The sequence below is a fragment of the Fulvimarina endophytica genome, assembly GCF_003403015.1.
Classification (GTDB): domain Bacteria; phylum Pseudomonadota; class Alphaproteobacteria; order Rhizobiales; family Rhizobiaceae; genus Fulvimarina; species Fulvimarina endophytica.
On the sequence record NZ_QURL01000005.1, the window covers coordinates 342,637 to 399,155 of the forward strand.

At 65.0% G+C, this 56,519-nt stretch carries 54 protein-coding genes and 1 tRNA gene (1 of these 55 running past the window's edge); 25 read left to right on the forward strand and 30 right to left on the reverse strand.

The window, feature by feature from the left end; all coding sequences use genetic code 11:
• Window positions 1-158 precede the first annotated feature (158 nt).
• From DYI37_RS13605 to DYI37_RS13630, 6 genes are all read right to left on the reverse strand, one after another.
• The gene (locus tag DYI37_RS13605; protein ID WP_116683797.1) at window positions 159-683 is read right to left on the reverse strand and encodes a hypothetical protein; all 525 of its coding nucleotides are present in this window, start codon (window positions 681-683) and stop codon (window positions 159-161) included.
• A 221-nt stretch (window positions 684-904) separates the two neighbouring features.
• The gene (pheS, locus tag DYI37_RS13610; RefSeq protein WP_116683798.1) at window positions 905-1,984 is read right to left on the reverse strand and encodes a phenylalanine--tRNA ligase subunit alpha; all 1,080 of its coding nucleotides are present in this window, start codon (window positions 1,982-1,984) and stop codon (window positions 905-907) included.
• A gap of 227 nt (window positions 1,985-2,211) precedes the next feature.
• Window positions 2,212-2,634, reverse strand: coding sequence for a 50S ribosomal protein L20 (gene rplT / locus DYI37_RS13615; protein WP_116683799.1), 423 nt, complete (start codon window positions 2,632-2,634; stop codon window positions 2,212-2,214).
• Window positions 2,635-2,676: 42 nt separating this feature from the next.
• Window positions 2,677-2,877, reverse strand: a complete 201-nt coding sequence (gene rpmI, locus DYI37_RS13620) for a 50S ribosomal protein L35 (RefSeq protein ID WP_116683800.1) — start codon at window positions 2,875-2,877, stop codon at window positions 2,677-2,679.
• A 200-nt stretch (window positions 2,878-3,077) separates the two neighbouring features.
• Entirely contained in the window at window positions 3,078-3,551 is a 474-nt protein-coding gene (locus DYI37_RS13625; protein ID WP_116683801.1) for a DUF192 domain-containing protein, read from the reverse strand.
• A 344-nt stretch (window positions 3,552-3,895) separates the two neighbouring features.
• Window positions 3,896-4,480, reverse strand: a complete 585-nt coding sequence (locus tag DYI37_RS13630; RefSeq protein ID WP_116683802.1) for a cold-shock protein — start codon at window positions 4,478-4,480, stop codon at window positions 3,896-3,898.
• A 284-nt stretch (window positions 4,481-4,764) separates the two neighbouring features.
• On the opposite strand from DYI37_RS13630, the gene DYI37_RS13635 reads away from it, so the two are divergent.
• The 11 genes from DYI37_RS13635 (at window position 4,765) to DYI37_RS13685 (ending at window position 17,884) form a co-directional block, all read left to right on the forward strand.
• Window positions 4,765-5,757, forward strand: a complete 993-nt coding sequence (locus tag DYI37_RS13635) for a hypothetical protein (RefSeq protein WP_147307932.1) — start codon at window positions 4,765-4,767, stop codon at window positions 5,755-5,757.
• A 160-nt stretch (window positions 5,758-5,917) separates the two neighbouring features.
• Window positions 5,918-6,358 carry a lactoylglutathione lyase gene (gloA, locus tag DYI37_RS13640; protein WP_245413935.1) on the forward strand — a complete coding sequence of 147 codons (441 nt, stop codon included), beginning with the start codon at window positions 5,918-5,920 and terminating at the stop codon, window positions 6,356-6,358.
• A 480-nt stretch (window positions 6,359-6,838) separates the two neighbouring features.
• The gene (locus DYI37_RS13645) at window positions 6,839-7,753 is read left to right on the forward strand and encodes a YcbK family protein (RefSeq protein ID WP_245413914.1); all 915 of its coding nucleotides are present in this window, start codon (window positions 6,839-6,841) and stop codon (window positions 7,751-7,753) included.
• A 206-nt stretch (window positions 7,754-7,959) separates the two neighbouring features.
• Window positions 7,960-8,035, forward strand: a tRNA-Glu gene (locus DYI37_RS13650).
• Between the two features lie 402 nt (window positions 8,036-8,437).
• Entirely contained in the window at window positions 8,438-11,230 is a 2,793-nt protein-coding gene (locus DYI37_RS13655) for a phosphoenolpyruvate carboxylase (protein ID WP_116683805.1), read from the forward strand.
• Between the two features lie 119 nt (window positions 11,231-11,349).
• The gene (locus DYI37_RS13660) at window positions 11,350-11,967 is read left to right on the forward strand and encodes a LuxR C-terminal-related transcriptional regulator (protein ID WP_116683806.1); all 618 of its coding nucleotides are present in this window, start codon (window positions 11,350-11,352) and stop codon (window positions 11,965-11,967) included.
• A 393-nt stretch (window positions 11,968-12,360) separates the two neighbouring features.
• The gene (locus tag DYI37_RS13665) at window positions 12,361-13,299 is read left to right on the forward strand and encodes an HpcH/HpaI aldolase/citrate lyase family protein (protein ID WP_116683807.1); all 939 of its coding nucleotides are present in this window, start codon (window positions 12,361-12,363) and stop codon (window positions 13,297-13,299) included.
• A gap of 3 nt (window positions 13,300-13,302) precedes the next feature.
• A complete protein-coding gene (locus DYI37_RS13670; protein ID WP_342634943.1) occupies window positions 13,303-14,508 on the forward strand; it encodes a malate--CoA ligase subunit beta in 1,206 nt (401 codons plus the stop codon).
• A gap of 17 nt (window positions 14,509-14,525) precedes the next feature.
• Entirely contained in the window at window positions 14,526-15,422 is an 897-nt protein-coding gene (gene sucD, locus DYI37_RS13675; RefSeq protein WP_116683809.1) for a succinate--CoA ligase subunit alpha, read from the forward strand.
• A gap of 194 nt (window positions 15,423-15,616) precedes the next feature.
• Entirely contained in the window at window positions 15,617-16,585 is a 969-nt protein-coding gene (locus DYI37_RS13680; protein WP_116683810.1) for a 2-hydroxyacid dehydrogenase, read from the forward strand.
• A 3-nt stretch (window positions 16,586-16,588) separates the two neighbouring features.
• Window positions 16,589-17,884, forward strand: coding sequence for a glycerate kinase type-2 family protein (locus DYI37_RS13685; RefSeq protein WP_116683811.1), 1,296 nt, complete (start codon window positions 16,589-16,591; stop codon window positions 17,882-17,884).
• Between the two features lie 136 nt (window positions 17,885-18,020).
• On the opposite strand, the gene DYI37_RS13690 is transcribed toward DYI37_RS13685, so the two are convergent.
• Both DYI37_RS13690 and DYI37_RS20030 read right to left on the reverse strand, forming a co-directional pair.
• Window positions 18,021-18,602 (reverse strand): dioxygenase family protein, encoded by a 582-nt coding sequence (locus tag DYI37_RS13690; RefSeq protein ID WP_116683987.1) that lies wholly within the window; start codon window positions 18,600-18,602, stop codon window positions 18,021-18,023.
• Window positions 18,603-18,895: 293 nt separating this feature from the next.
• Window positions 18,896-19,060 carry a hypothetical protein gene (locus DYI37_RS20030; protein WP_158555181.1) on the reverse strand — a complete coding sequence of 55 codons (165 nt, stop codon included), beginning with the start codon at window positions 19,058-19,060 and terminating at the stop codon, window positions 18,896-18,898.
• Between the two features lie 349 nt (window positions 19,061-19,409).
• Here DYI37_RS20030 and DYI37_RS13700 point away from each other — a divergent pair, with 349 nt between their 5' ends.
• From DYI37_RS13700 to scpA, 5 genes are all read left to right on the forward strand, one after another.
• The gene (locus DYI37_RS13700) at window positions 19,410-20,942 is read left to right on the forward strand and encodes an acyl-CoA carboxylase subunit beta (RefSeq protein WP_116683813.1); all 1,533 of its coding nucleotides are present in this window, start codon (window positions 19,410-19,412) and stop codon (window positions 20,940-20,942) included.
• Window positions 20,943-21,071: 129 nt separating this feature from the next.
• The gene (gene yghU, locus DYI37_RS13705; protein ID WP_116683814.1) at window positions 21,072-21,989 is read left to right on the forward strand and encodes a glutathione-dependent disulfide-bond oxidoreductase; all 918 of its coding nucleotides are present in this window, start codon (window positions 21,072-21,074) and stop codon (window positions 21,987-21,989) included.
• Complete coding sequence (locus tag DYI37_RS13710; RefSeq protein WP_199520158.1) at window positions 21,989-22,366, forward strand: hypothetical protein; 378 nt, start codon at window positions 21,989-21,991, stop codon at window positions 22,364-22,366. Before yghU ends, DYI37_RS13710 begins: the two co-directional genes overlap by 1 nt.
• Window positions 22,367-22,389: 23 nt before the next feature.
• Complete coding sequence (locus tag DYI37_RS13715) at window positions 22,390-24,393, forward strand: acetyl-CoA carboxylase biotin carboxylase subunit (RefSeq protein ID WP_116683816.1); 2,004 nt, start codon at window positions 22,390-22,392, stop codon at window positions 24,391-24,393.
• Between the two features lies 1 nt (window position 24,394).
• Complete coding sequence (gene scpA, locus DYI37_RS13720) at window positions 24,395-26,623, forward strand: methylmalonyl-CoA mutase (RefSeq protein ID WP_116683817.1); 2,229 nt, start codon at window positions 24,395-24,397, stop codon at window positions 26,621-26,623.
• A 37-nt stretch (window positions 26,624-26,660) separates the two neighbouring features.
• Here scpA and fliP read toward each other — a convergent pair whose 3' ends face one another.
• The 18 genes from fliP to DYI37_RS13810 all read right to left on the reverse strand — a co-directional run bounded on the left by fliP (window position 26,661) and on the right by DYI37_RS13810 (window position 42,161).
• Entirely contained in the window at window positions 26,661-27,455 is a 795-nt protein-coding gene (gene fliP, locus DYI37_RS13725) for a flagellar type III secretion system pore protein FliP (protein WP_116683818.1), read from the reverse strand.
• Window positions 27,452-28,051 (reverse strand): flagellar basal body-associated FliL family protein, encoded by a 600-nt coding sequence (locus DYI37_RS13730; protein WP_116683819.1) that lies wholly within the window; start codon window positions 28,049-28,051, stop codon window positions 27,452-27,454. Before DYI37_RS13730 ends, fliP begins: the two co-directional genes overlap by 4 nt.
• 248 nt (window positions 28,052-28,299) lie before the next feature.
• Entirely contained in the window at window positions 28,300-28,578 is a 279-nt protein-coding gene (gene fliQ / locus DYI37_RS13735; protein ID WP_116683820.1) for a flagellar biosynthesis protein FliQ, read from the reverse strand.
• A 108-nt stretch (window positions 28,579-28,686) separates the two neighbouring features.
• Window positions 28,687-29,097, reverse strand: coding sequence for a flagellar hook assembly protein FlgD (gene flgD / locus DYI37_RS13740; protein WP_116683821.1), 411 nt, complete (start codon window positions 29,095-29,097; stop codon window positions 28,687-28,689).
• Window positions 29,094-29,573 carry a flagellar biosynthesis repressor FlbT gene (gene flbT, locus DYI37_RS13745; RefSeq protein ID WP_425365050.1) on the reverse strand — a complete coding sequence of 160 codons (480 nt, stop codon included), beginning with the start codon at window positions 29,571-29,573 and terminating at the stop codon, window positions 29,094-29,096. Before flbT ends, flgD begins: the two co-directional genes overlap by 4 nt.
• Complete coding sequence (flaF, locus tag DYI37_RS13750) at window positions 29,570-29,917, reverse strand: flagellar biosynthesis regulator FlaF (RefSeq protein ID WP_116683823.1); 348 nt, start codon at window positions 29,915-29,917, stop codon at window positions 29,570-29,572. The genes flbT and flaF overlap by 4 nt, the downstream gene beginning before the upstream one ends.
• Window positions 29,918-30,025: 108 nt before the next feature.
• Window positions 30,026-31,099: a flagellar hook-associated family protein gene (locus DYI37_RS13755; RefSeq protein WP_116683824.1), complete on the reverse strand. Its 1,074-nt coding sequence runs from the start codon at window positions 31,097-31,099 to the stop codon at window positions 30,026-30,028.
• Window positions 31,100-31,122: 23 nt separating this feature from the next.
• Window positions 31,123-32,559: a flagellar hook-associated protein FlgK gene (gene flgK / locus DYI37_RS13760; RefSeq protein WP_116683825.1), complete on the reverse strand. Its 1,437-nt coding sequence runs from the start codon at window positions 32,557-32,559 to the stop codon at window positions 31,123-31,125.
• Between the two features lie 499 nt (window positions 32,560-33,058).
• Window positions 33,059-33,730, reverse strand: a complete 672-nt coding sequence (locus tag DYI37_RS13765; RefSeq protein ID WP_116683826.1) for a response regulator transcription factor — start codon at window positions 33,728-33,730, stop codon at window positions 33,059-33,061.
• Window positions 33,731-33,951: 221 nt separating this feature from the next.
• A complete protein-coding gene (gene ybgC, locus DYI37_RS13770; RefSeq protein WP_116683827.1) occupies window positions 33,952-34,404 on the reverse strand; it encodes a tol-pal system-associated acyl-CoA thioesterase in 453 nt (150 codons plus the stop codon).
• The gene (locus DYI37_RS13775) at window positions 34,401-34,973 is read right to left on the reverse strand and encodes a DUF1003 domain-containing protein (RefSeq protein WP_199520159.1); all 573 of its coding nucleotides are present in this window, start codon (window positions 34,971-34,973) and stop codon (window positions 34,401-34,403) included. The genes ybgC and DYI37_RS13775 overlap by 4 nt, the downstream gene beginning before the upstream one ends.
• Before the next feature lie 280 nt (window positions 34,974-35,253).
• Window positions 35,254-36,501 carry a putative DNA modification/repair radical SAM protein gene (locus DYI37_RS13780; RefSeq protein ID WP_116683829.1) on the reverse strand — a complete coding sequence of 416 codons (1,248 nt, stop codon included), beginning with the start codon at window positions 36,499-36,501 and terminating at the stop codon, window positions 35,254-35,256.
• A 186-nt stretch (window positions 36,502-36,687) separates the two neighbouring features.
• On the reverse strand, window positions 36,688-36,897 hold the full coding sequence (locus tag DYI37_RS13785) for a hypothetical protein (protein WP_116683830.1): 210 nt from the start codon (window positions 36,895-36,897) through the stop codon (window positions 36,688-36,690).
• A gap of 293 nt (window positions 36,898-37,190) precedes the next feature.
• The gene (locus DYI37_RS13790; protein WP_116683831.1) at window positions 37,191-37,997 is read right to left on the reverse strand and encodes a formylmethanofuran dehydrogenase subunit C; all 807 of its coding nucleotides are present in this window, start codon (window positions 37,995-37,997) and stop codon (window positions 37,191-37,193) included.
• On the reverse strand, window positions 37,994-38,914 hold the full coding sequence (gene fhcD, locus DYI37_RS13795; RefSeq protein WP_116683832.1) for a formylmethanofuran--tetrahydromethanopterin N-formyltransferase: 921 nt from the start codon (window positions 38,912-38,914) through the stop codon (window positions 37,994-37,996). Before fhcD ends, DYI37_RS13790 begins: the two co-directional genes overlap by 4 nt.
• Entirely contained in the window at window positions 38,905-40,542 is a 1,638-nt protein-coding gene (locus DYI37_RS13800; RefSeq protein WP_116683833.1) for a formylmethanofuran dehydrogenase subunit A, read from the reverse strand. The genes fhcD and DYI37_RS13800 overlap by 10 nt, the downstream gene beginning before the upstream one ends.
• Before the next feature lie 25 nt (window positions 40,543-40,567).
• Window positions 40,568-41,689: a molybdopterin-binding domain-containing protein gene (locus tag DYI37_RS13805; RefSeq protein WP_116683834.1), complete on the reverse strand. Its 1,122-nt coding sequence runs from the start codon at window positions 41,687-41,689 to the stop codon at window positions 40,568-40,570.
• 97 nt (window positions 41,690-41,786) lie between these two features.
• A complete protein-coding gene (locus DYI37_RS13810) occupies window positions 41,787-42,161 on the reverse strand; it encodes a 4a-hydroxytetrahydrobiopterin dehydratase (protein WP_116683835.1) in 375 nt (124 codons plus the stop codon).
• Between the two features lie 72 nt (window positions 42,162-42,233).
• Here DYI37_RS13810 and DYI37_RS13815 point away from each other — a divergent pair, with 72 nt between their 5' ends.
• The 9 genes from DYI37_RS13815 (at window position 42,234) to DYI37_RS13855 (ending at window position 52,455) form a co-directional block, all read left to right on the forward strand.
• Entirely contained in the window at window positions 42,234-43,235 is a 1,002-nt protein-coding gene (locus DYI37_RS13815) for a beta-ribofuranosylaminobenzene 5'-phosphate synthase family protein (RefSeq protein WP_116683836.1), read from the forward strand.
• 119 nt (window positions 43,236-43,354) lie between these two features.
• Window positions 43,355-44,254: an NAD(P)-dependent methylenetetrahydromethanopterin dehydrogenase gene (locus DYI37_RS13820; protein WP_116683837.1), complete on the forward strand. Its 900-nt coding sequence runs from the start codon at window positions 43,355-43,357 to the stop codon at window positions 44,252-44,254.
• A 6-nt stretch (window positions 44,255-44,260) separates the two neighbouring features.
• Window positions 44,261-45,466 (forward strand): ATP-grasp domain-containing protein, encoded by a 1,206-nt coding sequence (locus DYI37_RS13825; RefSeq protein ID WP_116683838.1) that lies wholly within the window; start codon window positions 44,261-44,263, stop codon window positions 45,464-45,466.
• Window positions 45,467-45,527: 61 nt separating this feature from the next.
• Window positions 45,528-46,502, forward strand: a complete 975-nt coding sequence (mch, locus tag DYI37_RS13830) for a methenyltetrahydromethanopterin cyclohydrolase (protein ID WP_116683839.1) — start codon at window positions 45,528-45,530, stop codon at window positions 46,500-46,502.
• 11 nt (window positions 46,503-46,513) lie between these two features.
• Window positions 46,514-47,449, forward strand: a complete 936-nt coding sequence (locus tag DYI37_RS13835) for a RimK family alpha-L-glutamate ligase (RefSeq protein WP_116683840.1) — start codon at window positions 46,514-46,516, stop codon at window positions 47,447-47,449.
• A complete protein-coding gene (locus tag DYI37_RS13840; protein ID WP_116683841.1) occupies window positions 47,446-48,405 on the forward strand; it encodes a triphosphoribosyl-dephospho-CoA synthase in 960 nt (319 codons plus the stop codon). The genes DYI37_RS13835 and DYI37_RS13840 overlap by 4 nt, the downstream gene beginning before the upstream one ends.
• A 237-nt stretch (window positions 48,406-48,642) precedes the next feature.
• Complete coding sequence (fae, locus tag DYI37_RS13845; protein WP_116683842.1) at window positions 48,643-49,152, forward strand: formaldehyde-activating enzyme; 510 nt, start codon at window positions 48,643-48,645, stop codon at window positions 49,150-49,152.
• Between the two features lie 714 nt (window positions 49,153-49,866).
• On the forward strand, window positions 49,867-50,895 hold the full coding sequence (locus DYI37_RS13850) for an HlyD family secretion protein (RefSeq protein ID WP_116683843.1): 1,029 nt from the start codon (window positions 49,867-49,869) through the stop codon (window positions 50,893-50,895).
• Between the two features lie 3 nt (window positions 50,896-50,898).
• Window positions 50,899-52,455 (forward strand): DHA2 family efflux MFS transporter permease subunit, encoded by a 1,557-nt coding sequence (locus DYI37_RS13855; RefSeq protein WP_116683844.1) that lies wholly within the window; start codon window positions 50,899-50,901, stop codon window positions 52,453-52,455.
• A 144-nt stretch (window positions 52,456-52,599) separates the two neighbouring features.
• On the opposite strand, the gene murA is transcribed toward DYI37_RS13855, so the two are convergent.
• The 4 genes from murA to accD all read right to left on the reverse strand — a co-directional run.
• Window positions 52,600-53,889 (reverse strand): UDP-N-acetylglucosamine 1-carboxyvinyltransferase, encoded by a 1,290-nt coding sequence (gene murA / locus DYI37_RS13860; protein WP_116683845.1) that lies wholly within the window; start codon window positions 53,887-53,889, stop codon window positions 52,600-52,602.
• A 123-nt stretch (window positions 53,890-54,012) separates the two neighbouring features.
• A complete protein-coding gene (locus tag DYI37_RS13865; protein ID WP_199520160.1) occupies window positions 54,013-54,168 on the reverse strand; it encodes a hypothetical protein in 156 nt (51 codons plus the stop codon).
• A 10-nt stretch (window positions 54,169-54,178) separates the two neighbouring features.
• Complete coding sequence (locus tag DYI37_RS13870) at window positions 54,179-55,513, reverse strand: bifunctional folylpolyglutamate synthase/dihydrofolate synthase (RefSeq protein WP_116683847.1); 1,335 nt, start codon at window positions 55,511-55,513, stop codon at window positions 54,179-54,181.
• Window positions 55,514-55,698: 185 nt separating this feature from the next.
• A protein-coding gene (gene accD, locus DYI37_RS13875; RefSeq protein WP_245413915.1) for an acetyl-CoA carboxylase, carboxyltransferase subunit beta crosses the window boundary here: on the reverse strand, window positions 55,699-56,519 show its 3' portion. Its footprint extends 112 nt past the window's final position; 821 of the gene's 933 nt are visible here — the last part of the coding sequence; its start codon lies beyond the right edge, outside the window; it ends in the stop codon at window positions 55,699-55,701.

The following is a 56,519-nucleotide window of genomic DNA, read 5'->3' on the forward strand; positions in this document are numbered from 1 at the left end:
GATCTGTGCGGCCGCGCGGTTCCATGGCGCGCCCGACTGGCTCGTCCAAGCCTTGCGGTATGACGAGGCCGAGCCGAAATCGGGTATAGCGTCTTCGAAACGGGCTTTAGAACGCCCTGCGCCGCCGAGGCAAGACGCAGCGTCGGGAACCGAAGCCTTCAGAGCGGCCCCTTGGTGTCCTGCTCGGCATTTCCTTCAGTGCGAACCGGGGCCGAAGCCGGCGTTCGTTTCGAAGACCCGTCTGCGGCCATGTCGCGCCCAGGCTCCCCGTTCGCCGAGCCCGCCATGTCGCTCGCAACCCGGCGAACCGCAGCGTTGGAATGGACGAAGCGGTAGGTCAGCAGCGCGACCGCCGAAAACAGAAGCGTCATGAAGATCAGGACCACGGTCGACTGCTGGTGCTCGAAGGCAAGCCCGAAGAATGTCCAGGTCACCAGAGTTCCGAGGGTAAGACAGGCGAGAGCCGCCGGCGTCGCCGGCCATTTCTGATAGATCACCGAGAACAGCGCGACCGTCAGAAGCGCGACGATCCAGCGTCCGGGGGACGCGAAGAGTTCGAGGAAGGTCACGTCGAAGAACAGGGCCGAGACACCGTCGAAGACGAGCTTGCCGATGATCGCTCCCGACAGGACGGCGATGACTTCGAGAGCCGTGAAGCGAAGGGTCTGGGTCTTGCTGGCCAAGATGTCACTCTTCGGTTGGTGTTCGCGGGCGGCGTTCGACGGGACCGGCGACGGCCTTGCGATGACAAGCTAGGGCGATGCCGGCGCTTGTCCGGCCCCGGCCATGGCCCCGAAAGGTCCGTCCGCGAACGCCTCGCCGCTCGCTTGGGGAGAGATGGACACCTCACCGCCGGTCGCGGGCGGCGTATCCTGACGCCGCCCCCACCCGGAAGCGCAGGCTCCTACTGGCTGAGACCGCCGAAAAGGGTCGGCATGTCGAGGGGGCGGAAGCCGTAATGCTCGATCCAGCGGATATCCGCGTCGAAAAAGGCGCGCAGATCCGGCATGCCATATTTCAGCATCGCGATGCGGTCGATGCCCATACCCCAGGCGAAGCCCTGATAGACGTCGGGATCGAGACCGCCGGCGCGCAGGACGTTCGGATGAACCATCCCGCAGCCAAGGATTTCCATCCAGTCATCCCCTTCCCCGAACCGCACCTCGCCCGGCCGTGAGCGATCGCACTGGATGTCGACCTCCATGGAGGGTTCGGTGAACGGAAAGAAGGAAGGGCGGAAGCGCATCTTCAGGCTGTCCACCTCGAAGAACGCCTTGCAGAACTCTTCGAGAACCCATTTCAGATTGCCGATATTCGCGCTCTTGTCGACCACCAGGCCCTCGACCTGATGGAACATCGGCGAGTGGGTCGCGTCCGAATCCTGGCGGTAGGTCTTGCCGGGAATGATGATGCGGATCGGCGGCTTCTGGGTTTCCATCGTGCGGATCTGAACCGGCGAGGTATGGGTGCGCAGCACCTTCCGCGCACCGCTCTCGTCCGGCTGCAGGAAGAAGGTGTCGTGCATTTCGCGAGCCGGATGACCCTCCGGGAAATTCAGCGCCGTGAAGTTGTAGTAGTCGGTCTCGATATCGGGGCCCTCTGCGATGGCAAAGCCCATATCGGCATAGATGGCGGTGATCTCGTCGATGACCTGGGAGATCGGATGGATGCGGCCGCGCGCCGCCGGCGAGGAACGAACGGGAAGGGTCACGTCGACGGTCTCGGTCGCAAGACGTGCGGCGATCGCGGCGTCGGCGAGGACCTCGCGCCGCTCGGTGATCGCCGACTGAACCCGGTCGCGCAGGCCGTTGAGGCGTGGCCCCTCGGTCTTGCGCTCCTCCGGGCTCATCTTGCCGAGCCCCTTCATCATCTCGGAGATGCGCCCCTTCTTGCCGAGTTCGGCAACACGGATCGCCTCGAGGCTCGCCTCGTCTCCGGCCGCTTCGATGGCCGCCAACACTTCGGTTTCGAGGGTCTCGCTCACGCGTTCTGCTCCAAGATCATCTGCGCCGGGCAGAGCCGGCCGTTTCGGCGCCTCGTTACCCCATGGAAGCCATGGAGGAAAGCGGTGCCTCGGCGGTTCGCAGGCCCGCATGGATCGAGTGCGGATCCGATCCGGCACTCGTCGGGAATGCCCCGCCAAACGAAAAAGGCCCGCAGCGTGCGCTCCGGGCCTTTCGAATTCTCAACGCCAGCGACGTGGCAGGTCCGTCAGGCGGCCTGCTTCTCGCCGACGGCACGCTCGTAGGCGTTCGGGAACTGGCCCTCGCCCTTCAGATATTCGAGCGCGGTCTTGGCCTGCTCGCACAGGGCCGTGAAGGCTTCGGGCTCGTGGATCGCGATGTCCGAGAGAACCTTGCGATCGACCTCGATCCCGGCCTTGTTCAGACCATCGATGAAGCGGCCATAGGTCAGGCCATGCTCGCGGACCGCGGCATTGATGCGCTGGATCCAGAGAGCGCGGAAGTTGCGCTTCTTGGCGCGGCGGTCGCGCGTCGCATACTGCTTGGACCGGTCGACCGCGGCCTTTGCGGCGCGGATGGTGTTCTTGCGGCGGCCGTAGAAGCCCTTGGCCTGCTTCAGAACCTTCTTGTGCTTGGCGTGGGCGGTGACGCCCCGTTTCACGCGTGCCATGATCTAGTCTCCTGAAATTCGTTTCGTGCCTGAAAACGCCGCTTAGCGGTCGTAGGGCATGAACTGCTTCGCGATCTTCTCGTCGGGCTTGGAAAGAATCTTCGTCCCGCGCGCGTCGCGAATGAAGTCGTTGGAGCGTTTGATCATGCCGTGGCGCTTGCCGGCATGACCGGCTTTCACGCGGCCACTGGCCGTCGTCGAGAAGCGCTTCTTCGCGCTTGCCTTGGTCTTCATCTTGGGCATTTTGCTCTCCTTGGAACGTGAAGGCTCGCGGCATGAGGCAGAACGGACGGAAGCCCTTACACTCCTTTCGGAGCCGGACATCCGCACATCTGCCGAAAAAGCACCGCGAAAGCATCGAGAGCCGCCACGGCATGCCCTGCCGGACGGCTCAGATCAACGGCGGACCTGATATCGCGTGAATGCGGCTTTGGCAAGATGCCTCAGCCGGCTTGCCCTGAGGGCGCGATCAGCTCGTGTTCGACACGGTCGCCCGGCTCGATGCCGAGACGCTTGGCGGCGCCTCCGTTCAGTTCGAGCACGTAACGTACCGGCCCGCCGGACGGGATGACGGCGCGCGACAGCGGCTCGGCATTGCGCTTGATCGAGAGAATCGTGCCGTCCTCCTCGATGAACAGCATGTCGAGGGGGATCAGCGTGTTCTCCATCCACATGGTCACTTCGCGCGAATCGCCGAAATCGAACAGCATTCCATGATCGGGAGCCATTTCCTCGCGGAACATCAGACCCGTGCGGCGCTCCTCGTCCGTGTCGGCGATCTCGGCATCGATCACATGGGTCGTGTCGCCGGTGACGATCCGGACGCTGTCGTCGGCGGCGATGCCGGAGGCCGCGAACAGGCCGAGACCGGCAAGAACGACGAACCCGGCCGCGAGGCCCTTGGCGAGCATACGCATGGAACTCAACTCCTCTGTTCCGATCGATCGGCGGATCGCTTCAATCCAGCCTTTGCGCTTTGCAGGACCATCAGGCGCAAAAACCCCGCGAGGCCGGTTCGAACACCGATTCGCTCTACCCCATGCCCGGGAATCGGATTCCACTGCCTGAGCCAAACGCCGAGCAGGGATCCCGGCGGTGGGGCGAGCCTTGCTGCCAGAGCAGGAATAGAGCCTGACGCACCGAGCGACAAATCACGAAGGAATGTCGTTCAATCAAGGCACGATCGCCACTATGTCCGTCACCCGCCTTTCGCCTGCCGGCTCTCGGATGGAAAGCGGAGGCCGCAAGCTGCAAGAGACGATCAGTGAGACGGGGGATTGGCCGTCAGCGGATAGATTTCCGCCGCCATTCTACCCTTGTCGCCCATGCCGTAACGAGCCTTGACCTGCTGGCCGAGGCGCAATTCGGTCATGCCGAAGCGGCGCAGGGTCTCCATGTGGATGAAGATGTCCTCACCGTCCTCCCCTTCTTCCGCCGCGGTCAGGAAACCGTAGCCCTTGGTCCGGTTGAACCATTTCACCGTGGCCACCACGAGGTCGCTCGACGCCGTGACCTGGGAATGGGTTCGGGCCGGCGGAAGCTGGGAGGGATGCGGACCGGTCGAACTGTCCATGGACAGGATGCGATAGGCGCTCGCGCCGCGCTTGCCTTCCTGCACTTCGCAGACGACGCGTGCCCCTTCCACCGCCGTGGAAAAGCCGTCCCGGCGCAGGCAGGTCACATGGAGAAGCACGTCCTGCGATCCGTCCTCGGGAACGATGAAGCCGAACCCCTTGGCGACATCGAACCATTTGATGTGCCCGGAAACGACGCCGAAACCGAGCTCTCGTGACGGATCGTCGTCCTCGTGACGAGGTGCAAAATCAGTGGCCGTCCGCTCCGCCATCCGGATGATCCGCCTCTACGCAACAGAATTTGTTCGAGTTTATCATTAAATCGACGGATTCATGCAAGGGGCCATGCTGCAATTGACGGCCTCCGGCGAAAGTTCTGAATGCCATTCCCCTAAGTCACTTCGACGGCGAATGATCGCGAACCGCGCGACGATCATGTTCGGCTCCGGCTCGCAGCCTCCACTCGGCAGCATTGAAAACCCAACCGTCGCGCGGCGGACGGTCCGAGGATGGTGACTTGTTCGCATGCCGCCTCACGACATCGTTGACGAGAAAGATGACCGCAATTCCGTTCGTCGCTGGAACTCGCGGGCTCCCGCTCAAGTTTGTGAGGCGGGCACATGCTATTCCTTTGGGAGGAATCGATATGAACAGATTGCAGGTCCTCGCGTCGGCTCTGACGCTTTCGGCCGCGACACTCACGGCCAATGGCGCGCTCGCCGACTGTGCAGAACAGCTTGCATCCCTGAAGACCGAGATGGGCACGTCGGGTGCCAGCAGCTCCGGCGCCTCGCAGTCCGGCATGTCGGCTTCGGGCACATCGTCCACCTCGTCCTCCACTGCCGGAAGCACCGATGCTTCGACGCCGGCTGGCGAAACGCCCGCAGGTATGGACCAGCAGGCCGTGACCAGCGGCACGGAGACGTTCACCGCCGCCGGTAGCAACGAGGGTCAGAGCGATCAGGAGAACTCCACGGGCGCACTTTCCGGAATCGCTCCCACCCCTGCCCTGACCGAGCGGGTCGAAGGCGCGTCCGAAGGATCCGATCAGTCCGCGGCCAACGGCAGCTCCTCGTCCAGTGCTTCCGGCGACATGTCGGCATCGTCCGGCTCGGCGGATGCCTCCTCCGGTTCGTCCATGCAGGACAGCGGAACGGAATCGGCGGCCAGCGGCGAGACACCTGCCGAGCAGGATCAGGCGGCGACCACCTCCGACAGTGCGACCTTCACCCAGTCCGGCAATGTCGAAGGGCAGAGCAACCGCGAGGATTCCACCGGTGCACTTTCGGGTGTCGCACCGACACCTGCCCTGACTGACGAGGTACAGGCCACCGCAGGTGCATCGGGACAGGACACGTCCGGTGCGTCGAACTCGAGCAGCGACATGGCCTCCTCCTCGACCTCGGCCAGCGGCGATGCCCAGTCGTCGATGAGCGGCGGGAACGACATGGCCGCCTCTCACATCGAGGCTGCACAGGCCGCGCTCGACGCAGGCAATGAGGAAGCCTGCATGGCCGCCGTCGAGCAGGCCAAAAATTCCATGATGTAAGACGGGAAAGCCCTGGGCTTTTTCAGATACCGACCAAGCTTAAGGGGTCCGAACGGACCCCTTTCGCATGTCTGGACCCTGACCGGATGCACTGGCCTCGTCCATGGATCACAAGGCCGGGCATGCGTCGTCCGACGCCAATTCAACGAAGGAGTATCCCTTGCGCTACCTGCACACCATGGTCCGCGTCACCGATCTCGACGCCTCGCTCGACTTCTACTGCAACAAGCTCGGTCTCGTTCAGACCAGCCGGATGGACCGTGAGGAAGGCCGCTACACGCTGGTCTTCCTCGCCGCGCCGGACGATCTGCCGGAGGCGAAGGACAAGAAGGCTCCGCTGATGGAGCTGACCTATAACTGGGACCCCGAATCCTATTCGGGCGGCCGCAATTTCGGCCATCTGGCCTTCGCCGTCGACGATATCTACGAGATCTGCCAGAAGCTGAAGGATTCGGGCGTCACCATCAACCGGCCGCCGCGCGACGGCCATATGGCGTTCGTGAAGTCCCCCGACGGCATTTCGTTCGAACTTCTTCAGAAGGGCGACGCGAAGGCCCCGCAGGAGCCGTGGGCTTCGATGGAGAACACCGGGTCCTGGTAACGCTCGACCCTCACTCGGGCGATACGCTCGCCCGAGTCCACAAACCTGCCTCAATCCGACTTCATGAACTTTTCGTTATGTTGTGTTAAAGTCGAGGCCGGGTGCCGGGTCCATACCCGCTCGGCACCGATACCGGCGCATAAAAGAACGGCGTGACGGGACGACACATGGTGCGGGTGCGGCCTCCCGCGCCGGGGACGAAGCCGATGCCAGGCGCGCGGCTTTTCATTCGTATCGCGCGGACGATACGCATCGATAGCGGTCGCCTTGCGGTCCATGGGGATGGATCGCCGGGCACCATGGATGCGAGCGGGGCACTGGGCGCCCGGATCGCCGAAGAGGGATGACACTTTGACGACCGAAGACTCGCGCCGTCCGTCCGAACGCGGACCTGCCTCAAGCCATGGGGCGGGCCTACGGGCTCCATCCCGGACTTCGCGCAGTTTACGCCTGTCGACGATCGCCATCGCGGCTCTCGCAATGTCGCCACTTCTCGGCGGCTGCATGTCCGGGATGAGCGACATCGCCTCCCTCGGATTGACGAACACCCCCAGCCCCGCGGACAGCGGCGCTCCGCTGGACACCAGCGAGGCGCCGGAAGTCGACATTTCGGAAGCGACCGAGGGTTCCGCTCCGGCAGCCGAAATCTCGGCCGAGACCGCGCAGCGCGTCGCCGACGCCACTCCTGAGACGCAGACCAGCCGCTCCGGCCCCCTCATTCCGCTATCGACGGATCGCCAGACGGTCGCCGCTTATGCCGGGGCAAGCGATGGCGAGGCGCGCGGCGCCGGCGGCCAGACACTCTTCCAGTCGCTCTTTGCCCGCCAGGAAGCGCGCACACCGATCGCCAATGCGGAGCGCGGCAAATCGGGCCGTGTCGTCGTTGCGAGCGAGGATGGCGCATCGGCTGGTGGAGACGCCCTCCCCGGCGTCGATCCGAGATCGCTCTTCGAGATCGGACAGCGCGCTTCGGCGGACGAAGACGCGATCGAGGATGCGAGCTACGAGGTCGCCGCCCTGACTGGCGGTTTTGCGCGCCTTGCGCCCAACGGGCTTCGCGTCCAGCGCGAGGACGTGCGCACCGACTGCTTCCCCGGCCAGTTGGTCGGCATGATCAGCGCGATCGAACGGCGATTCGGGCAGCGCGTCGTGGTGACCTCGGGCTATCGCAGCCCCGAACACAATCGGCGCGTCCGCGGTGCCTCCCGATCGCAGCATATGGCTTGCAAGGCCGCCGACATCGTCATTCCCAACACGAATCATCTGGAGGTCGCAGCCTTCGTGCGCTCGCTGCGCGGTCGTGGCGGCGTGGGCACCTACTGCCATACCAAGGCGATCCACATCGATGTGGGCCCCGAGCGCGACTGGAACTGGCGCTGTCGCCGGGGCGGCTGACCCCAAGGGCGTGATGCCGGAAAGCTGCATGACGTTTCGAACGATATCGTGCGGCAGAGCAACGGTTTAAGGCGGAAGGCCGGCACGGAGGTGTCGCATTTCGCTGCAGTGGCCCCAGGCGATCTGAAACGGCCGCGACGAACTCTCGATTTTTTTCAGATTATCGCTTGCAACGAACGCAAACTCCTTCTAGAAACCGCCGCGTTGCGCCCATCGTCTAGCGGTCTAGGACGCTGCCCTTTCACGGCGGAAACACGGGTTCGAGTCCCGTTGGGCGTACCATCATCTTCCCAAGCTGAAGATGATTCGGTTCGCGAAGCGACATTCTCTCCGATGATACCATCCGGCCAAGGCGCGATCTGATCGATCGGATACGTCCGGCATGCAGGATCCGGCTCGGATCGCTCGGGCCACGCTTCGGCCGTGTGCGGTCTTCCCGTTCCTTTCCGTCTCCCGCGATCCGACCTGGTCGACCACCCCCTCGCCGACCGCGTCCGATCGATCGGACAAGCTTTCCTACCCGCGAGACGCCCGGTTGATACCCCCGGCGCGCTTGTTTGGCGGCCCGATTCCGCAACAATGGGAAGGCCGCCTCCGTCGGATGACCTCGATCATCGCGCCGCGTGCGGCACCACCGTCCGGGAGGAAGGGCGGATATGCGGGATCTGGGAGGAGACCTGAGCGATGAGCATCGCCATGCGCGACAACCAAACCGAAAAGCCCTTCGCCGAAGGAGCGCAGACACGCGAGAGCGCGGTCGCCGAGGGCGGTTTCGAACAGGGCGGCGCGAGCGTCCGCGGCCTTCTTCTCCAGCAGCTCTCATCGGTCGTGCGCAGGCGCCATCCCGATCTTGCCCGCGTTCTCAACGGCACCCTCTCGGTGCGCGATCTCGACGAGGCTCTCTGGCTCGATGGATTGCAGGCGATCGCGGCCTGGTTCCAGCTCCTGACGATCGCGGAGGAATACACGGCGACGAGCCGACGCCGCGCCATCGAGCGGCGGGGAAGCGCCGATGCCGTGCTCGGCTCCTTCTCCAACGTCATCGGCCAGTTCATGGCCGATGGCGGCAGCGGCGACGAGGTCCGGCGCACGCTGGCGGGCCTGCGCGTCGGCCCGACGATGACGGCGCATCCGACCGAGACGAAGCGCGTCACGGTGCTGGAGATCCATCGCCGCATCTACCGGACGCTGACCGAGGCCGAGGAGCAGCGCTGGTCGCCGCGCGAGCGCGACGAACTGATCGAACGCCTGCGCGGCGAGATCGAACTTCTCTGGCTGACGGGCGAATTGCGGCTCGAAAAGCCGAGCGTCGACCAGGAGGTCGCCTGGGGCCTTCATTTCTTCCGCGAGATCCTGTTCGAGACCGGGCCGAAGCTCGGCGACGTGCTGACCGCCGCGATCCGGCGACATGCGAGCGAGAACTCCACGCCGGTCTCCCCGAATCTGCGCTTTGCCACCTGGATCGGCGGCGATCGCGACGGCAATCCGTTCGTCACCGCCGATCTGACGCGCGCGGCCCTTTCGGAGTACCGGAAGTCCGCCCTCGCCTCCTATCTGAAACCGCTCGAACGCCTGATCGTCGAACTCAGCGTCTCCACCAGTGTCTGCATGATCCCGGAGACCTTCCGCGATGCTCTGGAAGGTGCGCTCGGCCTGTCGGGACGGCGCGAGGCGATCGCGTCGCGCAATCTCAACGAACCGTTCCGGCAATTCGTCTGCGCCGTCGCCGCCCGCCTCAGGGCGACACTCGCCGGCGATGCGGGCGAACGGCGCGAGACGGATGCGATGCCCTATCGCAGCCCCTCCGAGATGCGCGGAGAGATCCAGGCGCTGCATCAGGCCCTGGTGGAGATCGGCGCGCCCGCCGTCGCCGAACGGCTCGTGCGCCCGCTGCTCTGGCAGCTCGAGATCTTCGGCTTCCATACCGCCTCGCTCGACATTCGCCAGAACGCGACGATCGTCAACAAGGTCGTCGCCGAACTCCTGAACCTCGGGCGCGACGAAGACGATCATGTCCAGAAGGGGGAGCCGGGCTGGTCCGAGCGGCTGCGCGAAGCCCTGAGGAGCGACAGGAAGCCGGATCTCGATGCGGCCGACCTGTCCGACGATGCCCGCGAGACCGTCGCGCTCTTCAGGGTGATGCGGGAAGCCAAAACGAGGGACAACCGGGCGATCGGCGCCTTCATCCTCTCCATGACCGAATCGGCCGACGACATGATCGCCTGCCACCTCCTCGCCCGCTGGGGCGGCATCACCGCCGGCGACGATCCGAGCGCGGCGACGACGCTCGCCATCGTGCCCCTGTTCGAGACGATCGACGATCTGCGTGCGGCGCCCGACATTCTCGACGAGATGATCGCGATCCCCGCCATCCGAAGGTCCCTGCGAGAATGCGGCGACCGACAGGAGATCATGCTCGGCTATTCGGATTCCAACAAGGACGGCGGCTTCCTCACCTCGAACTGGGAATTGTCGAAAGCCCAGCGCCTGCTGCACGATGTCGGCGTCAAACGGCGCGTCCGCGTCTCGTTCTTCCATGGCCGGGGCGGATCGGTGAGCCGTGGCGGCGCCCCGACCGGCCGCGCGATCGCGGCCCAGCCGGCCGAGACGGTGGACGGCGCCCTGAGACTGACCGAACAGGGAGAGGTCGTCTCGTCCAAGTTCGCCAACAAGGGAACGGCCCTCCACAATCTCGAGATCCTGTCGGCGAGTGTCCTCGCGCACACGCTGAAGAGCCCGCGCGAGCGGGAGCTGAAAGACGATGCTGAGTTCAAGGAGGCGATGGAGGCGCTGTCGGGCCTCTCCCAGACCGCCTATGCGGATCTCATCTCGACCGACGGGTTCATCGACTATTTCAACCAGTCGAGCCCGGTGGAGGAACTCGCCCTCCTCAATATCGGCTCGCGGCCGGCCCGGCGCTTCGGCGGCTCGCCGAAGGATCTTTCGGAACTGCGCGCCATCCCCTGGGTCTTCGCCTGGAGCCAGAACCGGCATCTGATGACCGGGTGGTACGGCATCGGCACCGCCTTCGACAGCTTCGTGAAGGTTCGCGGCGAGGACGGGATGAAGCTTCTCCAGTCCATGTTCCGCAATTCGCGCCTCTTCCGCCTGATCGTCGACGAGGTGGAGAAGCAGCACTACCAGTGCGATCCTGCGATCGGTGCCGAATATGCGAAGCTCGTGAAGAACGAGACGGTGCGCGATACGATCTTCGGGAAGATCGAGGCCGAATACGAATTGACGCGCCGCATGCTCGTCGAGGTCACCGGGACCAAGGACCTCGCCGAACGCTTTCCTGTCCACAAGCGCCAAATCGACCGCGTGGCCGCACAACTGGAAGGCGTCCACCGGCTGCAGGTCGAACTCCTGTCGCGCGTGCGCGGAACGGCCGATGTGCGTGAGGCCGATCCGAGAGCCCTCGACGCCCTGCTCCTGTCGATCCACTGCACGTCGGCGGGCCTCGGCTGGACCGGCTGAAGCCGAAGCCTGCGAGAGGTTCGAGGGGCGGCTTTACCCGTCCCGCAATTGTTATCTAGGATAGAGATTGTCTCCCTGCTTCGGTCTGGCACCTCCGAAGCGGCGGGACAGGGGGAAACATGGCTGCCGAAAAACCGATCCGGGTCCTTCTCGCCGAACGCAATCCGCTCGTGGTCTCAGCGCTCAAGCACATGATCGGCAAGGACGATCGATTCGCGTTCGCGGGCCTTGCCGAAAGCGGATCGGAAATCCTGCGGCGCTCCTCGGACCCGGATTTCGACATCGCCGTCGTCGGCTGGACCCTCGCGGACATGGATGCCGGCTCGCTTCTCTTGAAGCTGAAGGAGAAGGCCGGTGCGCCGCGCATCGTGATCTTTTCGGGCGAGGAGAACATCGCCACCCTCCGCCAGGCCGTGCGGCTGGGCGTCTACGGCTTCTGCTACCAGTACGACGACCCCGATGTTCTCTTCGACACGCTGATGGCGGTGGCGAACGGCCGGATCTGCATTCCCTATATCGACCTGACGGCCATCAACGACACGGCGATCTCCAAGCTGACCGTGAGGGAGCGCGAACTTTTGTCGATGCTGGCTCTCGGCTGGACGAACATGCAGATCGCCGCGCGCACGGGCATCTCCCAGAACACGGTCAAATACTACCTGAAGAACCTCTACGAGAAGCTGGACGTGCAGAACCGCGCCATGGCCGTCGCCGTCTGGCTGAACGAACAACGCTGACGCCGGCCGAAGCACGAAAGCATCGAAGCCGTCGAATGGCTCGAATTTCGGCTCTGCGACCTGCACCGCCCCAATAGACCGCGCCCTTGTCCAGCAGAGCGCGGCGAAGAACCTGTCGCCCACAAGATGACGAAGAAGAAGGGTCAGTCCCTTTCGGGTAGGGTTTCCTACCCGGGTCCGTTCGACTTCCTATCCGCAGGCTTCTTGCTTATGCGCCGCGTCCCTCCGATAGTTCCTGTCAAGTCGAAGCATCCGGGAGGATAGCGGTTTCACGACCCGGGAGCCGGTGGCAGTCAAGCAACCCGCGGCCGCCCGGCCGGCTCACAGGCGAGACGAAACTCGATCCGCACCGAGCCACGGGACCGCAAGACACGGCCAGGGAAGAGGAACAGGATGAGCCACGAACTCCACAATCTCCGCAAGTTTCGCCTGCAGCGCAGCGAACTCGCCGTGCCGGGCGCAAACGTCCAGATGATGGAGAAGGCGGCCGACAGCGAGGCCGACTACGTCTTCCTCGATATCGAGGACGCGGTCGCGCCGCCCGACAAGGAAAAGGCGCTCAGGAACATCATCCAGATCCTCAACGACATCGACTGGCGCGCAAAGAAGAAGACGGTCTCCGTCCGGATCAACGGCATCGACACAAAGTACATGTATCGCGACGTCGTCGACCTGATGGAACAGGCGGGCGACCGCTTCGACACAATCCTGATCCCGAAGGTCGGCAATCCCTCCGACATCTACATGGTCGAGGCTCTGATCAACCAGATCGAGATGGCGAAAGGCTTCGAGACGCGGGTCGGCATCGAGGCCCTGATCGAGACCGCGCTCGGCATGGCGAACGTGGAGAAGATCGCGGCCTATGGCGGACGCCTGGAGGCGCTCCACTTCGGCGTTGCGGACTACGCCGCCTTCAACAAGGCGCGCACCACCAATATCGGCGGTCCCAACCCGCATTATCCGGGCGACCAGTGGCACTATGCCCTCTCGCGCATGACCGTCGCCTGCCGCGCCTACGGCCTGCGGCCGATCGATGGTCCGTTCGGCGACTTCTCCGACCCCGAAGGCTTCAAGGACGCCGCGAACCGCGCCGCATCCCTCGGCATCGAAGGCAAATGGGCGATCCATCCCAGCCAGATCAAGCTCGCAAACGAGGTCTTCTCTCCGCTGGAGGCGGAGGTGGAGAAGGCGCGCAGGATCATCGAGGCTTTGAAGGAGGCCGAGGGCAAAGGCCAGGGCGCAGCCTCGCTGGACGGCAAGATGATCGATGCCGCATCCGAGCGCATGGCCCTCAATGTTCTGAAAATGCACGAGGCGATCACGGCCCGCTAGGCGATCGCGAAAAGGGAGAGAGCCATGGATATCCATGAATACCAGGCAAAGGAGCTGCTCGCACGCCACGGCGTGAGCCTGCCGCGCGGCGGCCTCGCCTACAGCCCCGAGCAGGCGGCCTATCGCACAAGCGAGATCGGCGGCGAACGCTGGGCGGTGAAGGCCCAGATCCACTCTGGAGCGCGCGGCAAGGCGGGCGGCGTGAAGCTGTGCGGCAGCGACAAGGAAGTGAAGGCGGCGGCCGAGGAGATGCTGGGCAAGCGCCTCGTGACGCACCAGACGGGCCCCGAGGGCAAGCTGGTCAACCGTCTCTACATCGAGGAGACGGTCGACATCGCCCAGGAACTCTATCTGGGCTTCGTCCTCGACCGCAAGGCCGAGCGCATCATGATCATCGCCTCCTCCTCCGGCGGCATGGAGGTGGAGGAGATCGCCGACAAGGAGCCGGAAAGCCTGATCAAGACCGTGGTCGATCCCGGACACGGACTGCAGGACTTCCAGGCGCGCGAGATCGCCTACAATCTCGGCCTCGAATACAAGGTGGTGGGCCGGATGGTGGACACCATTCTCGGCTGCTACCGCGCCTTCCGCGACCATGACGCCTCGATGCTGGAGATCAATCCGCTGGTCGTCACGGGCAGCGGCAATGTCATGGCGCTGGACGCCAAGATGAGCTTCGACGAGAACGCCCTCTTCCGCCGGCAGGAAATCTCCGAGCTTCGCGACAAGAGCCAGGAAGACCCGCGCGAGACCTTCGCCTCCGATCGGGGCCTCTCCTATGTCGGCCTGACCGGCGAGATCGGCTGCATCATCAACGGCGCGGGCCTCGCAATGGCGACCCTCGACATGATCAAGATCGCCGGCGGCGAGCCCGCGAACTTCCTCGATATCGGCGGCGGCGCAAGTCCCGAGCGCGTGGCCAAGAGTTTCCGCGCCGTCCTGCAGGACGACAATGTGAAGGTGATCTTCGTCAACATCTTCGCCGGCATCAATCGCTGCGACTGGGTGGCCGAAGGCGTCATCCGGGCCAAGCGGGAGGTCGGCGTGCCCGTTCCGATCGTGGTGCGCCTCGCCGGAACCAATGTGGAGAAGGGCCGGCAGATCCTGGCCGATTCCGGCGAGGACATCATCGTCGCCGAAACCCTGAAGGAAGGTGCCGAAAAGGCGGTCGCGGCCTGGAAAGAGGCGACCGCCTCTCGGGCGGCCTGAGGAAGCGGGAGGACAAGATGGCAGTATTGCTCAACAAGGACACAAAGGTCATCGTGCAGGGCTTCACCGGCAAGATCGGAAGCTTTCACGCCGAGGACATGATCCGCTACGGAACCAAGGTGGTCGGCGGCGTCACGCCCTCCAAGGGCGGACAGATGCATCTCGACCTGCCGGTCTTCAACACGGTTCGCGGCGCGGTGGAAGAAACGGGCGCCGAGGCGTCGATCGTCTTCGTCCCGCCTCCCTTCGCGGCCGATTCGATCATGGAAGCGGCCGATGCGGGCATCAAGTTCTGCGTCTGCATCACCGACGGCATCCCCGCCCAGGACATGATGCGCGTCAAGCGCTACATGCGCCGCTACCGCGCCGCCGACAAGATGCGCCTCTTCGGCCCCAACTGCGCCGGCATGATCTCCCCGGACGAGGGCTTCATGGGCATCATGCCCACGAACATCTACAAGAAGGGCCGCATCGGCGTCGTCGCGCGCTCGGGAACCCTGTCCTACGAGGCAGCCGCCCAGATGCTCGCCAAGGGGATCGGCATCTCCACCTCGATCGGCATCGGCGGCGATCCGATCAACGGCTCGTCCTTCAAGGATTGCCTGGAGCTTTTCGAGGCCGATCCCGAGACCGATGCGGTCGTCATGATTGGCGAGATCGGCGGCCCCCAGGAAGCGGAAGCCGCACGCTGGGCGCAGGAGCATATGTCGAAGCCCGTCTGCGCCTATATCGCGGGCGCCTCTGCCCCGAAGGGCAAGAAGATGGGCCATGCCGGCGCGATCGTTTCCACGGAAGGGGAATCGGCCGCGGAGAAGATCGAGATCATGAAGGCGTGCGGCCTTGCCGTCGTGCCCCATCCCTCGGCCTTCGGCGAGGTGGTCGAGGAGATGATCGGACACAGGAAGGCCGCCTGATCGGGCTCCCGCCATCTGCGCGGAGCCGGTAACGGGTGTTCGAAACGGCTTGCCCGCCAGCCGTTCACGGCGGGCGGAGCTCCTCGGAGACGAGCTGCGGCGATGGCCTGCCTACCACGGAACGAGATGCGGCGCGGGCCTCGACACCCGCGCCGCATTCGCTTTAATTCATGACACAGGGGAGGAACGAATCCATGAGCAAGCCGAAAATTCTGGTGACGCGTCGCTGGCCTGAGGCCGTCGAGACGAAGCTGTCCGAAGCCTACGACGTGACGTTCAACGAAGCGGACGAGCCCATGTCGAAGGATGCCCTGCGTCAGGCTCTCTCCGAATATGACGCGGTCTGCCCCACGGTTTCGGACACCATCGATGCGTCGGTTCTCGCCGTCGAAAACCCACGCACGAAGATCCTTTCCAGCTACGGCGTCGGCTTCAGCCATATCGATACGGACGCAGCCAAGAAGGCCGGCATCGTGGTGACGAACACGCCGGAAGTCCTGTCCGAATGCACCGCCGACCTCGCGATCACGCTGATGCTTTCGGCCGCGCGCCGGGCCGGCGAAGGCGAGCGCGAGCTGCGCGCGGGCCAATGGACCGGCTGGCGGCCGACCCACATGATCGGCACGAAGGTTTCGGGCGGCGTCTTCGGCGTCCTCGGCTTCGGCCGCATCGGCCAGGAGACCGCCAAGCGCGCCCATCATGGCTTCGGAATGAAGGTGATCTATTACGACGCCTATCCGGTGGCGCCCGAAAAGGCCGCATCGACGAAGGCGGAAGCCCGCGATTCGATCGAAGCCGTTCTCAAGGAGGCCGACGTCGTCTCCCTGCACATGCCCGGCGGCAAGGAGAACTATCACCTCATCAATGCCGAGCGGCTCGCCATGATGAAGCCGAACGCGATTCTGGTGAATTCCGCACGCGGAGAGGTGGTCGACGCCAAGGCGCTCGCCGATGCCCTGAAGAACGGCACCATCGCCGGCGCCGGTCTCGACGTGTTCGAGGGCGAGCCGAAGATCCCCGAGCCGCTTCTCGAGACGAACGCCGTGCTGCTGCCCCATCTCGGTTCTGCCACCCAGTCGACCCGCGAGGCGATGGGCTGGCGCGTGATGGACAATCTGGAAGCTTACTTCGCCGGCCGCGAGCCCGGCGACCGGGTGGCCTGATCCATGGCTGACGGCGAGCGGAACGACGGCACCGGAACCCTGCGCGGCGATGCCCTCGCCATCTTCCAGAGGGCGGTCGAAGCTGCCGATCCGGCAAGCGCGGTCCGTGCCGCGCTGGAGGAGCGGGCCGGGCAGATCGAGGCCGCCGAAGGCGTCGTTCTGATCGCCTTCGGCAAGGCGGCGATCCAGATGGCCGAGGCCGCAATTCCCTTTCTCGGCGACAAGTGGAAGGCGGGTATCGCCGTCACCCATCCGGAAGCCGCAAGGGTCGTCGCCGGTCTCGACGTCTATGTGGGAGGCCATCCGACGCCGACCGCGGGCAGCGAACAGGGCGCGAGGGCCATCGAGGCCGCGCTTGACGAAGCCGGCGACGCCGATCTCGTCCTCGTCCTCGTCTCGGGCGGGGGTTCGGCTCTCGTCGCGGCGCCCGTGGAGGGCCTGACCCTTAAGGACAAGATCGCCGTCAACGATCTTCTTCTGGGTTGCGGAGCCCCGATCGACGAGATCAACGTCGTCCGCCGCAAGCTGTCGCGCCTGAAGGGGGGCGGGCTCCTGGCGCGCGCTGCACCGGCGCGGGTCCTGTCGCTGATCCTGTCCGACGTTCCGGGCGACGATCCCAAAGCCGTCGCCTCCGGCCCGAGCGTGCCGTCAGCCGACGATGCCGAGGCGGCGTTGCGCGTGGTCGAAAGATACGCGATCGCGGACCGGCTGCCGGACGCTGCGCGTCGGCGCCTTCGCGAACCGGGACACGGGCGCGACCATACCGGCCAGGATTTCGAAACCGTCATCATCGGATCGAATGCCATCAGCTGCGCGGCGGCGGCCGAGGCCGCGAGCGAACTCGGCTATGCGTGCGAACGCATGGAAGGCTGGCTCGACGGCGACGTGGCGGAGGCCGCAGCGCGGCTGCACGACCGTCTCACCCGCCAGTCCGCCGGCGAAAAGCCGATCGCGATCATCGCGGGCGGCGAGACGACGGTGATATTGTCGGGAAGCGGCACCGGCGGGCGGAACCAGGAACTGGCTTTGCGCTTCGCTCTACTCGACGAAGCCGATCCCGCGACCGGCGAATGGGTTTTCCTCTCCGGGGGCACGGACGGGCGGGACGGGCCGACGGATGCGGCCGGTGCAGTGGTCGCCCCCGATACCCTGAAGACGATCAGGGATGCAGGCGTGGATCCCGAAGCCCGGCTGGGCGACAACGATTCCCATCCGGCGCTCGAAGCCGGCGGGGCGCTGGTGCGCACCGGCGCGACCGGCACCAATGTCGCCGATGTCCAGGTCATCCTGCTGCGCTGATGCGGCTCCCACCGTCTTTCGCGTTTGAAACGCGACGATCGGGTCCGACAGGAAGTTGGGAGCCTGATACTGTCGGACGAATGAGTTGACGCGTTGAGTCAAGTATCGACCGGCACAGGCTCAGACGCCGCTGGTATCAGAGAATGAAGTCGAAGCTGCCGCGACCGGCGCCCGGATCGAAGGCGACGAGAAGGCTTCGTACATAGAGCCCGTCCCGGCGGTTCTGCGGAATGCCGGGGAAGTAGAGCTGCGTCGTCAGAATTCGCTGGCCTCGCGGCTGGACGCGGGCGTGGATATGCCGGGTGCGGCCGGGATAGAGACCAGGTAGGATCGTCTCAAGCCGCCAGCGGCCATTGGCATCGGAGAACTGGTGGCCGCGCAGGCGGTAACCCGAATTGTCGTAGGCCCCGTTCGCGTCGGCCTGCCAGAAATCGATTTTCGCACCCTGAACAGGTCGGCAGTTCTGGTCGAGAACCTGTCCGTAGAGAAGGATCGGCTGGCCACCCCGCGTATCGCGCTGGAAGTTCGTCTTGCGCGGGGAGCCAGAGGTGAAGAACGGACCGGCGGTCTGAAGAGCCGTCAAGGTATCGGTGCCGCAGGCGGGCGTCTGCGCCAGATGGACCCGGTTTGCCTTCGCTTCGCTCAGGAAGGCGGGCAAGGCGATCGCGGTGACGAGGCCGGCCGTGAAACGGCGGCGGTTCAGGTCGTTCGGGGCCATCGCGGATCGCATCCTCGCTGCATTCGTCGGATCTCAAAGCCGGTATCGATCGACGATCCGATGCGCCTGTCAATGCTGAAACTACGACGGCGGTGCCCCGCCGGATGTCTCATGCCGTCGGACGAATGAATTGACCCGCCGGGTCGATTCTCGTCCGGCACAGGCTCAGACGCCGCGCGGCCTGCCTGCGGATGACAAACAGCGATGCTTTCAAATGTTCGCCGGTATGACACCTTGAGACGATGGTTTGTCCTGACCTCTATGGCTTGAAAGGCCATGACCGATCCGTCGGCTTACTCGGAGCGCTTCGTCTCCCCGGCCCGGCGCTCGGCCTTCCGCCGGCGGCGATCGCGACGTTTCTCGATTTCGTAGGGATTGCGCCAGACGCCGAAGTAAAGAAGCAGGAGAAGACCCGCGACGACGATCGCGAGTTCACCGAGGATGTAGATGTTCTGCATTTCTGCCCCCTCGCTTTCCCGGCATCGCCTTCCCGCCATCGCCGATCCGGTCGTATCTTGGACCCGCCGATCCGAGCCGTCATGTGTCTCGGTTTCCGGTCCAGCCTCGGGCGACATGATTTAGCGGATTTCGCCTCCATGGCGCCGTCGCGCCGGCCTTCGTGAAGCAACGCGCCAGAACCTGAGACGGATGCAGCGCTCCGACCCCTTCGAGCGCGTTTCCGGTCCGACCGCCACAGGGCATCGCGTCGATAGCATGTCGTTCAGTGCGGTCCGCGCGATACGCCTCTCCACCTTGTCCTCGACCGCCTCGTTGCCCTAAGTGCATATGCGGAGTGGGAGGGTGCATATGCTTGGAATCGTCGAACAGCTCGAGGCCAAACGGGCGGAGGCTCGCCTCGGCGGCGGCAGGGACCGCATCGAGAAGCAGCACGAGCGCGGCAAGCTGACGGCCCGCGAGCGGCTGGACGTGCTTCTCGATCCGGGCTCCTTCGAGGAATACGACACCTTCAAGACCCATCGCGCCACCGATTTCGGCATGGCGAGCCAGCAATATCCGGGCGATGGCGTCGTCACCGGCTGGGGCACGATCAACGGTCGGCCCACCTACGTCTTCTCCCAGGACTTCACCGTCTTCGGCGGCTCGCTCTCCGAAACCCATGCCGAGAAGATCTGCAAGGTGATGGATCTCGCCATGCAGAACGGGGTGCCGGTGATCGGCCTCAACGATTCGGGCGGGGCCCGCATCCAGGAGGGCGTCGCCTCGCTCGGCGGCTATGCCGAGGTGTTCTGGCGCAATGCCCAGGCCTCCGGCGTCGTGCCGCAGATCTCCGTCATCATGGGACCCTGCGCCGGCGGCGCGGTCTATTCGCCCGCGATGACCGATTTCACCTATATGGTCCGCGATACCTCCTACATGTTCGTGACGGGACCGGACGTGGTGAAGACCGTGACCGGAGAGGTCGTGACCGCCGAGGATCTGGGCGGCGCGACCACCCATACCAAGAAGAGTTCGGTCGCCGATGCCGCCTTCGACAACGATGTGGAGGCGCTCGTCGAGACGCGCCGCCTCTTCGACTTCCTGCCCTCCTCCTCGCGCGACCGGGCCCCGGGTCTCGGTGTCTTCGACGATCCGAACCGGGCCGAGGCCTCGCTCGATACGCTGGTGCCGGAAAACGCCAACACGCCCTACGACATGCGCGAGGTCATCCTGAAGATCGCCGACGAAGGCGACTTCCTGGAACTCCAGAAGGATTTCGCGGGCAATATCCTCACCGGCTTCATCCGGCTGAACGGCGAAAGCATCGGCGTCGTCGCAAACCAGCCGCTGGTGCTCGCGGGCTGCCTCGACATCGATTCCTCGCGCAAGGCCGCGCGCTTCGTGCGCTTCTGCGACGCCTTCAACATTCCAGTCCTGACGCTGGTCGACGTTCCGGGCTTCCTGCCCGGCGTTTCCCAGGAACTCGGCGGCATCATCAAGCACGGTGCGAAGCTGCTCTTCGCCTATGCCCAGGCGACGGTTCCCAAGGTCACGGTCATCACGCGCAAGGCCTATGGCGGCGCCTATGACGTGATGGCGTCGAAGCACATCCGCGCCGACGTGAACTATGCCTGGCCCTCGGCCCAGATCGCGGTGATGGGCGCCAAGGGCGCGGCCGAGATCATCCATCGCCGGGACGCCAAGGACCCCGAAAAGCTCGCCTCCCATACGAAGGAATACGAGGACCGCTTCGCCAATCCGTTCATCGCGGCCCAGCGCGGCTTCATCGATGAGGTGATCCTTCCTCAATCGACGCGCCGCCGGGTGCTGCGGGCCTTCGAGATGCTGAAGACCAAGGAAGTGCCGGAGCCCCGGCGCAAGCACGACAACATTCCGCTGTGACACAGGGGACCGTGTCATCGCGGCCGAGACGGAGCGTTTCGGCTCGCCGTTCGCCGACGGCTCAATATCTACCGTGATGCGATGCGTCGCATCGCCTCCGCATCCTGAACGAAGACAGGTCGATCCATCATGGCCGACGACACCAAGTTTCCGCCCGAAAAGAACCTCCCGGCCGGCTATGTGCCTGCCAAGGTCTGGAGCCCCGATACCCAGTCGGGCGGCGCCTTCGCCTCCATCAACAAGCCGACCGCTGGCGCCCAGTACGAGAAGGAGCTGCCGGTCGGCAAGCATCCTCTCCAGCTCTACTCCCTGGGCACGCCCAACGGGGTCAAGGTCACGATCATGCTGGAGGAGCTTCTGGCCGCCGGCCATACCGAGGCCGAATACGACGCCTGGATGATCCGCATCCACAAGGGCGACCAGTTCGGCTCGGGCTTCGTCTCGGTCAACCCGAATTCCAAGATCCCGGCGATGATGGATCACAAGCCGAAAGGCGGCGGCGATCCGATACGCCTTTTCGAATCCGGCTCGATCCTCCTTTACCTCGCGGAGAAATTCGGCGCGTTCCTGCCCGGCGATATTCGCGGCCGCACCGAGGCCCTCAACTGGCTGTTCTGGCAGATGGGCGCGGGCCCGTTCCTCGGCGGCGGCTTCGGCCATTTCTACGCCTATGCGCCGATGAAGATCGAATATGCGATCGATCGTTTCGCCATGGAGGTAAAGCGCCAGCTCGATCTTCTCGACAAGCAGCTTGCGAAGAACGAGTTCATCGCCGGCAGCGAATATTCGATCGCCGACATGGCGATCTGGCCCTGGTATGGCCGTCTCGCCGCTCACGGCGCCTATGACGATGCCGGCACCTTCCTCGGCGTGGACGAGTACGAGAACCTCCAGCGCTGGAGGAAGCAGATCGGCGAACGCCGGAGCGTCAAGCGCGGCTCGATGGTCAATTCCACCTCCGGCGATCCGTCGACCCAGCTTCACGAGCGCCACGACGCCTCGGACTTCGAGACGAAGACTGAGGACAAGATCGGAGATGCCGGATAGTGGCGAAACTCCCTGACATGACGAAGCACCGGGGGTTTCCCTCGGGGCTTCCGGGAACCGGCTTCCAGTTCACGGTTCGTCGCGCCAATCCCAAGGGCGCGACGAAGATCATCGAGCGCAAGCGCTTCCCCGATCGCACATCCACCGAGAAGCTCGCCGATACCGCCTTTCTGCACGCGATCTGGCACATGTTCGGGGACGAGCCCTTCGAGCGGGGCAATCTCGATGCGGGACGCATCTCGTGGCTGTTCAACCGCGAGATCGTGCCGGGCGAACACCCGTTCGATCCGCAGTCCTATACCGCGCTTCTGAGGATCGACGAGACCGTCGCCCGCAAGACCCACCCCGATGCGTTCCAGGACGTTCTCGAAGTTTGACGACGAAGGCAGGATAAGACGCCGTGTTCAAGAAAATCCTCATCGCCAATCGCGGCGAGATCGCGTGCCGGGTCATGAAGACGGCGAAGCGGATGGGGATCGCGACCGTCGCGGTCTATTCCGATGCCGACAGGAACGCCGTTCATACGCGCATGGCCGACGAGGCGGTGCATATCGGGCCTGCGCCTGCGAACCAGTCCTATCTGAAGGCCGATGCGATCATCGCGGCCTGCCGGAAGACGGGCGCAGAAGCCGTGCATCCGGGCTACGGCTTCCTGTCGGAAAACGCCAAATTCTGCGAGGCACTCGAGGCCGCCGGCATCACCTTCATCGGACCCAAGCCCAGGGCGATCCAGGCGATGGGCGACAAGATCACCTCCAAGAAGATCGCGGCCGAGGCCGGCGTCTCGACGGTGCCCGGCCATATGGACCTCATCGCCGATGCAGAGGAGGCCGTGCGGATCTCGGCAGGGATCGGCTATCCGGTGATGATCAAGGCGTCCGCCGGCGGCGGCGGCAAGGGCATGCGCATCGCATGGAATGACGACGAGGCGCGCGAAGGCTACGCCCGGTCGAAGTCGGAGGCCGCGTCCTCCTTCGGCGACGATCGCATCTTCATCGAGAAGTTCGTCGAAGAGCCGCGCCATATCGAGATCCAGGTTCTCGCCGACGCACACGGCAACTGCGTCTATCTCAACGAGCGCGAATGCTCGATCCAGCGGCGCAACCAGAAGGTCATCGAGGAAGCGCCCTCCCCCTTCCTCGACGAGCAGACCCGCAGGGCCATGGGCGAGGAAGCCGTGGCCATGGCGAAGGCCGTCGACTACCAGAGCGCCGGCACGGTCGAGTTCATCGTCGACAAGCACCGCAACTTCTACTTCCTCGAAATGAACACGCGCCTTCAGGTCGAGCATCCGGTGACCGAACTCATCACCGGGATCGATCTCGTGGAGGCGATGATCAGGGTCGCCGCCGGCGAGCCCCTGCAAGTCACCCAGGCCGATATCGGCATCCGGGGCTGGGCGATCGAATCGCGCCTCTATGCCGAGAACCCCTATCGCGGCTTCCTTCCCTCCACCGGGCGCCTGACGCGCTACCGGCCGCCGCAGGAGGGCGAGCGCGAGGATGGTACGATCGTCCGGAACGATACGGGCGTCGAGGAGGGCTCGACCATCTCGATGTTCTACGATCCGATGATCGCCAAGCTCTGCACATGGGGCGAGACGCGCGAGAGCGCGATCGACGCGATGGCCGCAGCCCTCGACGGGTTCGTCGTCGAGGGCATCGAGCACAACGTGCCGTTCCTGGCCGCCATCCAGCGCCATCCGCGCTGGCGCTCGGGCGAGATCACGACGGGGTTCATCGCCGAGGAATATCCGGACGGCTTCGAGAATGCGGCGCCCCCCGCATCGGTCTTCCGCCGCATGGCGGTCGCGGCGACCGCCATGGCGCAGCGAACGGTCCGGCGTCCCTCGGATGCGCGCGGAGAGCGGATCGCGGGCCTTCTGCCGCCCTCCGGCGCGTTCGAGCGCGTGGTCGCCATCCCCTTCGGCGGGAGCGAGCATGCGGTCCGGATCGGACCCTCCTCGGTCGCCGTCGACGGGACCGAGGCCGGGCCGGCGGAACTCGAATGGAAGCCGGGCGAGCTCATCGCCGTCCTCGATCTCGAAGGCGAGCGGACAACCTACCGGGTCGATCCCGTAACGTCCGGCTTTCGCCTGCGGGCGGAAGGCTACGACGTGGCGCTCAAGGTCTATCCCGTCCATGTGGCGCCGCTTGCGCGCCTGATGCCGGAGAAGCTGCCGCCTGACCTGTCGAAGTTCCTGATCTCGCCCATGCCGGCGGTGCTGATGACCCTGTCGGTCAAGGAGGGCGACGAGGTTCAGGAAGGTCAGATCCTCGCCGTGGTCGAGGCCATGAAGATGGAGAACGTGCTGCGGGCCGAGCGCAGCGGCACGGTGGAGAAGATCTCGGTCAAGGAGGGCGACAGCCTCGCCGTCGACGACGTCATTCTGGAGTTTGCCTGACATGAGCGATACGCCCTCGACCAAGCTCGATCTCGATCCGTCGCCGGACACAAGCGGGCCCTCCTGGGAGGAGATCGCGAGGAAGGAGTTGAGGGGACGGGACGTCCTCGACCTCTCGACGAAGACACCGGACGGGCTGGTCATCAAGCCGCTCTACGGCCCCGAGGACGTTCCCGAGGGCACCGCCGAGGCTCTTCCGGGCGTCGCGCCCTTCATGCGCGGGCCCCGCGCGACCATGTATGCCGGCCAGCCCTGGACGATCCGCCAATATGCGGGCTTCTCGACGGCCGAGGAATCCAACGCCTTCTACAGGCGCAATCTCGCAGCCGGCCAGAAGGGCCTCTCCGTCGCCTTCGATCTCGCCACCCATCGCGGCTATGATTCCGACCATCCGCGCGTCTCCGGCGACGTGGGCAAGGCGGGCGTCGCGATCGACAGCGTCGAGGACATGAAGATCCTCTTCGACGAGATCCCGCTCGACGAGATGAGCGTGTCCATGACCATGAACGGCGCGGTCATTCCGACGCTCGCCATGTTCATCGTGGCGGCCGAGGAACAGGGCGTCGACCGCAGGAAGCTGACCGGGACCATTCAGAACGACATTCTGAAGGAGTTCATGGTCCGCAACACCTATATCTACGCGCCCGAGCCCTCGATGCGGATCGTCGCCGACATCATCGCCTATACGGCGGCCGAGATGCCGAAGTTCAACTCGATCTCGATCTCCGGCTATCACATGCAGGAAGCGGGCGCGACGACCGCGCAGGAGCTCGCCTATACGCTCGCCGACGGCATGGAATATGTGCGGGCCGCCATGGCGCGCGGCCTGTCGGTCGACCAGTTCGCCGGGCGTCTCTCCTTCTTCTTCTGCATCGGCATGGACTTCTTCAAGGAGGCGGCCAAGCTGCGCGCGGCGCGCATGCTCTGGGCGAAAATCATGGAGGACTTCGGCGCCAAGGACGACCGCTCCAAGATGCTGCGCACCCATTGCCAGACATCCGGCGTCTCCCTCACCGAACAGGACCCGTACAACAACATCGTGCGCACCGCCTACGAGGCGCTGGCGGCGGTGCTCGGCGGCACCCAGTCCCTCCACACCAACGGCTTCGACGAGGCGATCGCGCTGCCGACGGAATTCTCCGCCCGCATTGCCCGCAACACCCAGCTCATCCTCCAGCACGAGACGGGTGTCACCCGCACCGTCGATCCGCTCGGCGGCTCCTATTACGTCGAGGCCCTGACCCACGACCTCGCCGACAAGGCACTCGAACTCATCAACGAGATCGAGGCGGCCGGAGGCATGACGAAGGCGGTCGAGGCGGGCATTCCGAAGTCGCGGATCGAGGAGTCGGCCGCTGCCCGCCAGGCGCGGATCGACCGGGGCGAGGACGTCATCGTCGGCGTCAACCGGTTCCGGCTGGAGAACGAGGACCCGATCGACTTCCTGGTGGTCGACACCGACGACGTGCGCAAGCAGCAGATCAGGCGGCTCGAGGATGTGAGGCGCAGGCGCTCGCGCGAGGATTGCGAGGCCGCCCTGTCGAAGCTCGAGGATCTCGCCCGCTCCGGCGAGGGCAATCTCCTCGAGGCGGCCGTGGAGGCGGCGCGGGCGCGCGCATCCCTCGGCGAGATCTCGACCGCGATGGAACAGGGCTTCGGCGGGCGCCATGCCGCCACCCATCGCCTGAACAAGGGCGTCTATGCCGACGCCTATGCCGGCGATCCCGAATACGACATCCTGAAGTCGCGCATCGCCGAGCATGTGGAGACCACCGGGCGCACGCCGCGGGTACTGGTCGCCAAGCTCGGCCAGGACGGGCACGATCGCGGCGCGAAGGTGATCGCCTCGGCCTTTTCCGATCTCGGCTTCGAGGTGGAACTGTCGGATCTCTTCGCGACGCCCGAGGATGCGGCCCGCAAGGCCGTGGACCTCGATGTCGACGTCGTCGGCGTCTCGACCCTCGCCGCCGGCCATCTCAGCCTCGTGCCCAAGCTCATCGAGGCGCTGAAGGCGTCCGGCAACGAACAGATCCAGGTGGTCTGCGGCGGCGTCATTCCGGCAAGGGACTACGAGCCGCTCTTCAAGGCCGGCGTCGCCGAGGTGTTCGGCCCCGGCACCAATGTCCTCGATGCCGGCCGCGCACTCCTCGGCCTCATCCAGGGTGAGCGCCGCAACACCCGCATGCCTCTGAAAGGCGAGGAGCGTTCAGCGGCGGACAGGATGGGCTGAACGCACGTCGCGCCCGCTCGCATCAGGCCTTAGCTCGTCAGAAGAAGCTTCTGACGAGCGATCCGACGAGCAGGTTCCAGCCGTCGATCAGCACGAAGAACAGGATCTTGAACGGCAGCGAGATGATCGTCGGCGGCAGCATCATCATGCCCATGGACATCGTGAGGGTCGCGACGATCATGTCGATCACGAGGAAGGGCAGGACGATCAGGAAGCCGATCTCGAAGCCGCGGCGCAGTTCCGAAATCATGAAGGCGGGAACGAGAACGCTCAGCGAGATGTCCCGCTCGTCCGTGGCGCCCTGCTCTTCCGGCTGGACGCGGCTGCGATCGTTGGCCGCCGCGATATCGGAGAACAGAGCGAGGTCGGAGGGACGGACCTGGGTCAGCATGAAGTCCTTGAACGGATCGGAGATGCGATAGAACGCCTCCTCCTCGTCGATCTCGTTCTCCAGAAGCGGCTGCAATCCGTCTCGCCATGCCTGATCGAAGGTCGGCGCCATGACGAAGAAGGTCATGAACAGCGACAGGGAGATGATGATCAGATTGGCGGGGGTCGTCTGAAGGCCGAGCCCCGTGCGCATGATCGACAGGGCGATCACGATGCGGGTGAAGGCCGTCACCATCACGAGAAGGCCCGGCGCGATCGACAACACCGTGAGGATGCCGAAGAGCTGGATGATGCGCCCCGACATCGTCCCGTCGCCTTCCGGAATGAGTTCCGAAAGCACCGAGCCGCTCGTGACCTGAGCCCGTGCGACGGCCGTGAGACCGAGAAGGGCGAGGAGCACGAGCGCGACTTTGAGCGCGCCGCGCGAAAACGACCGGCTCATTCGACGACCATGGCCTGGATCAGATAGTCGACGATCGCGGGCGAGCGCAGCTTGGCCCGCTCGCGCAGGTCGTCGCGCAGGTGAAGCAGGCCTCGCGTCCCCTCGATCTGCGCGATCTGGAGCGAGCGCGCGAAGGTGAGCGTATCGGCCTCGATCTCGGCTGCGAGAACGGTCGGATCGATCTCGTCGTCCTGCCGCAGGATGATCGAGGCTTCGATCCGGATCCACGTGCCGGAGGGATTGTAGAGATTGGTGAGGACCGGCTTGAGGGCGACCACCTGAAGCGGCTTTTCCTCTTCGGCGGAAACCTCGGCGAGCGTCTCCTCGCCATGGGCACCCGCTGCCGGCTTGTCGTGGCCGGACGAAGCCTTCTCGCCCTCGGGCGCGGCCGCATGCCCGTCGGGTGCAGCAGCCTTGTCCGCGGCCTTCGCATCCGCGGTCTCGGCGGGCGCATTCGATCCGCCGAGAAGGAAGCCCATGGCGACGCCGCCGCCTCCGCCGACGAGAGTGACGACCACGAGCGCGAGGATCAGGGGCATCATGCCGCCCTTCTTCGCCGTACCGTCCTCGATCTGCAACTGGTCGGTCTCGTCCATTCGAGAGCCCTTCCGATAGCAACTGCCCAGCCGGACGGCGTCCTCATGACGCCGTGTCCCGATAGTTTAAGGAAGTCTTAAGTCGGATAACTGATCTCAGCCTGACCGGGCATAGCGAAGGTCCTCCAGGCCGTCAGTTGAGGCCGCGCCTGATGCGCAGCCCGGCATGCGCCGACGATCACCCGGTCTCCGGCCGTGCGGCCGTTCGGTGCCTGCGGCAGGTCTTTCGGCGGCTCGGACGCGTGTCCTCAGCGCTCGACGTCGAAACCCGTCTCGATCCGCGAATAGGCTTCCTGGGTGAAGGCATAGACCTGCGCCCCGGTGAACGAGGCGGAGATGCCGATCACGATGAAGATCGCGAGGATCTTCGGCACGAAGGTCAGCGTCATTTCCTGGATCTGCGTCAACGCCTGGAAGAGCGCGATGACGATGCCGACGATCATCGCCGCGGCCACGGCCGGCGTGCTGGCGATGACGATGGTCCAGATCGCTTCCTGGACGATGTCGATGGCGTCGGCCTGGTTCATGGTGCAGCCTTCATAGCTTCGGCGATGGAGCCGGTGAACGAGTGTCGAGGCGCATCATGCGCCCGATCATCGATGACGACGCGGGTTCCGCGCCGAATGGTCCGGATGTCAGGCGACGGACACGCCGTCGCCGAGCATGACGGTCTTGCCGCCTTCGAGCGTCGCCTGGATCCCGCCGCCCACCGCGCGGATGCTGGCGACCGTGCCGGACAGCGATCCATCGGACGAGGAGAGCGTGCGGCCGATCAGGGCGTCGGCCTGGGTCAGCGCGGACACCGTCATCAGGCTTTCGAGCCGGTTGTTGGTCTGGATCGACTGCTCCACATTCGCGAAGGTCGCGAACTGGGCGATGTATTCGGTCGATTCCGCCGGCTTGAGCGGGTCCTGATTCTTCATCTGCGTGACGAGGAGCTTCAGGAAGGCATCATAATTGAGATCGGCCTTGGCGCTCTTGGCGAGCTGGCTCTGCTGGGCTGAAGATTGCGCGGCGCCCGCGCCGCTGGTCGGCGCGACGCTCATGACATTCCTCCAACAACCAGCCGGGGCTTGACGGTCTCCTGCTGGACCGGGCGCCCGCTATTGGGGCGGACCACGTTGCGCTCCGGCCGACCGAGGATGCGGTCTTCGATCGGGATGAGCGTGCGCAGGCACTTCAAGGCTTCGAAACTGCGCCCGCGCTCCACCATGTCGTGCATGTCCTGGAGTCCGGCCAGGATGTCGCGGTTCGAATAGGTCTTCAGCATGGTCGCGAGCGACCGGGCGAAGAGCGAACGCGACTCGTCCACATTGGCCGGATCCATCAGCATCATCTGCACGATGAAGTAGAGCTGGCGCAGGGGGGTCGTGGCGTCTTCGGCCTGCATGACGTGGCTTTCGAGAAGAAAGGTCACGTCGTTCAGGAATTCGAGCGTGGTCTTCCGGTCGGCCTTCACGACCGCCCCGTTGACGAAAATCCGTTCGCCGGCCCGCAGCGAGATCCGCAGCGTCGACATCAGTTCAGACCATCGCGGATCATGCGGGAGACTTCGATGATGCCCTTGAAGTTGGTCGACCGACCCGCCCGGATGGCCTCGGCCTCGTTCATGATCCACAAACCGATCGAGATCAGCTCGGCACGCAGTTCCTGCGGCAGGCCGTTCTCGGCCTGTCCGAGATCTTCCACGAGGATCGCCCAGAGGCTGCGCGTGATGTAGATCGCCTCGATGGCATCGCGGCTGCGCGGGCCGTTCTTGGCGGCGCGTTCGAGAAGTGCGATCGAGTGATCAAGGGCCTGGCGCTCGCGCTCGCGTGCGTCGACCGCCGTATCCTGAGCGACTTCCGCATATGAAAACTGATACATCGAAACCCCTTGGTATGCGTTTCCATGCCGGGACCGGACCATGGATCATTCTGTTGCGGCAGCTTCCCTAAGCGACGGCACCATCGCGGGAAGCAGAGCGGACTGCACTTACAGGTAGTTGAGAATGCTGAGACGCGAGATCCGCGCGGTCAGCGCGTAGGACGCTTCCAGATTGTTGGTCAGGTTCGTGACCCGGATCGCGGCCTCGTACGAATCGACTTCCTCCTCCTTGCCGATCGCGACTTTTAGGATAAAGGTCTGCGCCTTCAGTCCGTCGTTCGCGCGGCTGATCCGCTCCTGGCCGATGCCGATCTCGGATCTGAGATCCGTCACCTGCGATAGGCCGGTGGACAGAGTCTCGACGGAACGACTTGTGAGAACCTGACGGGCTTCGTCGCTGAGACTTTCGCCGCTGAGATTGGCCAGCATGGCGTAAGATTTCATCATGTTGCGGAAGCCGTCGTCGTTCGCCGAGGCGGAGGTCGTGATGAGATCGCTTTCGCCGATCCGCGCCTGGGTCTGGCTGCTGGAGGCGTTCGACCAGTGCAGATCCCAGGTGTTGAGGGCCGGATCCGTATTGCCCGTGACGAACAGCGCCGCGAATTCGTTGTCGAGGAAGCTCTTCATCTGATCGGCGGTGACCAGCGAGGGATCGCCGCCCGCATTGGCGGTCACGAAGGTCTGCCAGGCCGTGTCGACTGTGCCGGAGGCCTGGGAGGTGGCGTAGTCGTTGACGATGTCGCTTTTCATCGGCACCGTATCGGTCTTCCCGCCGCCGAACAGGTAGCGCGACCCGTACGAACTGTTGAGAACGCCGACGAGCTGGCCGATATTGGCGAGAGCCAGGCGGCGGTTGGTCGCGATCCCCTCGTCGGTCGAGCCGTTCGAGATGATCGAGGACATGAGGTTCTCACCGGAGCCGGCCGCCGTTTCGAGAACGGCCTGCATGGTATCGAAACGCTGGGCGATCGAGGTGTTCGCGCCTTTGAGCTTCTCGATGTTCGACATCTCGGCGCGCATGGATATGGTCCGGCCGACCGTGACGCCGAGGGCTTCGCCCACATCGGCGAAGCGGCCCGTCGCCACCTGCTTCTGGGCGATCGTCAGCTCCTGCTGGATGCGCGAAACCGAATTGCGGGGCGCTGCCGAGAGCGAAAAGGACGAGACGAGAAAATTCGTCATGGGTGCTACGTGACCTCTCTCGGTTACCGGATGGCCAACAGGCTGTCGAACATGGAGTTGACGGTCTGGATGAGCTTGCTCGAGGCCTGATAGGAGCGCTCGAGATCGAGAAGATGGGTCATCTCCTCCTCGATATTGATGCCGGTCGTGCTGGACAGCACCTCACGGGCTCTGGCGACCATGGTCGTCTGATAGGACGCGTTCTCGCGCGCGGTCCCGCGCACGCCTTCGAACCAGGCCATGGAGCCGCTCGAGAAGTCCGAAAGGCGTCCGACCTCGCCGTTCGCGAAGGTGAGATTGTCGTCGAAACGGGCGACGAGCTCGTTGATGCGGCCGGAGAAACCGGACTCGCCATCGGTGTTGTAGGTGTAGGTCGCATCCGCGATCCCGCCGTCCCGGATGCGCGCGGCGTCGCCGCCCGGAAGCCGGTAGTCGACGCGCTGCGAGATCGAGATCGTTCCAGGTCCGGTGCGCTCGAAGAGGCCGGGAACCGTGGTCACGGTGCCGTCCGCCGCGGTCTTCTGCTCGGCGAAGGTGTGCTCGACGAGCGTCGTGCCGATCTGGTCGATGCGGTCCTGGAATTCGTTGCCGATATCGTCACGCAGCTTCAGCGCCGCAACGAGGGATCCCTCGCGCACGGCCATCGAGCTCGATCCGCCGATGCTGATGCCGTCGATCTTGAATTCGCCGGGCGCTCCCTTGGCCCCGCCGGCCCGCTTCTCGGGATCGAAGGCCTGGGTGGGCGTGAATTCCACGCTGCGCGCCCGGTTCTCGAACATGACGATGCCCGAGTCGGTCGACAGGACGAGGTCGTTATTGGCCCTGACGCGGACATTGACGCCGACATAGCCCGAGATTTCCGCAACGATGCGATCGCGCTGGTCCATCTCGTCGGTGACGTCCTTGCCTCCGACCGTTCCCGAGACGACCTTGGCGTTCAACGTTTCCAGATCGCCGAGCAGCTGGTTCAGACGCTTGGCGCCGTTGGCAAGCTCGGTATCGGCATCCTTGCGCATCGTCTGGATGGCGTCGGTGGCGTTGTTCAGATTGAGGGCGAGATCACGGGCCGCATCGACCGCCGCGCGCTGGTAGTGCGCGTTCTCCGGGGAGGCCGCGAGATCCGTCAGGGCATTCTTCATTGCGGCGATGGAGGCCGACGGGGAGGTCTGCGCGTCGACGTCGCCGATGATCTGCCGCACCCTGTCGAGCGCGGTCGCGACGGTCTCGTTCGTCCCGACGGCCGCCTGCCCGTTGATCATGCTGCGATAGAGCGCGGGATCGCTGGACTGGGAGACGGAGAGGATGTCCACCGCACCGTTGCGGTCGTAGACCTGATTGGCAAATTTGCGCGTTGCCGTCGGATCGCTGGCATTCGCCATGTTGCGGGACACGACAGCCGATTGCTGACTTGTGACCGCAAGGGACGAACGTGCATTGTTGAAGGCCGAGAGAAGCGACATGGCGACTTTACTTTAAGCTGTGAGCGGACGGCAGAGGGCGTCCGCTCGGGCGGGAAGCCGGACGCGCGGTCCGCGGGTCCAGATCAGGGCATTGCGGGCCTCGTGATCGCCCCTTGCGCTGGACGTGGCGAGAGCGCGGGCGGCGGGCGTCTCGCATGGCACTCCCTCCCCTTGCCGTCTCTTGCGCATCGCAGCCCCCTCGGCCATTTTCGATGGGGCATTGATAGGAGGCGAAGCTTGCCCTGGCCTGAGAGTGACCCGGCCGGCGTTTCGTCAGGCTCGCGCGGGCACCGGACCGGCAAGCTCCGGGGTCATGGCGTCGGTCGCTCCCGCCTGCACCCTCGAAGCCCTCCTTGATCCGCGAAGCTCCCCCGCGCTCTTGCAATACGTTTCCGTCGATCCGGAAGCGGAGGCCGCCTCCGGCCCCGACACGAAAAAACCGCCACCGGGGGGCCGGGGCGGTTCGATCGTTACAGGTCTGGATAAGGGATAAGGCCGATTACTCGACGCCGATGCCGTAGCCGAGATAGCGCTTGGAGGAGACCGGATCGTAGCCGAGGCGCATCTTGAGCTTCTTGCGCAGCTTGGAGATGTGGCTTTCGATGACGTTCTCTTCAACGTTCTCGTCGAAGATACCGTAGATGGCGGAGAAGAGCTGCTGCTTGGAAACCCGGCGGCCCTTGTTGGCGACCAGATATTCGAGGATGCGGCGCTCGCGGCGCGGCAGCGCCAGCGCCTTGCCGGCGACCTCGGCGTCGCGGCCGTCCTGATAGATGGCGATCTCGCCGGATACGGTCTTCGCCGCTTCGCTCGACTCGCGGCGGCGGATGGCGCCGACCCGGGCGAGGATCTCCTTGACGTGAACCGGCTTGGCGACGACGTCGTCGATGCCGGCGGCGAAGAGATCGAGGGTGGAGTCGAGATTGCGGCTCTCGGACAGGGCGATCATCGGCGCCTTGGACCGGTTGCGGATGGTGCGGGTGGAGGTGGCGCGATCGTCGTAGTCGCCGAGAAGGAACCCTTCGACGGCCGACAGGTCGGACTCGGGAGCGGTCTCGATCCAGTCCTTGAATTCGTCTGCGGAGAAGCCTGCGGCCGAGACACCTTCGCGAGCGAACAGCGACTGGTAGCCATCGGTGACGAGTTCACGATTATCAACGATCACGATCATGGTCTTAAATCCCCTTCGGCCCCCGCCGCGTTAACCTGTGAGTAAGAAGTAACCTGACCTCGAACTTGCCGGTATCCTGAAATTTAGTGGTGGATAACTCTCCTCGCGCAAGTTTCGATATAAGCCTCTGAAATCGCACGATATAAAAATTCGGACGGGTTTACGGTTCATTCATTTTCACAGGTCGTGCACCGATTCTCCCCGCTGTTTGCAAAAATTTTTCAGGGCGCCCCGCCGGTGTTTGGATCGAGGACGGAGAGAACCTCGGCCGGCATGCGCATGGGCTTTCCCTCCGGCGAAATGACCGCGACCTTCACGCTCGCCGTCACGAGAAGCTCCTCGCCCCGCATGATCGTCTGATCGAGAAGCACGCGAGCGCCGCCCAGTTGCCGCGTGCGGGTCGCCACCTGCAGCACGTCGTCGATCCGCGCGGGGCGCAGGAACTCGATCTCCATCTTGCGCACGGCGAACGCCATCGGCGCGCCGCGCTCCCCGCTCATCAGTTCGCGGTGTCCGATCCCCTTCAGGCGCAGGAAGTCCGACCGCCCGCGCTCGAGAAAATGCAGGTAGCGGGCATGGTAGACGACCCCGGAGAAGTCAGTGTCCTCGAAATAGACCCTCACATCGAGTTCGTGGCCGTCATCGGTGAGACGACCCGCCAGTGACGGATTCATGGTCGTTGATCCTCTGTGTTTCGCAATTGCCGGAGTTCGGCCTCAATGGCATCGAACGCCGCCTGCTGCTGAACGGCCATCTGGTTGAGAATCTCCCGGATCTCGCGAACCTCGAGTTCGGCCTTCAGATTGACCCGGTAGTCATTCTCGGCCGAGGCGCGGTCGCGTTCGTCCTGCCTGCGCTGGCTCATCATGATGACGGGCGCCTGGACCGCCGCGATGCAGGACAGGACGAGGTTCAGGAGAATGAACGGATAGGGGTCGAAGGCATCCGTTGCGAGAATGACGGAATTGACGATCATCCAGACGACCAGCACGCCGACGAAGAGGATGATGAACGACCAGGAGCCGCCGAAGCGCGCGACCTCGTCGGCGGCCCGCTCGCCGAAGGTGAGGTCTTCCTCCACATGCTCCACGGGATCGAGCGAGATTGGCTGATTGGACTCGATCGCCTCTGCGACGGCTTTCTCGTCCGGACCCCATTCCCTGCGCGGGCGCCGCAGCCAGACCAGCGGCCCACCATGCGGTTTTCCCTGACCGCCCCGTTCGGAGCCTGTCTCGATCGCCATCCGATCATCCCCCGTTGCCCGCACCTGCCCGGAGCATTGGACCGGCCCTTGGGCCCTGTTTCCTGAGCGTGCGACGCGTCCCCACGACATCGAAGCCCAGAACCGGATTACGAGATCGCGTCATGGGCTCCCGCGCGTATAGACGATCGCCCGCCAGGGTCGAAGACGGAAATGCCGTATCCCGGTACGGATTCACCCCAGGCACCGCTTGCCCGCTAGAACCAGAATGCCTTCGCTGCCGAGAATGTCCGAATGAGTCGCTCTCTGCCCTGTGGCGCGCTCAGAACAATTCGAGCTGCTTGGTATCCTTCGCAGCCTTCGGCAGGAAACGATCGCGCAATTTCTCGCCATCGGTGAGATGGCCCGGCGACCAGTCGAGAGCGATGATGAACGGGCGCACCTTGTCCACCGACTGGCAGAGCCGGGCGACATCGTCGAGCCGCAGCGACCGGTGGCGGCGGGTCGAAAGGATGCGGTCGACGGCACGCGTTCCGAAGCCCGGAACGCGCAACAGCATTTCGCGATCGGCGCGATTGACGTCGACAGGGAACCGGTCCCGGTTCTTCAGCGCCCAGGCCAGCTTCGGATCGATGACGAGGTCGAGCATGCCGTCCTCGCCGCCGGAGACGATCTCCTGTCGCTCGAAGCCGTAGAATCGCATCAGCCAGTCGGCCTGGTAGAGCCGGTGCTCGCGCATCAGCGGAGGCTTGGCGAGAGGCAGTTTCGCGGTCGCATCCGGAATGGGCGAGAAGGCGGAATAATAGACCCGTTTCAGACGATAATTGCCGTAGAGATTTTCCGAGCGCCCCAGAACGGCATCGTCGTTCGCATCGTCCGCCCCGACGATCATCTGCGTCGACTGGCCGCTCGCAGAGAAGGACTTCGGCTTGGTCCGATCCTTCTTGCTGCCGCGATGCTCGTCGATCTTCTCGCGAAGATGCGCCATGGACCGGCGGATGTCGCGCGGGTCCTTTTCGGGTGCGAAGCTCGACAGAGCCACATCGGTCGGCAGCTCGATATTGATCGAGAGGCGATCGGCGAACAGGCCCGCTTCCTCGATCAGCTTTGGCGAGGCGTCGGGGATGGTCTTCAGGTGGATATAGCCCGCGAAGTTCTCTTCGAGCCGCAGCTTGCGGGCGATGCGGACCATCTCCTCCATCGTGTAATCGGAGTTGCGAACGATGCCGGAGGACAGAAACAGCCCTTCGATATAGTTCCGCTTGTAGAAGTTCATCACCAGATCGACGACTTCCTGAACCGAAAACCGGGCACGCTGCACATTCGACGACGACCGATTGATGCAATAGGCACAATCGTAGATGCAGAAATTCGTCATCAGAATTTTCAGAAGCGAGATGCAGCGCCCGTCGGGTGCATAGGCATGGCAGATGCCGTGACCCTCGGTCGAGCCGATGCCGCCGCTCTTGGCCGAATTGCGCTGCGGGGCGCCGGAGGATGCGCAGGAGGCATCGTATTTCGCGGCATCGGAAAGGATCGCAAGCTTGTCGCGCAGGGAAATCTTGGCCATGGATGGAGTATAGCGTTCTTCATCCGTTCACGCCACCCGCAAGCGCGAACGAAATGAAAACGATGTGTAAGATCAAGGATGTGAGGGGACCGGCTTCGATCGAACAACGACGGTCTGCGCGCCACACGCGTCCGCCTCGAATCCCCGCGATCGGCGTCCCGCCCGGCACGCCGCCGCAAACCGCGTTCAGATCTTCTGATCGCGCTGTTCGGGCCAGCCGCACTTCCAGCTTCGGACCTTCCACTTCGGATGGTCACCCGCCCATTTGGCGACATAGGGCGTTGAAAGCATCACGCATTGCGCCAGAGACGAGCGGGCCTCGAAGCTCAACCGTTCTTCCTTGCAGGACTGGGGATTGGAGATCATGCAGACAGTCAGGATCAGATCGACCAGCATCGCGTCACGTTCCTCCCAAGAACGAATGTGACCGGTGTCCGACACGTCTCGTCGGCCGACCGGTCGCGGTGCCCGGCCCGGATCATGCGATGGGCGAGCCGGACTTGGCAAGCGTCTCGGCCGGTCAAGACGCCGCAGCCCGTACCATCGTGCGAACTGCGGCGCCTGCGTCCCGTCCCAACCGGCATGCGCAGTGAGATACGAAGCGGGCAAGCCGGAAGTTTCACGCCTCCGAGGCGAATCGAAGAAATCTCTTCGGCCGAGGATCGAACCGGACGAAAGCGACCCATTCCTCAGGCCGGGACGTAGATCTCGCCGAGGCCGAGAATGGCCGTGTCGCCGCTGATTTTGCGCATGGGAGAGCCGTCGAAGGGAACGACGCCGAACACCTCACCGAGAGCCTTCGCCATCAGTTTGAGGACGAGGAGATCGTGGACGCCTGCATCGACGAAGGTCGGTGCGTAGCGTTCGGCGCCCCCCATGAGGACGATCGTTCCCCGCTTCATCAGGCGGCCGGGTACACCGTGGGCTTTCCCCTTAACGACGACGGTGCCGGCGATCATCCGGGAGAAGGCGTCCTTTCCGCAGTCGCCGCCGACGAGAACGCTTCCGCGGCGCATCCTGTCGGCAGCCCGCTCGCCGGCATTGCCTTTGACGTGAATGGTGCCGCCGGACATGCCCTTCATCTCGCCGGCATCGGGACCCCCGAGCCGCGCACCGCAATCGCCGCCGACCGTGATTCGCCCGCCTGCCATGGCCGATCCGCAGAGATCGCCGACCGAGCCCTCGGCATGGAGTTCACCGCCGGTCATCGCCCGGCCGAAGCGGAAGCCTGCCGGGCCTGCGACGCGTATGACGCCGCCCTGCATGGCCTGTCCGATCCGGTCGAGCCGTCCGGAGCCGCCCTCGAAACGGATCTCGCCGGCATCGTTCCTGGAAACCTCGAAGACGTCCCCCACGAGAAGCCCGCGCTTCGTCGTCCCGACCGGGAGGCGCGCGATCTCGGCTGGGGAGAAGTTCGCCAGATGATGGGGCACGAGAGAGGAACAGTCGATCCTCTCCTCCGGCTCGCCCTTCAGCCGAAAGGTCAGCGCGCTCATGGCAGAAGCTCCTTCAGCGCGAAATGGTGCGGGCCGAGGCCCCCGCCGTAATTGCCCGCCCCGATACGCAGCGCGCCTCGTTCGGACCCCAGATCGCAGATCGCCTTGATGCCGGCGCGCATCGCGTCCGACACCGCCTTCGCCGTCAGCCCGTCGATCACGATCTCCAGCACCGAGCCGATATCGTCGTCGAGCTTCGACTGGGTCGCGCCCCGAAGCGTCGGGCAGTAGGCGTCGTTCGAAGAGGCCATCATGCCCGGATACTTCCCGCCGAGCTTGGAGCCCGAGCGGACGATCCCGCCAGGAAACGGCATGATGACATCCGGAACCGCCTTCATGGCCTCCACCGCAGCCTCGGAGGCCGCGAGGGCGCCCCGGACATCGCGGGCCATGATGAGGAGATTGCCGCCGCCGACGCTTTCGGCGGTGTAACCGACCTTCGCCTCGCAGAGGAACTCGCCCTCCATCACGGGCATCCGCCAGAAGTGCTTGCCGGCGAACTTCTTGGAGACCTGGAAGCCGTCGGAGAAATACCGGATCGCCGAGCCGAGCTCGATGGTCGTCTCGGCTTCGTAATCGGCATAGCAGGCGGCGGTCGGACAGGTCAGGATGCACTGGCCGAGCCGGGTGGTGACCTGCTTTTCCAAACCGCCCGAATCGAAGCCGAAGAAAAGGACGCGCACGCCCGGCCGGCCGTCATAGGTCTCGTCCGGCGACAGCACTCGTTCGATGCCGCCCTCGCAGCCGCAGGCGATGACCGATGTCGCAAAGCCTGTCATCTTGGTCGCCGCTTCCAGCGCCCATTTCTCGTTGATGGCCGTGATCTGGATCGCGGTGCCGCTCATCGGAAACGCTTCTGCGAAGTCGTCGTCGATGCGCACACCGTTCACCGTGGCGGCCAGATCGATTACAGGCATGGGACCTCCCGGAACGGCATGTCGCGGCGAAGCGCGCCACCATCCACCTTGAACCAACGCGAATCGAGCCCGTAGGCATCGTCGAAATAGCGATCGAGCCGAGAGCCCATCGCCGCATCGCTCTGGGTCTTGAGCGTGAGAGCCCGGCCGTAAGGCCGCGCGATCACCGCGCCGTTCTCGACCACCTTCGTGCCGTCCTTGAAGAGATAGGCGGCCGCCGCGAACATCTTCGCCTTGTCCTCGTTCGGGCGATAGACGGAAATGTCCGCCGTCGCGCCGACGCCCAGATGGCCGCGATCCTTCGTGCCGAGCAGACGCGCGGGCGCGGCCCGGGTCATGGTGGCGATCTCGTTCAGCGTGTATTCGCGCTCGATCTGCGGCAGGCTCGTCCACTTGGCGACGCCCTTGGGCAGCGCTTCGATCCAGGTCTGCCGCATGTCCCGGTCCATCAGCAGGGCGAAGATGTCGGGATAGGTCGTGAACGGCGCGCCGTTCGGATGATCGGTCGTGAAGAAGACGCGGGACGGGTCCTCGATGAGCAGGAAGAGTTCCAGCCCGATCGCCCATTGCAGGGCGTTGTGGAAGCTCTTCTCCTGATAGTTCATCGGCACGACGCCGCCGCCGTTCGCCTCCTGGTCGAGGATGATCGACTTTCCGGGGCTGGCCTGCGCACGCCCTGCGAACTGGCGCATCTCGTCGGAGGAGATCGTGACCGTCTGGCCGAACATCACCTGGCCGATATCGACCGTCACATCCGGGTTCCGGTTGACGAGCGCCGCCAGCTCCTGGCCCTTCGAGGAGAACCCACGCTTGCCCTCGGTCCCATAGCCGTAGAACTGGATATGGGCGAGATGCAGCGGCAGTCCTTCGGACGCCATGATCGTCGCCTCGGCCGCTTCCGCCGATTTACCCGGCATGCCGAGATTGTTGCAGTGGACATGCAGCGGATGGGGGATGCCCGTATCCTTCACCGCCCGTTGCAGCGCCTTGACGATCTGCCTGGAGGAGACGCCGTAATCGGGCACCTCGGCATCGAAGGCGTAGGAGCGGACATTCTCCTTGAAGGCGGCCGAGCCGCCTGCATTGATGCATTTGACGCCGAGCGCCTTGGACGCGTCTACGGTCCAGGCAACATAATCGGCGATGGCGTCAGCACTCTCGCCGTCGCGGATCATCGACAGAAGCAGGTCGTCATTGCCGAGGACGACGAGCGTCGCCTTGTCGATGATGGGAATATCGGCGAGTTCCAGATGGGCGTGGAGCGCAGATTGCGGCCCCATCGCCGGCTCGACAACCGTCGTGAACCCCATCTCCGCATAGCGAAGTCCGGTCTCTTCCGTGGTCCAGCCGACCTTGGAAAGCGCCGTGTCGCCGGGCCGGGCCGAAAAGGCACGATGCCATTCCGGCAAGAGCAGGCGCGCCGTGTTCACGTGACCGCCTGCGATATGGGAATGGATGTCGATGGCACCGGCCATGACGATAAGACCGCCGCAGTCCACGACCTCCCCGGCCGATCCGGCGTCCGTCGGTGCCGCCACGATCTTCCCGTCTTCGATGAAGAGATCCCGCACCTCGTCGACGCCGTTCGCCGGATCGACCACGTGCCCGCCTTTGAGGCGCGTCAGCATGAGCCTGCCTTTCCGTCCCGCCGCATCAGCGACGGGCCTCGTCGTTCGAAGAAACTCTTGCACCGACTTCGTCGGCGATGGCGGACAGAATGTCGGCGGCGTTCGGGAGCATGCTCGACCGTTCGGCCGGCCGCGAGACGAAGCTGCCGAAACGCGCCTCGTGGACGACCGTCCCGTGGTCGATCCCCGGCTGTCCGACCGAGAACACGATGCGGGCCCGGTCCGCCTCGACGCCCTCCCCGCCCGTCAGGAGAACGGTCGGAACGTCGTGATCGCCGAGGCGTGCATCGCCGAGACAGAGCGCGAGGCGCGCATCGGCTTCGCCCGAAGACAGAAGACGGTCGGCCGCGTTCAGGACGAGATCGTGGTCGGGATCGATCCGCCCGAACCCGGTTCGCAGGGGAAAGCCCGATGTCCAGAGCGCAGCTTCGGCCGCCCCCATCGCGCCTCCCGGCGCAAGCGGCAGCGCGGATGCTCTCGTGTCGGTATTGAGATCGGAAACGAGACCCGCGACCACCTCGATCGCGATCGCATCGAGGCGCGCGGCATCGAAGACGATCACGGCGAAGGCCGCGTCCTTCAGCCATCCGGCAAGCGCCCGAGCCCCGCCCTCCTCGAAGGGTCCGTCATGGAACGGCCGGCCCGCGAGAGCCGCCTTGAGGATCGCCACGGCATCGCCGATCTCGCCATCCGGACACGCGATGGAGCGAACCTCGCCTGCGGCGCTCGCGAAGGCGCCGGCCGAAGCGGAAGCCGGTCCCAGAAGCACGATCTCGCGCGCATTCTCCTTCGCCGGGCCGAGATCGGGCCGCACGGAGAATATCTGCTCGAAGAGTTCGGTCCGGCTCTCGAACGGGTCGCTGCCGAGGACTAGGACGCGATCGGCCCGCCGCCTCGCTTCGCCCGGAGAGACGCGGATCATGCCGTTGTCGCGCAGCGCCTCGACGAGCGGGACGATCGTGGGAAGATCCCGATGGTCGATCACCCCGCCTGCGAGAGAGGCCAGACGCGTGCCCTCGCGCAGCGCGGACGCGTCGTCGAAACTGCCCCAGACGAGCGGAAAACGGCTCGACGAAAGGAGTTTCGCCGCCTCACGAACTGCCTCTCCGGTCGAAACCGGCTGGCCGTCGATCCATGCAGTCGTCACGACTCAATCACTTTCTGTGCCCGGTTCGGCACTTACCATTTTGATGACGTAACGCAAGGCGCGCCGGTGGCACCCGCCATTGCCCACCCGGTCGCCGTCAGCTCGATTTGTCGTATCTGATGTAGGCGAAGCGCGGATCGTCGGGCGTTCCCTGGAGAGGTCCATCCTCTTTTCCGGGCTGCCACATGACGACCTGTTCGATCATCTTGGCGAGCGCGAAATCCGCATCGGTGATCCCCTTGGCGGCATGGTTGACCAGCCGGACCTCGACCCAGGCATAGGACGCGGTGATGTCGGGATGGTGGAACGCCGCCTCGGCGAGGTGTCCGACGGCGTTGATGACCATCAGCGTTCCCTTCCATCCTTGCGTCTTGTAAGTGCGTCGAATCCAACCCTCTTCCAGGCGCCAGGTCGGCAACTCGTCTCTGAGGCGATCCTCGACTTCCGCGTCGGAGTAGGTTCTGGCTGCCATCGGTCTCTCCCTTGTCCGAATGGTTTGCCACTCGATAATAGTCGATGCGTGCGGCGAGGACAGGACGAAAATTTGCAAGACGACTTCGTTCATGTCTCGGCCCCGGCGCGCCTTCATCTCGGCTTTCTCGACCCGGGCGCGAATTTCGGCCGCCGCTTCGGCGGGATCGGCCTCGCGATCAACGCGCCGGCGACCTCCATCTCGCTCCGGCGCGCCCCGACCACAGTCATTCTCGGACACGGGTCCGAGCGCGCCGGCGCCTATCTGCGCACGCTCGCCGATCATCTCGGCCTCGACGGCGGCTACAGGCTCGAGGTCGAAACGGTGATTCCAGCCCATACGGGCCTCGGCTCGGGCACCCAGATGGCGCTCGCGGTCTCCACCGCCCTTCGCACGCTGGAAGGCCTGCCCGACGACGTGCCGGGGGATGCGGCCCGCCTCGGGCGCGGACAGCGATCGGGCCTCGGCGCGGCCTTCCTCTCGCGCGGCGGACTTGCCGTCGACGGCGGCAAGGGGGCCGAGGACGCCCCGCCCCCGCTGATTTCCCGTTTCGACTTCCCCGAGGCCTGGCGCGCGATCCTCGTTCTTGCGACCGATCTGTCCGGCATTCACGGCTCCGAGGAGATCGAGGCGTTCGCACGGCTCCCCGTCTTCCCAAAGGAGGCGGCGGGCGAGGTCTCGGCCCTGACCCTGATGCAGGTGCTTCCCGGCCTTGCGGAACGGGATCTTGCGACCTTCGGAGCCGGCCTCACGCGGATCCAGGAGATCGTCGGCAGTCACTTCGCCTCGGCACAGGGCGGCGTCTTCTCCAATCCGAAGGTCGCCGACCTGATGGCGGCGCTTGCAGCCGAAGGCGCGCACGGGATCGGGCAGAGCTCCTGGGGGCCGACGGGTTTCGCCTTCGCCGAGAGCGAAGCGGAGGCCGCGCGCCTCGTCGAGCGCGTCCGGTCGCTCGCGGCCGAGACGGGGCTCGAACTGAAGATCGTGAAGGGCCGCAATGCGGGCGCTTCGATCGAGCGGCGGGGAACGCGGATCGTCAGCCGGCCCGAGGCCGGCAACGCGAAGCGGTTCTAGCGCCTGCGTGGGCGAAGGATTTTTCTACCCGAACGGGCCTTCGCCAGCTCCCCTCTTCGATGTTAGGAGAACGCGAGGGCAACGGGCGCCACCTCACACGAAGCCGATGGGAAACAGCGATGCCGAAGAACATTCTCCACATGCTGACGCCGCACAAGCATGTCAGCCCGTTCGACGTGAACCAGGCGCTCGATGCCGGCTATGATTCGGTGACGCCCTACGAACAGGTCGAGCTCGACGAGGTCGCAGATCTCGTCCAGGACGTCATCTTCTCGCGCCCACCCGATCACGGAACCTCTTCGGCCATCTTCTTCGGCGGCGACGATGCGGTTCTCGCCCTCGACATGATCGACACGGCGAAGAACGCGCTGGTTCCCCCCTTCACCTGCAACATCATGGCCGATCCGGCCGGATCGTTCACGACCGCGGCCGCGATGGTGGCGAAGGTCGAGAAGGCCCTCAAGGAAAAGTCAGGCACCGAGCTCAAGGACACGACGATCGCGGTATTCGGTGCGACCGGCGTGGTCGGCTATTGCGCCGCCGTCATCGCGGCGATGGAAGGCGCGAAGGTCAAGATCGTCGGCTATAGCGGCGTTGCCCGCGTCCAGAGCCGCGCCGACGAGATGAAGCAGCGCTTCGACGTCGACGTGGAGGCCGTCGACGGTTCGTCCGACGAGAAGAACACGGCGATTATCGCCGATGTCGAGGTGATCCTGTCCGCCGCCAAGGCCGGCGTTCGCGTGCTCTCGCTCGACCAGCTGAAATCGGCCTCGAAGCTTCTCGTCGCCGCCGACGTCAACGCGGTCCCGCCGCTCGGCCTCGAAGGCATCGACGTGATGGACGATGCCGCCGAGATCGAGGGCACGAAGGCGGTCGGGATCGGGGCGCTCGCCACGGGCGTCTTCAAGTCGAAGACCGAATACGGCCTTCTGCGCCAGATGATCGACGCCGAAGAGGGCCAGGTGCTCGACTTCCGCCATGCCTTCGAGCTTGCGCGCAAGCTGGTCAACGAAGGCTGATCGGACTTGGACGGCGCGGATGCGAGTTCTGCCAGACCGACGATCTTGTGCGCGGCCTTCTCGGCCCGCCAGATCGCGGAAAGCGCGCGCCTTTCGGGTTTCGATGCGCTTGCGGTCGATTTCTTCGCCGATCTCGATCTGCGCGCGAGCGCCAGGCGATCGGAACTCGTGACCGGCGCTTATCCGGACGGGTTTTCGGATACGGATCTGATCGCCGCTCTGGAACGGGTGTCCGAAGGCGAGACGCCGATCGGCTTCGTCTACGGTGCGGGCTTCGAGGACCGTCCGGAGTTGCTGGACGAGATCGCCCGGCGCTGGCCCGTCCTCGGCACGAGTGCCGAGGCGTCCCGCCGGCTCAAGGACCCGTTCTGGTTCGCCCGAATCTGCGAGCGTGCAGGCGTCGCCTTTCCACAGATCGCGCCCGCCGCGCCGTCCGATGACGACCTCTGGCTCATCAAGCGCGTGGGCGGATGCGGCGGCAGCCATGTTCGATGGGCGAACCGTGTGCGGGCGGCCGGCGGATCCGGCGATCGCTTCTACGCCCAGCGCTTCGTCGAAGGTGAACGCTGGTCCCTGCTCGCGCTTGCCGCAGACGGCATGACCCGCTCCCTCGGATTCTCGCACCAATGGACCGATCCGAGCGAGGACGAGCCGTTCCGCTACGCAGGCGCGGTGGGCCCGCTCGATCCGCCGCCGCCGATCGTTAAGTCGATGGTCGATGCCCTCGGCCGGCTGGTCGCCGCCGCCCACGACGACGGCACGACCCTCACGGGACTTCTCAGCGCCGATTTCGTGGAGGCGAACGGTCTCGTCCATTGCCTCGAGATCAATGCCCGTTTCGGCGCGACGGTCGACGTGTTCGACCGGCCCGAGGCCCCTCTTCTCAAGCTCCATCTGGATGCCTGCGAGGGCCGCCTGCCCCAGACGCTCGCCCCCTATCCGGCAGGATGCCGGGCGGCCGGCCTCGCCTGGGCGGACGTCGATCTCGATTTCGGCACGGACCATGTCTGGCCGCACTGGACGCGAGACCGCTCGCATCTGCCGCGCCACTACGAGGCGGCCGAGCCGATCGCCACCGTCGTTGCGGAAGGGCGCACCGCCAAGGAAGCCAGGGAGCGCTTCGAGGCGCATGTCGAAAGCCTCAAGGCGTCTTCCATATCGAATAATGCAGTGGGCACTGCCAACCGCGTGCCGAGCCCTGCAATGCCGTGAGGCCTGGTCTCGACAAGGGAACAGGGAAGGACGGCATATGCCAGGATCGGGAGGAGGACCCATGTCTACCGAGACGAAAGCCATTTCCGTAAACGAGAAGGTCGTTCCGCTCGTCCAGCAACTGATCGCCCGGGCGGGCGATCTGCGTTGCGAGGTGAAGCGCGGAGATGCCGGCGAAACCATCATCGACGCGGGCGCGTCTGCTCGCGGCTCGCTCGAGGCCGGACGCATCATCACCGAGATCTGCCTCGGAGGCCTCGGGAGCGTTCAGCTCGGCGCCGGCTCCTTTCTCGACCGCTGGCCGTTCACCCTCACCGTCGCGACCTCCCAACCGGTGCTGTCGTGCCTGGGCAGCCAGTATGCCGGCTGGCAGCTGACCCATGGCGAGGGCGAGACCGGCTATTTCTCCATGGGCTCCGGGCCCGGCCGAGCCCTTGCCGGGCTCGAAGAGCTCTACAAGGATATCGGCTACCGCGATCAGGCGGACGCCGCGGTCCTCGTCCTGGAAACCGATACGCCGCCGCCCGAACCCCTCGTGCGGAAGATCGCGCAATCCTGCGGCGTCGCGCCCGATCGCCTGACGCTGATCATCACGCCGACGACCTCGCTCGCCGGTTCGGTCCAGATCGTCGGCAGGGTGGTCGAGGTCGCGCTTCACAAGGCGCACGTCCTGGAATTCGACCTGTCCCACATCGTCGAAGGCATCGGGACGGCCCCGCTGGCCCCGCCCCATCCGGACTTCATCACCGCGATGGGGCGCACGAACGACGCGGTGATCTATGGCGGCCGGATCGTGCTTCACGTGAACGGATCTGCGGCCAAGGCCCGCGAACTCGCCGAGAGACTGCCAAGTTCCACGGCGGACGATTACGGCAAGCCTTTCGCGGAGATCTTCCGGGAATACGACGGCGACTTCTACAAGATCGACCCGATGCTGTTCTCGCCGGCCGAGGTGCAGATCGTCTCGCTGGAGTCGGGCGAGACCTTCCACGGGGGCGGGATCGACCCCAAACTCATCGACGCCTCCTTCGGCTGATCCCACGATCCATGGCCGCGTCGCCCCGCATCCTCATCGTCACCGCGAGCCTCGATCGTCATGCCCGGCAACTGGGCACGGCGTTCGAGGCGCTCGGCGCCAAAGCGCACTTCGCCCGCCTGGCCGAAATCGGCTTCGATACGGGCACCCGGTCCGGCCTCGCCATCCCGGGCTTTGCGGACGACCTCCCGGACGCGGTCTGCGTGCGGACCGTCGACGGCGGGACGTTCGAGGCGGTGACGCGCCGGCTCGGCATCCTTCACGCGCTGGCGCAGATCGGCGTTCCCGTCTCCAACAGCGCGCGGGCGATCGAAGCCTGCGTCGACAAGGCGGCGACCAGCTTCCGCCTCCACGCTCGCGGGCTTCCGAGCCCCCGCTCGATCTGCATCGAGAACCGGGCGGATGCCGTGGCCGCACTCGAGGCGGCGGGCCGGCCCATGGTGCTGAAGCCGCTCTTCGGAAGTCAGGGCAAGGGTCTGAAGCTGCTGCGCGAGCCCTCCGACCTGCCGCCCGATGACGAGATCGCGGGTCAGGTCTTCTATCTGCAAGAATTCGCCGGAAAGGCCATCGGCACCCGCTGGACCGATTATCGGATTCTCGTCTCGAACGATCGGGCGATCGCCGGCATGCGCCGCGAAGCCGCCAACTGGATCACCAATATCAAGCAGGGCGCGACGGCCCTGCCGATGGAAGCGGACGAGCGGATGAACGCGCTCGCGGTGGACGCCGCCCGAGCCGTCGGTGCCGATTTCTGCGGCGTCGATCTTCTTCGCGATGGAGATGGCGCGATCCAGATCATCGAGGTCAATTCCATGCCGGCCTGGACCGGCCTGTCCCGGGTGACGCCCATCGACATCGCACTGGAGCGTGCGGGCGACCTTCTTGCGCAACTGGCGCGAACCGGGCCTTCCGAGATTGCCGGCAGCCTGCTGCCCCACGCCGTATGACGAGCGGCAGCGACACCGTCCGCCCCGGACTGCATGACACGGGGCCCGAAGACGAGGCGCCATCGGGACGCGGGATCGAAGCGGCCTTTCTCGCCGCCTGCCGTGCCGAACTCGCCGCGATCAAGCCCGGCAATGTCCATGTCCATGCAGCCGGGCATCGCATGGACGCGCAGACCTTCGAGAAGGCAGCGCTCGCTGCGTCCCCGATCGTCGCGGACGCGGGGCTCGGGGTCGGCGAACGCGTTCTTGCCGCGACACGGGCCAGCGTCGCGGCTGCCGGATGCAATGCCAATCTGGGCATTCTCCTCCTTGCCGGACCGCTTGCCAGGGCCTTCGAGCGCGCGGGACCCTCACCCGGCGAGGTCGCGTTGCGCAGGGCGCTGGAAACGGTTCTCGCCGATCTCGACGCCGAGGATGCGAGGTCCATCTTCGCGGCCATCGCCCATGCCTCGCCCGGCGGTCTCGGCGAGGCGGGAGAGGAAGACGTGCGCCGCGCTCCGCAGATCGGCGTCGTCGAAGCGATGGGGCTGGCCGCGGGCCGCGATCTGATCGCCAGGCAATACGTGAACGGCTACGCCGATCTCTTCGACACCGGCCTGAAGGCTGCAGCGAGGGCTCCGACCGCTCTTCGCGAGCATCCGGCCCTCGGCCTCGCCTTCGCGATCTACATCGCCTTCGCCGCGCGCTTTCCCGATTCGCATGTGAGCCGAAAGTTCGGGCTGCAGCGCGCCGAGGACGTTCACCGGCGTTTCAAGAATTTCGCACAGGTTTGCGAGAGCTGCCGCAATGGGGAAGAAATCGCCGCCAAGGCATTGATATTGGATAGGGAATTGAAGAGCGAAGGGATCAATCCGGGGACCTGCGCGGACCTCACCGTCGCAACGCTCTTCATCCTCTACTTTCAAAGACCGGGTTTTTTCCCCGCTCCCTTGCGCGCGAGCCCCCCTGATGATTGACTGCGCCCCGTCGAGGTCCATGTGACCGCGAAGCTATCCGGCCAACCGGTCTCGCTGTGGGACGCCGCCAACAAGGGTAGCCGTGAGGGCGGAACGCGAACGCGTCCGCCGACCGGGGAGATGGCGGCCTGACGGCTCGTTCGGGCTTTTCGGACGCGATCTCGTGTCCCGGAAAGGGAAAATGACGAGGTGTCGTCGGAGTGATCCGATGGGACCAATCAACAGGAGGAATTGCTCATGGCAACCATCAATAAGGTCATGGTCGGCGAGTCGCTCGTCGGCGAAGGCAACGAAGTCGCCCATATCGATCTGATCATCGGCCCCCGCGGTTCGGCCGCCGAGTCGGCATTCTGCCACTCGCTGACGAACAACAAGGACGGTTTCACCACCCTCCTCGCGGTCGTCGCGCCGAACCTGCCCTGCAAGCCGAACACGGTGATGTTCAACAAGGTCACCATCAAGGGCGCCAAGCAGGCCGTCCAGATGTTCGGACCGGCTCAGACCGCCGTTGCTCGCGCCGTCGCCGACTCCGTCGAGAAGGGTATCATCCCGGCCGACGAAGCCGACGATCTCTACATCTGCGTTGGTGTCTTCATCCACTGGGAAGCCGAGGACGACGCCAAGATCCGCGAATACAACTACCAGGCGACGATGGAATCCATCGAGCGCGCCGTGAAGGGCACGCCGACCGCCCAGGAAGTCGTTTCCAAGAAGGGCTCCGCCGAGCATCCTTTCGCCGGAAGTTAGACAAGAGACCATCCCGGGGGAGAGGACGAATCGGCGATGTCCGGTGGACTCCTCCGGCGATTGGCCGCCAAATTCGGCTTTCAATAAGCCGCGCGCCTCTCTCGCGGGCGCTCAATCCAACGAAAAAGGAGCCGAAAGGCTCCTTTTTCACATTCGGAAGGGCTCTCGGCCGGAGGTTAAAGATCGGCGTTACTGGCACGCCTGCCGGTCCGACCGGTCCGTCTTCCAGCTCGAACCGGCGGTCCGCCAAGTCAGCCGCATCCGATCCGCACTTCCAGCCCTCCTCGTTTGCCCGAAGGCGAACCGCCCGACCCCTGCCTTGCGTTAAACGAGGCGCCTGTCCGGGCAGCTCTCCCCGCGGGCCCCATCGTGGTTACGTCGAAGAGCCGTGGTCGACGCGGTCCGCTCGTTCGATCGCGTGGCGCTTCTTAACCTTCGAAAATTACATTCCGTCCACGACGTCGTTCCGGAATTGCACTTCCGTTCAATCGACATTAAACAAAGAGACGGGCCGGGTTCCGCGAACGCGCGGGAGGTCGTTGCCGGTCATCGTGACACGTTTCCCCATTGCCAGACACATCCTCCTGTCGGCGCATCGGCGGTGTCCGCGATGCCCGGTGGGCGGTTTCCGCGCTGCCGGTTCGCTCGTCGCGAGGGTGAAGCCTGCGATGACGGACCGGTATCGCGATCGGCAAGTTCAGGACAGCAGTGGCAATGAAATCTCTTCGACTCATCGGCATTCTGGTGCTCGTCGCCATCATCGGCGCGGGCCTCGTCGTCTATTGGGAATATGAACGCCTCTATCCCTCGACGGACGATGCGCGGATCGCCGCCAACGTCATTACCATCAGCCCGCAGGTGGGCGGCCCGGTGGTCGAGGTTCTCGTTTCCGAAAACCAGCGCGTGACGCAAGGCGAAATCCTCTTTTCCATCGACCCCGCGCCTTACGAGGCGGCGCTCTCCGAAGCGCGCGCCAATCTCCAGACCGCGATCCAGTCGAGCGGCGCCTCCGATGCGCAGGTCTCGGTCGCCAACGCCTCCATCAACCAGGCACAGGCAGCCCTCAACGACGCGGAATCGGAGCTTGCCCGCCAGCGCCAGCTCTTCGATCGCGGCGACATCGCACAGGCCGCCCTCGATCAGGCCCAGTCGAACCGGGATCAGGCGGCCGCCCAACTCGCAAGCGCCCAGGCCAACGCCCAGGCCGCGCTGGCGACCCGTGGACCGACGGACGCGGACCCGGCCGCCGTCCAGGCAGCCCAGGCGAAGGTGAACCTTGCCCAGCTCGATCTCGACCACACCCTCGTGCGCGCACCGGCGACCGGCTTCATCTCCAACCTGACCCTGCGACCGGGCGCGGTGGTCGGCGCCGATCAGAGCCTCTTTTCCCTCGTCGACGACAGCCGATGGTGGGTGGACGCGAACTTCAAGGAAACCGACCTGTCGCGAATCCGGCCCGGCCAGCCGGTCAACGTCTCGATCGACATGTATCCCAACGTGAACCTCAAGGGCACGGTAGAGACCCTCAGCGCCGGCTCCGGCTCCTCGTTCTCGCTTCTCCCGGCCCAGAACGCGAGCGGCAACTACGTCAAGATCGTGCAGCGCTTTCCGGTGCGCATCGCGCTGGAAGAGAGGCCTGCCGATCCGGTTCACCAGCTGCGCGTGGGAGCGAGCGTCGAGGCCAGCGTCGATACCACCGACGGCGAGCGCGGCATCATCGAACGCATCGTCGGGCTGTTCTGAGCGATGAGCGAGAACGCGGACACCGGCGCCCAATATTCCACCCGCCAACAGGCGGCGGCCGGCATCCAGTGGATCCTGGTGATCGCGGTGATCTCGACCGCGGTTCTGGAGGTTCTCGATTCGACGATCGTCAACATCGCGATCCCGCATATCGAATCGACCTTCGGCGCGACGGACGACCAGATCACCTGGATCCTGACGAGCTATATCGTTGCCTCGATCGTCGTCATGCCGCTCACCGGCTACTTCACGCGGCGCTTCGGGCGGCGAAAGGTCATCCTTTCGGCGATCGCCGGCTTCGCGGCCTTTTCAGGGCTTTGCGGCCTGTCCTGGAGCCTCGAGGTGATGGTCGCCTTCCGGATCGGCCAAGGCCTCTTCGGCGCCTTCCTCATTCCGCTCTCCCAATCGACGCTGTTCCAGGCCTTCCCGAAGGAGAAACGCGGGCAGGCGATGGCGCTGTTCGGCCTCGGCGTCGTCGTCGCGCCCGTGCTCGGGCCGACGGTAGGTGCCTATCTCACCGACACCTTCGTCTGGCGCATGGTGTTCTACGTGAACCTGCCGATCGCCGCCCTCGCCTTCCTGCTTCTTCTGGGCGAGATGCCGAAGGATCAGGGCCAGAAGGTCGAAACCGACTGGACCGGGCTGATCCTCATGGCGCTGATGGTCGGAGCGATCCAGTTCATCCTCGATACCGGCGAACAGCGCGACTGGTACGACTCCAAGCTGATCCAGGTGGCGACGGCGACAGCCATCCTCGCAGGCGGGATCTTCGTCGTGCGCGGCATCGGCAAGCGCGACAACATCGTCGACCTCAACCTGTTCGGCGATCGATCCTTCCTCGCCGCCAATCTCACGATCATGGGCTTCGGCATCGGCATGTTCGGCACCATCGCCATCCTGCCGACCTTCGTGCAGACGCTGCTCGGCTATCCCATTCTCGAGGCCGGCTACCTGTTCATTCCGCGCGGCATCGCCTCTGGCTTCTCGATGGTGGTTACGGGCTCGCTGCTCGTCGGCCGGTTCGATCCCCGTCTTCTCGTCTCGACAGGCATTCTGCTGACGGCCGGCGGCAGCTTCATGTATGCCGATCTCAATCTCGATGCGAGCTTCTGGAACCTCGCCTGGCCGGGCGTCCTCTCGGGCCTCGGCCTCGGCCTCGTCTTCGTGCCGCTCTCCACCGTCGCCTTCGATCGGATCTCCAACGACAAGCAGGACGAGGCATCGGGGCTCTACGCTGTCACGCGCCAGTTCGGCTCGTCGATCGGCATTGCGGTGGTCTCGGCGCTTCTCGTCCAGCGCATGGCGTTCCACTACGCGGTTCTCGGCGAGAACATCACGCCCTTCTCGCAGGCTGCTAGGGATTATCTCATTCCCTACGGCGTGCCGCTCGACAGCGCGGCGGGCGCCGAGATCCTCGCCGGCGAGTTGTCCCGGCAGGCGAGCCTGATGGCCTATATCGACGTCTTCACCTTCATCGGCTGGTCCTCGCTCGTCACGCTGCCCCTTGTCTTTCTCATGCGCAAACCCCAGCGAGGCGGCGCGCCGACGGTGGCACACTGAGGCATCGGATCAAAGGGCTCTCGCTCCACACAGCACCCCTCGAAAAACCCACGCGAAACTCGAGCACCAAAAACGCCGGCTCCGACTGTCATGTCGGAACCGGCGCCGTAGAAACGTCTGGTCTGTTCGCGGCGGGGCGAGGGCTCAGCCCGCGATGCGCGTGATGTCTGCGCCGCAGCCCGTCAGCTTCTCTTCCAGCCGCTCGAAGCCGCGATCGAGATGGTAGACGCGGTTGACCTCCGTCTCACCCTCGGCGACGAGGCCGGCGATGACGAGCGAGACCGAAGCGCGAAGATCGGTCGCCATCACGGGCGCGCCCTTCAGCACCGGAACGCCCTCCACCTTCGCCGTCTGGCCGGACAGGGAAATCCGCGCGCCCAGACGCGCGAGTTCCTGAACGTGCATGAACCGGTTCTCGAAGATCGTCTCGGTAATGTGGGAGACGCCCTCCGCACGGGTCATCAGGCCCATGAACTGGGCCTGGAGATCGGTCGGAAATCCCGGATAGGGGTCGGTCATCACGTCGACGGGATGGATCCCGCCGCCGTTTCTCGAAACGCGCAGACCGCCCTCCACCGCCTCGATCTCGGCACCGGCCTGCCGCAGCGCGCCGAGGGCGTTGTCGAGAAGATGCGCGTCGGTATTGGTCAGGAGGACATTTCCGCCCGTCATGGCCACCGCCATGGCATAGGTGCCGGTCTCGATACGGTCCGGCAGCACCGAATGGCGCGTGCCGGAAAGCTGCGCGACGCCTTCGATGCGGATGGTCGGCGTGCCGGCACCCTCGATCTTCGCGCCCATGCTCTTCAGGCAATTGGCGAGGTCGACCACCTCCGGCTCGCGCGCGGCGTTCTCGAGAATGGTCTCGCCCTTGGCAAGCGTCGCCGCCATCATCAGCACATGGGTCGCGCCGACCGAGACCTTCGGAAAGACGAAGCGCGTGCCGACGAGACCGTCCTTGGCCTCCGCATTCGCATAGCCGGCATCGATCTCGATCGTCGCGCCGAGCGCCCTCAGCCCGTCGATGAAGAGATCCACCGGCCGCGTGCCGATGGCGCAGCCGCCCGGAAGCGAGACCTTCGCGCGGCCCATGCGGGCCAGAAGCGGGCCGATGACCCAGAAGCTCGCCCGCATCTTGGAAACGAGTTCGTAGGGCGCGACCGTATCGACGATGGTGCGCGCGCTGAAATGAATGGTGCGGCCGGTCGCAGCGTTCTGTCCGGCGCGCTTACCGGCGACCGTGTAGTCGACGCCGTGATTGCCGAGAATGCGGATCAGCTGCTCCACATCGGCGAGATGCGGCACGTTTTCGAGCGTTACCTGATCGTCGGTCAGAAGCGTCGCGATCATGAGCGGAAGCGCTGCGTTCTTGGCTCCCGAGATCGGGATCGTTCCGTTCAGCGCGTTGCCGCCACGAATGCGAATACGGTCCATGAAGAAGAGTGCTCGTCGGTTCGAATGATGAAGTCGGGGGTTCCTACACCAGAGCCGGATGCTTCACAAACTTTACGTTCCGGCCGCGCGATGGCGCTCCGCCGCCTCTCCGGCACCCGCTCGTCACGGCCGCAGCAGGACGACGACGCTGAAGACCACGATGCCGGCGAAGGCGATCTTCCAGAAATCGCTTCGTCGCCGCAGTCCCGGCAAACCGAGAGGACGGATGAGATGAAGCCCCATGAGGAGGATGAAGAGAAGCGAGAAGAGCTTGCCCAACCGGCCGTCCTCAGCGCGGGGCGAGACCGCTCCTCTCAAGGGCCTCCCCAACGAGATAGAGCGATCCGCAGATGAGGAAGCGCGGCGCCGGGCTGACGGCCCAGTGGGTGCTGACGAGGGCGATCGCCTCCTCGATCGAGCCCGTGGCTTCGGCATCGAGCCCGGTATCGAGCGCAAAATCGGCGAGCTCGTTCGGATCGATACCGGCATCGGTCGTTGCGAGCGGAACGGTGAGGACCCGGCGCGCAATGCCGGAAAACGCCTCGAAGAACCCGGTCGGGTCCTTGGTGTTGAGCATGCCGCAGATCAGGAAGAGCGGCCGCGAAACGCGCTCCTCGAGCCCCGCGAAAACCTCCGAGATGGCGGCGCCCGCCCCCGGATTGTGCCCTCCGTCGATCCAGAGTTCGCCGCCTTCGACGACGGCGTCGAACAGGGCGCCGGACGTGATCTTCTGAAGGCGGCCGGGCCAGTCCACGCTGCCCATGCCGGTCTCGATCGCCCGATCGCTCGGGTTGAACCCGCCCTTGCGCAGGGCCGCAATGGCGGTTGCGGCATTGGAGATCTGATGGCGGCCGGCAAGGCGCGGCAGAGGCAGGTCGAGCAGGCCGTCATCGTCCTGATAGACCAGACGCCCCCGCTCCTCAAAGGCGAAGAACTCCTGGCCATAGGCCGAGACCGGCGCATTGTTGCGATCGGCGATCCGGCGGATCACCTCCAGGGCGATCGGCTCGGCCTGCTGGCCGACGACGAGGGGCGTGTTCGGCTTGATGATGCCGGCCTTCTCGGCCGCGATCAGCTCGACGCTGTCGCCGAGATAGGACTGATGGTCGAGAGAAATGGGCGTGATGACCGAAACCGCCGGCTGCTCGATGAGGTTGGTCGCGTCAAAACGTCCGCCGAGCCCGACTTCCACGACCGCCACATCGGCGGGATGCTCGGAAAACAGGAGAAAGGTCACCGCCGTCAGGATCTCGAAGACCGTGATCTTCATGTCTCCCGCCGTTTCGGCAACGCGCCTTACGGCCGCCGCCAGCACGTCGTCGGGCACCAGACGTCCGGGTTCGCCCGCGCACCCGAGCCGGTAGCGCTCATGCCAGGAAACGAGATGGGGAGAGGTGTGGACGTGGACGCTGCGGCTATCGGCCTCGAGGATCGCCCGCGCGAAGGCGGAGGTCGAACCCTTGCCGTTCGTGCCGGCCACATGGATCGTCGGCGGCAATCTTAGGTGCGGATCGCCGAGCGCTGACGAGATCACACGAATCCGGTCCAGCGAAAGGTCGTAGCCTTTCGGCAGGCGCGCGAGCAGCCGATCGATTTCGGCATGGGCCAGGGAAGTCGACGTCATGGCAGGGCCCTAGAGCAGGATGAGAAGAAGGTGGGCACCGGTTTTCCGCTCGCATCCTGCGGAACAGAGGGTCTAGAGCGCGGTGTTCGATTCCAGCGAATGCCTTCGCGCACCAGTGCGCGAAGCGGTCGAATGCGAAGGATTGGCGGCCGGGGTCGGCATGGCGGGAAGACGAGCCGCCGCGATCAGGCCGCGCCGGCGTCCACGCGTTCGGGCGCGGCGCGCTCCTCCGTCGACCCGGCGTCCGCGCTGTCCGCGAGCGCCTCGATATCGCTCTTCATCCAGATCTTCAGGAGCGAGGCGATCTTCGCCTTCAGGTCGTGGCGGTGGACCACCATGTCGACCATGCCGTGTTCCAGGAGATATTCGGCGCGCTGGAAGCCGTCGGGCAGCTTCTCGCGGATGGTCTGTTCGATGACGCGGGCACCGGCAAAGCCGATGACGGCGCCGGGCTCGGCGATGTGGACGTCGCCGAGCATCGCATAGGAGGCGGACACGCCGCCGGCCGTCGGATTGGTGAGGACGACCACATAGGGAAGCCCCGCCTCCTTCAGCATTTCGAGCGCAGCCGTGGTGCGCGGAAGCTGCATGAGCGAGAGGATGCCCTCCTGCATGCGCGCGCCGCCCGAGGCCGAGAACAGGACGAGCGGCTTCTTCTCGGCGAGCGCCACCTCGAACCCCTTGATGATCGCCTCGCCGGCCGCCATTCCGAGCGAGCCGCCCATGAAGGCGAAATCCTGCACGGTCGCGACGATGGGCAGGCCATGGATGGAGCCTTTGCCCACAACCACCGCATCGTCCATGGCGGTCTTGGCCCGATACTCCTTCAGGCGGTCCGTATAACGCTTGGAGTCTCGGAACTTAAGGGGGTCGGTCGCGACCTCCGGCAGGTCCACCGTCTCGTAGGCGCCATCGTCGAAGAAGGCTTTCAGGCGATCGTTCGCCCGGATCTTCATGTGGAAGCCGGATGAGGGAACGACCCACTGATTGGCCTCGAGATCCTTGT

What these genes read in the sequence shown, in the direction of transcription:
- rplT (WP_116683799.1), bottom strand. Translation starts at nt 2,634, where the DNA reads ATGGCACGCGTGAAACGGGGCGTCACCGCCCACGCCAAGCACAAGAAG.
- rpmI (WP_116683800.1), bottom strand. Translation starts at nt 2,877, where the DNA reads ATGCCCAAGATGAAGACCAAGGCAAGCGCGAAGAAGCGCTTCTCGACG.
- DYI37_RS13625 (WP_116683801.1), bottom strand. Translation starts at nt 3,551, where the DNA reads ATGCGTATGCTCGCCAAGGGCCTCGCGGCCGGGTTCGTCGTTCTTGCC.
- DYI37_RS13630 (WP_116683802.1), bottom strand. Translation starts at nt 4,480, where the DNA reads ATGGCGGAGCGGACGGCCACTGATTTTGCACCTCGTCACGAGGACGAC.
- DYI37_RS13635 (WP_147307932.1), top strand. Translation starts at nt 4,765, where the DNA reads ATGACCGCAATTCCGTTCGTCGCTGGAACTCGCGGGCTCCCGCTCAAG.
- DYI37_RS13645 (WP_245413914.1), top strand. Translation starts at nt 6,839, where the DNA reads ATGTCGCCACTTCTCGGCGGCTGCATGTCCGGGATGAGCGACATCGCC.
- DYI37_RS13655 (WP_116683805.1), top strand. Translation starts at nt 8,438, where the DNA reads ATGAGCATCGCCATGCGCGACAACCAAACCGAAAAGCCCTTCGCCGAA.
- DYI37_RS13660 (WP_116683806.1), top strand. Translation starts at nt 11,350, where the DNA reads ATGGCTGCCGAAAAACCGATCCGGGTCCTTCTCGCCGAACGCAATCCG.
- DYI37_RS13665 (WP_116683807.1), top strand. Translation starts at nt 12,361, where the DNA reads ATGAGCCACGAACTCCACAATCTCCGCAAGTTTCGCCTGCAGCGCAGC.
- sucD (WP_116683809.1), top strand. Translation starts at nt 14,526, where the DNA reads ATGGCAGTATTGCTCAACAAGGACACAAAGGTCATCGTGCAGGGCTTC.
- DYI37_RS13680 (WP_116683810.1), top strand. Translation starts at nt 15,617, where the DNA reads ATGAGCAAGCCGAAAATTCTGGTGACGCGTCGCTGGCCTGAGGCCGTC.
- DYI37_RS13685 (WP_116683811.1), top strand. Translation starts at nt 16,589, where the DNA reads ATGGCTGACGGCGAGCGGAACGACGGCACCGGAACCCTGCGCGGCGAT.
- DYI37_RS13690 (WP_116683987.1), bottom strand. Translation starts at nt 18,602, where the DNA reads ATGGCCCCGAACGACCTGAACCGCCGCCGTTTCACGGCCGGCCTCGTC.
- DYI37_RS20030 (WP_158555181.1), bottom strand. Translation starts at nt 19,060, where the DNA reads ATGCAGAACATCTACATCCTCGGTGAACTCGCGATCGTCGTCGCGGGT.
- DYI37_RS13700 (WP_116683813.1), top strand. Translation starts at nt 19,410, where the DNA reads ATGCTTGGAATCGTCGAACAGCTCGAGGCCAAACGGGCGGAGGCTCGC.
- yghU (WP_116683814.1), top strand. Translation starts at nt 21,072, where the DNA reads ATGGCCGACGACACCAAGTTTCCGCCCGAAAAGAACCTCCCGGCCGGC.
- scpA (WP_116683817.1), top strand. Translation starts at nt 24,395, where the DNA reads ATGAGCGATACGCCCTCGACCAAGCTCGATCTCGATCCGTCGCCGGAC.
- fliP (WP_116683818.1), bottom strand. Translation starts at nt 27,455, where the DNA reads ATGAGCCGGTCGTTTTCGCGCGGCGCGCTCAAAGTCGCGCTCGTGCTC.
- DYI37_RS13730 (WP_116683819.1), bottom strand. Translation starts at nt 28,051, where the DNA reads ATGGACGAGACCGACCAGTTGCAGATCGAGGACGGTACGGCGAAGAAG.
- fliQ (WP_116683820.1), bottom strand. Translation starts at nt 28,578, where the DNA reads ATGAACCAGGCCGACGCCATCGACATCGTCCAGGAAGCGATCTGGACC.
- flgD (WP_116683821.1), bottom strand. Translation starts at nt 29,097, where the DNA reads ATGAGCGTCGCGCCGACCAGCGGCGCGGGCGCCGCGCAATCTTCAGCC.
- flaF (WP_116683823.1), bottom strand. Translation starts at nt 29,917, where the DNA reads ATGTATCAGTTTTCATATGCGGAAGTCGCTCAGGATACGGCGGTCGAC.
- DYI37_RS13755 (WP_116683824.1), bottom strand. Translation starts at nt 31,099, where the DNA reads ATGACGAATTTTCTCGTCTCGTCCTTTTCGCTCTCGGCAGCGCCCCGC.
- flgK (WP_116683825.1), bottom strand. Translation starts at nt 32,559, where the DNA reads ATGTCGCTTCTCTCGGCCTTCAACAATGCACGTTCGTCCCTTGCGGTC.
- DYI37_RS13765 (WP_116683826.1), bottom strand. Translation starts at nt 33,730, where the DNA reads ATGATCGTGATCGTTGATAATCGTGAACTCGTCACCGATGGCTACCAG.
- ybgC (WP_116683827.1), bottom strand. Translation starts at nt 34,404, where the DNA reads ATGAATCCGTCACTGGCGGGTCGTCTCACCGATGACGGCCACGAACTC.
- DYI37_RS13775 (WP_199520159.1), bottom strand. Translation starts at nt 34,973, where the DNA reads ATGGCGATCGAGACAGGCTCCGAACGGGGCGGTCAGGGAAAACCGCAT.
- DYI37_RS13780 (WP_116683829.1), bottom strand. Translation starts at nt 36,501, where the DNA reads ATGGCCAAGATTTCCCTGCGCGACAAGCTTGCGATCCTTTCCGATGCC.
- DYI37_RS13785 (WP_116683830.1), bottom strand. Translation starts at nt 36,897, where the DNA reads ATGCTGGTCGATCTGATCCTGACTGTCTGCATGATCTCCAATCCCCAG.
- DYI37_RS13790 (WP_116683831.1), bottom strand. Translation starts at nt 37,997, where the DNA reads ATGAGCGCGCTGACCTTTCGGCTGAAGGGCGAGCCGGAGGAGAGGATC.
- fhcD (WP_116683832.1), bottom strand. Translation starts at nt 38,914, where the DNA reads ATGCCTGTAATCGATCTGGCCGCCACGGTGAACGGTGTGCGCATCGAC.
- DYI37_RS13800 (WP_116683833.1), bottom strand. Translation starts at nt 40,542, where the DNA reads ATGCTGACGCGCCTCAAAGGCGGGCACGTGGTCGATCCGGCGAACGGC.
- DYI37_RS13810 (WP_116683835.1), bottom strand. Translation starts at nt 42,161, where the DNA reads ATGGCAGCCAGAACCTACTCCGACGCGGAAGTCGAGGATCGCCTCAGA.
- DYI37_RS13820 (WP_116683837.1), top strand. Translation starts at nt 43,355, where the DNA reads ATGCCGAAGAACATTCTCCACATGCTGACGCCGCACAAGCATGTCAGC.
- mch (WP_116683839.1), top strand. Translation starts at nt 45,528, where the DNA reads ATGTCTACCGAGACGAAAGCCATTTCCGTAAACGAGAAGGTCGTTCCG.
- DYI37_RS13835 (WP_116683840.1), top strand. Translation starts at nt 46,514, where the DNA reads ATGGCCGCGTCGCCCCGCATCCTCATCGTCACCGCGAGCCTCGATCGT.
- DYI37_RS13840 (WP_116683841.1), top strand. Translation starts at nt 47,446, where the DNA reads ATGACGAGCGGCAGCGACACCGTCCGCCCCGGACTGCATGACACGGGG.
- fae (WP_116683842.1), top strand. Translation starts at nt 48,643, where the DNA reads ATGGCAACCATCAATAAGGTCATGGTCGGCGAGTCGCTCGTCGGCGAA.
- DYI37_RS13850 (WP_116683843.1), top strand. Translation starts at nt 49,867, where the DNA reads ATGAAATCTCTTCGACTCATCGGCATTCTGGTGCTCGTCGCCATCATC.
- DYI37_RS13855 (WP_116683844.1), top strand. Translation starts at nt 50,899, where the DNA reads ATGAGCGAGAACGCGGACACCGGCGCCCAATATTCCACCCGCCAACAG.
- murA (WP_116683845.1), bottom strand. Translation starts at nt 53,889, where the DNA reads ATGGACCGTATTCGCATTCGTGGCGGCAACGCGCTGAACGGAACGATC.
- DYI37_RS13870 (WP_116683847.1), bottom strand. Translation starts at nt 55,513, where the DNA reads ATGACGTCGACTTCCCTGGCCCATGCCGAAATCGATCGGCTGCTCGCG.